Genomic DNA, 57,671 nt, shown 5'->3' on the forward strand with positions numbered 1-57,671 from the left:
ACGGTTCAATATTCGCTTGGCCTTCCATACGAAAAGACCTAATTGCTTACTTTGATGAACGGTTTGAAGGAAATGACACAGTTTAATGAACACTCCCGCTGATAATTTCAGAATGGTGAATTCGTAATGAAGAATGACGGGACTAGATAACAATACAACCAACCTAACCCGATAACCCGACAACCTGACAACGCGCAGCAGACAACAATTACAACCAAGAGATTCTTCGCTCCACTCAGAATGACGGATCCCCAATCTGATAACGCGTACCAGACAGCCTGACAACAATTACAACCACTACAACAATTACAACCCTTTATGCACTTCTACAGCACCAACAACCCCAACCATATAGTCAGCCTCAAAGATGCCGTGGTCAAAGGACTTGCTCCGGATCAGGGATTGTATATGCCTACGGAAATTCCGGTTTTGCCAAAGGAGTTCTTTGAGAACTTGCCGAAAATGTCTTTCCGGGAAATCGGATTTGAAGTGATCGGAGCACTATTCATTGGTGATTTGACCAGGGATCAGATCAAAGAATTGGTTGACCATACCTTGGCTTTTGATGCGCCATTGGTAAAAGTGGAGGAGGATGTATACGCATTGGAATTGTTTCACGGACCGACATTGGCATTCAAGGATTTTGGGGCGAGGTTTTGCTCCAAGTTGATGGCAATCCTGATGGAAGGGGAAGAAAGGAAAATCCGAGTTTTGGTGGCGACATCTGGGGATACGGGAAGTGCTGTTGCCAATGGATTTTTTAAAGTAAATGGAGTTGAGGTCATTGTCCTGTATCCAAAAGGGAAAGTGAGCAAATTGCAGGAAATGCAGTTTACCACCTTGGGAGAAAACGTGACCGCCCTTGAGGTGGATGGTGTATTTGATGACTGTCAGACTTTGGTCAAACAGGCCTTTTCCGATGTCGAACTCAACCAAAAAATGCTCCTAACTTCCGCCAATTCCATCAATGTGGCTAGGTGGATTCCACAGTGTCTGTATTATTTCTATGCCTTTTCCCGACTTCCAAAGAACAATAAAAAATTAGCTATCTCCGTTCCAAGTGGGAATTTTGGAAATCTCGGAGCAGGGATTTTGGCTGAAAGAATGGGTTTGCCGATAGACACATTTATCGCTTCTACCAATGTGAACCGGGTTGTCCCCGATTTTTTGGAGGGAAACCCATTTCAATCCAAGCCTTCAGTTGCCACCATCAGTAACAGCATGGATGTCGGTAATCCAAGTAACTTTAACAGGCTTTTGGCACTGTATGGCAATGATGAAAAGTTGTTTCGGGAGAAAGTAAAAGGCTTCTATTTTGATGACGTGGATACCCAAAAAGCCATGGTCCAAATCAAGGAAGAAACGGGATATATCATGGATCCACATGGTGCTGTGGGCTATTTGGGATTGAGGAATTACATGAAAATGAATCCTGGTGAATATGTCGGCATTTTCTTGGAAACCGCCCATCCTGCTAAATTCAAATCCGTGGTCGATGAAACTTTGGGTATTGACTTGCCTATCCCTGAGAGATTGATGGCCTTTATGAAAGGCAAAAAGCAAGTTTTGGAGATGGGCAATAGCTTTCAAGAGTTTAAGAGTTTTTTAACCACAGATTTCACAGATGGACACAGATAATTAAGTTTCTTGGCAAAGTTGATTATCTCATTCACTTCACCAACCTTGGGGCGAATGATCCCATAGGGATCAAATTTGTGTAGCCCCGAGTGAGGCACGAAACTCGGGGTCAGAAACCAAAACAGTGGTTCCGGTTTTTGGCCGAGAAAATGCTTAGAGAAAATTAATGTTTTCGCCAAAAACAGGGAAGTTCTAAATCCTTTGCATCCAATTGTGAAACCTTTTTTTAAAAAATTGTCCTACAATAAAACAACCCAAACTTTTCTCCCACTCTTGTCCCGATCAGGAATTCCTTTCCGCCGTCTTGGAGCTTGTATTTTTTCTTGAGTTCATCGGCAGATAAAGCGTAATTTCTAGTAATGACATTGACTTTTCCTACAGGGAATAGTTGCTTCAGCTCTTTTTTGGGATTGCTGATTTCTTGGATTACTTCGAATATCCTTCCAGGAATTTTCTCAGGTAAATCCTCACAGGTATACAGATGGGAATTGGGATGTAGCTTTTTCAGTCCAAACCTTTTTCCAAAACTCCTGAATGCCCCGGCTTTCAAAACCGAAGCATAGGGCTCGATCAGGAATTTACCCACATCTCCGAATATGCTCTCGCTTGATTCCTCCTCTTCGTAAGTAAAGGAAAATCCCTTTGGACCATCGGACTGCAAATCGACCGCATTGATAGTTCTTTCCCCGGCTTCTTTTCCTTTTTCCCAAAGGAGCAAAACTTCCTTGACTTCATTCTTGACTGAAATAACCCATACTTTCTGTATCTCTGGAATTTCAGCCAATGCCTGCTTGATATCCAACATCGGGGATGCTTTGATCAGAATGGCATTGGACTTCGATTGGAGGAGGCTCCAATAGCCCACAATATCCGGCTCGCAATCAGCCAACTTGTACAACTTCTGATTGTGTTCGCCCCTTCTCGCAGGATCGACATAGGTCAGGTCAAAAACCTGGTCTGATTTGGAAAAGTATGCCAAAGAATCACCTTCCACAATCCCAAATTTTCCGGGTTTGAGCAGGTCAAAATTGTGACGGACGATGGCTGCCAATTCTTCGTTCCTCTCACAATAAACGGCTTTTTGAAAGTTTTCTGAAAGAAAAAAAGTATCTACGCCAAATCCTCCGGTCAGGTCAATCATTGTTTTCCCATTGACCAAAACTGATTTAAATCTGGCGGTTTCTTCCGAAGAAGATTGCTCCAATGAAAGGCTGACAGGAAAAAGTATTTCTTGATTGGCAGTCCATAATGGGAGTTTATGTTTGGCTTTTTGACGGGACAGGATCTGCTGCACAGCCGCTTTGAGGTCAAAATCGGTTTTTCCCGAATAGGCAAAAAGCAATTGTGCAGGATCCTCCGAATGGTGGTCCTGCACAAATTTTTTCAATGCATCTGTATAATTCTCAATGGCCATAGCCTGACAAAAATGTGGAATTCATACCATGCCTCAAAATCATGAGACGAATTAATCAATTACGCCATGCTGTGTTCCATTAGGTATTCTGCTATCTGGACAGCATTGGTAGCTGCGCCTTTTCTCAGGTTATCGGCCACGATCCACATGTTCAATGTATTCGGTTGGGATTCATCCCTTCTTAACCTTCCCACAAAAACCTCATCTTTTTTATGCGCAGTCAATGGCATCGGATAGACATTGTTGGCAGGATCGTCCTGAACAATGACTCCAGGCGTATTGGAAAGGATTGCCCTCACCTCATTCAAATCAAAGTCATTATGAAATTCCACGTTTACGGCTTCAGAATGTCCTCCCATCGTCGGGATCCTGACAGTGGTGGCAGTGACTTGAATGCTGTTGTCCCCAAAAATCTTTTTGGTCTCATTGATCATCTTCATCTCTTCCTTGGTATAACCGTTTGGCTGGAAGACATCAATATGAGGCAATACATTCAGGTCAATTTTATGTGGATAAACCATTTCCGCAGGAACTCCCGCACGCTCAGCCATCATTTGGTCGACAGCTGCTTTGCCTGTTCCGGTTACTGACTGGTAAGTGGATACCACGATTCTTTTGATACCATATTTCAACCTCAATGGATTCAAAGCCAACACCATCTGTATCGTAGAACAGTTTGGATTGGCAATGATTCGGTCGTCAATTCTTAAGTCTTTGGCGTTGATTTCAGGAACCACCAATTTTTTGCTCGGATCCATTCTCCATGCAGAAGAGTTGTCGATCACGATCGTTCCGACTTCGGCAAATTGCGGCGCCCATTCCAAAGAAGTGCTTCCTCCGGCGGAAAAGATCGCAACGTCCGGCTTCTCAGAAACAGCCTGTTTCAATCCAATTACCGTGTATTCCTTACCCTTAAAAGTCATCTTTTTGCCAGCGGATCTTTCGCTCGCGACAAGGAGTAATTCATCAAATGGAAATTGGTGCTCTTCCAGCACCTCGAGGATTTCTGAGCCTACCAATCCGGTAGCTCCTACAACGGCTAGTTTCATTTTGTTTTTGGATTGTTTTTTAAAATTGAACCGCAAAGGTAAGTCAAGAATTCTCAATAATGACAGCAACTCAATAGATAATTGCTTTATTTTCAATAATTCAGATCATTTTTTGCGGTGTTTGAAATTTATCCGACTTAAACGTTTCAAATCGGATTGACTATTGCCGGTTCTTTATTTTTAATCTTATGGAATCCCGGTTTTTTATCAAAGTCCTTCTATTAACCACACTCTTTGAGGGAATGTTCGGCTTGGGCAAAGGATATTCCCAAGTTCAGGACTTTGAGGAAAGTTTTGCCATAGTCAATCATCCTGCAGAATTTTTAGAAAATTGGTCTGCTATTGAAGTAAGGAGTACTGCTGCAAGGGTTTTTCAGGCATCAGGGAAAGGACGTCTTGGCTCAAAAGCCTTGGCTGTGCAACCCATCAGTTCCTTCAATGGGATCATATATTTTAAAACAGAGACACAGGGAAAGTTTGAGCCGAAAATCGCATTTTTTGCAAAATCGGAACAAAATGGAACAGGAAACAGGCCGGCAGGAGTCGAAATTTCTTTTGCCAAATCGGCGTTTGATACATTTCAGAACCTGACAAATGTTGGAAACGCCCAGACATTTCCCAATCAGAACACCGAATACAAGCTCTTCGAAATCCCAATTCCCGAAGACTATTATGATTTACCGGAGCTTGTCGTCAAAATCGAAGTGAAATATGGTCCGGGAACAGGTTCTTCTGCTAGGTTTTTTATGGATGATTTTGGGATTTTTGACGGGGATGAAATCATTGATCCCATTCAGATCAAGAAAGCCGTATTGTCAACGCCTTTTTCCTTTGAAATTATTTTAGACAGGGAAATAAAATCCATATCCAAAGAACAGGTTACTATCGGTCCTTATCAGATTACTGAATTATTGAGCCCAACAGATTCTTCGTTTGTAGTTTTTTCAAATGCTTTGATTGAAAATGCAAAAGTCCCCATCCTTTTGGAGAATATGGAGGATAAAGATGGGAGGGTTACTGAGGAGATTGAATTTGAACTTGACAATTCCTATATCAAAATGGGAAATGTCCGGGTTCCCAAGGCAGATCAAATCGCCATCAACTTCAGTCAATTTTTTCTGCCTGCTTCAGTAAGCCAAACTTCCAATTTTTTAATCAACGGGAAAAACCCCACCAATGTGGAATTGTCACCCAATGGATTTGAAGTCTTGTTGGACTTATCGGAGGAATTGCCTTTGAAGGGTATTTTCCAAATCTCAATTTCAAACCTCCAAAACTTAAATGGTACCCAAAATCCTGAAATTGACTTAAAAAGTTTGGTCTACGATGATTTTGTGGAGGAAATGGTGCTGATCGATAATCAGACCATCCAAATTAAGCACCATGTTTCATTGAGCCAAAAAGATCATGATTATGAGATTTTGGAAAACCCGGAATTTACCTTTGAGACTAGTTTTCCTACGTCAAAAGAAATCGAATTAAAAAGCAATCTGCCATTTGAGGAAAGTATCGTCTACACGTTGAACCTTCCCGCAAGGTCAACAGAACGAGGTTATCCTATCCCCGGTTCCTCCAGAGATTTTGTATGGGACATAACACACCCTTCATTGGTAAATGTAATCCCTGTTTCCACAAACAAAATATTGGGGGTTTTTTCAGAGCCATTGGATGTGGTTTTTGCATCTATCCTTTCCAATTATTCCATCTCAAGTAGCAATCCAAATTCAGTTTTATTGTTTCAAAACGGCAACCAAGCATTGATTGAATGGGGTTTTGATTTTGAAGTAGACCAAGAATACAACTTTCAAATAAATGGAATCGCTGATTTGAACGGGAATTTTTTAAGCAATCAATCCTTTACTTTCCTTTTTGATTCACCTACCAAGATCAACTTCAAAGATTTGGTCATCAATGAAATCATGCCGGCCCCTCGTACCGGAAATTCCTTACCGAATGTAGAATATATCGAACTGTTCAATCCCGGAGAGCAGAGCATTTATTTGGGAGGGATGCAGTTGGCAAATTCCAAAAGGAAAACGACACTTCCGGCCTTTTTCCTTGGTCCCAATGAATATCTCATCCTAACCCCAAGGACCTCAGCTTCTCAATTCGGGAATTTTGGACCGGTGTTGGGATTGACCAGTTGGCCGACCTTGTTAAATTCTGGAGATCAGGTAAAAATCCTAGACGGTGAAGACAATGTGATCGACAGCCTTGCTTACAGTACCGCTACATTTGGCAGCAGTGTTTTCGCGCAGGGAGGATATAGCTTGGAAGTAGTCAATCCATATTTAGATTGCAATATCAGCACCAACCTCAAGCCTTCAATAGATCCAAAGAGAGGTACACCCGGAAAACCAAACTCAGTTTTTGAGGAAATACCGGATTTGATTCCACTCAAATTTCTACAATCAAAAGTGATGGGAGAAAAAACTGTGGTTTTGGAATTTTCCAAAATCCTGAATCAGAATATCAGCCTTACGGCTTTCGAATTCAAACCTTCAATTCCAATCAAAAATTTTATGATAGGAGGAAGTCCAAATGAACTGGTATTGGAGTTTGAGCAAAATATTCAGGAGGGGATTTATTATGAATCCAATGTTTCTAACCTGAGAGATTGTACAGGAAACCTGTTTGAATCAGACCAAAAAGTATTTTTTGTTATCCCTTCATTTGCTCAATCTGGAGATTTGGTACTGAATGAGATACTATTTAATCCCCGAACAGGTGCACCAAAATTTGTAGAGATATACAATTCCTCTCAAAAATACATCAATTTGAAGGATTGGAAATTGGCCAACCTCGATGATGAAAATCAGGTGGCCAACAGGCGCGTATTATTCAATGAGGAATTTTTAATCGCACCGAATTCTTTTCTAGTCTTTACCACAGACTCCGAAAAACTCAAACAGGAATATCCAAAAAGCAGGGAAGGTAGGTTTGTGGAATTTTCATCGATTCCCAGCTATCCGATTTCTGAAGGAAATGTGGTATTTCTGAGTCCTGATGAAACCATTTCAGAGGTTTTGAGCTATTCAGATAAAATGCATCACAGACTCTTGAAGGAGACCAAAGGGATTTCCTTGGAGAGGCTTTCGCCTTTTCAGCCTATCGATAATCCGAACAATTGGCACTCTGCATCTTCCACAGAGGGATTTGCTACTCCGGGTTACCAAAATTCCAATGTGTATGAAGGGAACAGTCAATTGGGAATAGAGGTAGATCCAAAAGTATTTGTGCCGGACGCTCCAGGAACACAACCTTATACCACAATCAGTTATAAATCTGACCAACCGGGAAAGCTAGCTACGATAAGGATTTATGGAGTAGATGGTACCTTGGTTAGGGAGTTGGTCCAAAATGCAGTTTGGGGAAATGATGGGTTCTATCTTTGGGATGGCACCCAATCTAACGGAGCAAAAGTCAGAGCGGGCATATATATTATTTGGGTCGAGATATTTGACCTTGAAGGGAATGTGGATCAAATCAGAAAAACAGTGGTTGTCGGTACAAAATTCCAGTGATTGTGGTAATTAATTCCACAAAATCAGTAATTTAGAAGAAGCCAAAAAAACCTGAACAGATGAAGCCTGATATAGTCTCCCAAATATTAAAAACCTATTTTATCCAAAAAGGAAAAAGTTTAAAATCAATCCAAAGATTGTTGAGTATCAAATACCGCCTTTATTTGGATGAAAAGTTATTGGAAAAAAGGTTGCGTAATCTCCTCACCCAATAAAAATCGCGATATAATTTTTATGGGTATCCGCATCTTTTCACATTTCGGACTTATTTCGAAATCCCCTAATTAAATCTGAACCTCATTTGTTCAAGCTAAGGAGGAACGATTCCGAACCTTCTTGAGGCCGGCCCCGGCCTTGGGCGTGTATAGATTTACGCCGTCTTGTCCGGAAATCTTTCGGGATTGGGTACTTTTTTTGGCTATGAAAAAAAGCAGTTATAAAAATGAGGATCGATTTTCTTTTGCTTTAAGATCATTTTTAATGTTAATTCTGGTAGGTGCATTTACCATCATACACATATTAATTTTTTATAATTTTTGATTTTACTCAGGTAAGTGTATTTTAGGGAACTTTTCAATCACCCCAACCTTGATTGGGATAAAAAACCAAAATAGAAAATTATGAATCAAGAAGGAAAGACCGCATATTCTCCTGAAGAATTGAAGGAGTTTGAAGATATTATTTTAAAAAAAGTGGCAATCGCCAAAGAAGAACTTATTTCCCTTAAAGAAACTTTAAGCAAGAAAAATGACAGCGGTACAGATTTTACGGCATCTACCTCAAAACTTCTTGAAGACGGGGCAGACACTTTGGAAAGAGAAAATCTGAATCAGTTGGCTGCAAGACAGCAGAAATTCATCATCAACTTGGAAAATGCTTTGATCAGAATCAAAAACGGGACTTATGGGGTTTGTGTGGATACTGGTAAATTGATCTCCAAAGAAAGATTGAGAGCTGTTCCTCACACGATGCATTCTATTGAAGCCAAGCTTGCCAAGAAATAATTGGACTTTTTACCAAAGCATATAGAAGCACTGATTTTCTGTTCACCGTCTCCGTTGGGTATTGAAGAAATTCAAAAATGCCTGACGGAGATGTTTGAATCTGAAGTGCCTGTTTCCCATATTTTGGAAGCCATAGAGGTTTTGGGGAAAAAATACAGCCATGAAGACTTTTCCTTTACTTTGGAAAATCTTGCCGGAGGGTATCAGTTCTTGACAAAACCTGCTTATCAGGCGAGTATTTCAATACTGCTAAAGCAGCAATCCCACAAACGGCTGTCTACCGCCCAACTCGAAACGCTGTCCATCATTGCCTACAAGCAGCCAGTCACCAAAACTGAAATCGAACACATCAGAGGCGTTAATTGTGATTACTCCATCCAAAAACTTCTGGAGAAAGAACTTATCACCATCAAAGGAAAATCAGAAAGTGTCGGACGGGCCTTGCTTTATGGGACAAGTGAAAAATTCATGGAATATTTTGGTATCAACACCTTGACTGACTTGCCACAACCAAAGGATTTTTCCCAAGAGGAAAATCAGATTGGAGAAGAAAAATCTTAGCTTTTTTCAATTTTCTTTACTTCAGCATGGGCTGAAATCAAATACTTCCTCCCTGTTTTTAACTCTTGGCAGAGGACCCGCGTACGTCTTGTCAATTCTTTTTGGAATGCCCTTCCCTGTAATTCAAAAAAAGAACCGGGAGTCAAATCAGCCAATAAAGAAATTTCCAAACTCGTATTATTCTCAAATTTCTTCAAAGACTTACTCAAAAAAAGGTCTGCCCCTGAACTCGCTTTTGGGTTTGCCATATGCCTTTTCAATGGAATGAGGATTTCTTTTGGGAAAACCTCCTCATTTAGAATAGGAGAAATGAGTGATTGGAACTGCGTCTTCCATTCCCTACCATGTGGCTTGATATTCAATCCAAATTTATCAAAAGCCCTGTGATGGGCTACCTCATGAACATAGGTGATCAAAAACTGGTATGGGTTCAGGTCATGATTGATAGTAATCGTCTGGATTTTTTGGTCGCGGCGGAAACGGAAATCCCCGAGTTTGGTTTGCCGGGTTTTTGTAATATAAAAATTGAAGGGAAACTCCTTCCACAATTGAAAGCAATATTCCGCCGCAGTGGTCGGTACGTGCTTCCTGAAAGCCTCCAAAAACTTCAAGTCTCTATCCATCGCATGAATATAAAACAAAGCAAAAAAAAAGTCCCACATTTCTGAGGGACTTTCTTGAGAGTGAGAAGAAATTAACCTTCTACAACTTCTTTAACTTCTTCAGTAGCACCTTCAACTGCACCTTCTACTTCTTCAGTAGCTTCTTCAACTGTCTCTTCAACAGCCTCTTCAGTTTCTTCGATGACAACTTCTACTTCTTCAGTAGCTTCTTCTGTAACTTCTTTGTTTCCGCAAGAAGCAGTGAATAACAAACCTGCTACAGCGAACATTGCAAATACCTTTTTCATAATTTTTTGTCTGGATTTTTAAATCAGCACGCAAAGGTAATACCATTTATCCCATTGTCAAGCAATCCATCAAAAATTAATTTTATTTCTTTTTATAAGTAATTTTGATCGGAACACCCTCAAAATCGAAATTCTCACGGATCCTGTTTTCCAGATACCTGTTATAGGGATCTTTGATGTACTGAGGCAGGTTACAGAAGAATGCGAATACCGGGTTTTTGGTAGGGAGTTGGGTAATATATTTGATCTTGATGTATTTTCCTTTCCAAGCGGGTGGCGGATATTTCTCAATTTCCGGCAACATGATGTCATTCAATTTTGAAGTAGTCACCTTTTTGGTCTTGTTTTCATAGACTTTCACTGCCAGTTCAATGGCCTGCATGATCCGCTGCTTTTCTTCCACAGAGGTGAAAATGATGGGAATCCACTTGTTTTCACCCAACTTTTCGATCATCTCCTTTTTGATCTTGTCCATGGTCTTGTGGTCTTTTTCGATCAGATCCCACTTATTGACCATGATGACAATGCCTTTGTTGTTTTTGATTCCCAAGGAAATCAAATTCACATCCTGTGCTTCCAAACCCCTCGTGGCATCAATGATAATGATCAGCACATCGGATTCTTCCAAAGTCCTCAAAGAGCGCATCACGGAATAAAACTCAATGTCCTCTTTTACCTTCGCTTTTTTCCTGATTCCTGCTGTATCCGTGATGATAAAGTCCTGACCAAAGAGTTTGTACCTTGTGTGGATGGCATCTCTCGTAGTGCCTGCCTCATCGGTCACGATGGACCTTTCTTGTCCCAAAAGGGCATTTAGGAAAGAGGATTTTCCCACATTGGGTCTACCCAAAATAGCGATCTTGGGTATCCCGGCATCCGGATCTTCTTCGCCCTCATCGGGAAAATGTTTGATCACCTCATCCAGCAAGTCACCTGTTCCGCTTCCACTTACGGCTGCAATTGGGTAGACATCATTGTCTCCCAAACCCAAACCATAAAACTCTGCTGCTAACATGGATTTCTCCGGGCTGTCAGCCTTGTTGGCTACGATATAGATGGGCTTCTTGGAAGCACGGAGCTCCGCCGCAAAATCCTTATCCAAATCTGTCAATCCATCTAGGCAGTCTACCACAAAGAGAATGACATTGGCTTCTTCTATGGCCAACTTCACTTGTTTTCTGATCTCAGCTTCAAAGACATCATCCGAACCGATCACGTATCCACCGGTATCAATGACAGAAAAATACTTTCCTCCCCACTGTGCATGGCCATAATGCCTATCACGGGTCACCCCGCTGACATTGTCCTCAATGGCCTTTCTCTCCTCTACCAACCTATTGAAAAAGGTAGATTTGCCTACATTCGGCCGCCCAACTATTGCTACTATATTTGCCATTTTGTTATTTTATTATTGGTCGTAACCAAATTTTCTCAATTTATTTTTATCCTTTCTCCAGTCATCTTCCACCTTGACGAAGGTTTCGAGGAAGATTTTTTTGCCAAAGAATTTTTCCATTTCGTGCCTCGCCTGGGTTCCAACCCTTTTGAGCGCCTTGCCGCCTTCACCGATGATGATGCCTTTTTGGCTGTCTCGCTCTACATAGATGACTGCCCGGATGCGGATGATATTTTCTTCTTCGAAAAAGTCTTCGATGGAGACTTCGGTGCTGTAAGGGATTTCCTTTTTGTAGTTGATGAAGATTTTCTCACGGATGATTTCGGAAGCAAAGAAACGCTCCGGCTTGTCGGTAAGTTCATCCTTATCATAGAAGGGTGCGTGATAGGGAAGCCTGTCGAGGATTTCCTGGAGAATGCGTTCGGTGTTGAAACTTTCGGTGGCAGAAATGGGGATCACGGTATCTGCTTTGATTCTTTGGGTCCAATATTCTGTCACCTTTTCAAGTTGGCCTTCTTTGGAGAGGTCAATTTTATTGATCACAAGAAGTACAGGAACTCCGGAATGGTTGATCTTTTCAATTACGTCTTCTATTTCCTCGTCGGATTCATATAGATCGGTTACGAAAAGAATCACATCTGCGTCTTCCAATGACATGTGGACAAAACTCATCATGCTTTTGTGAAGCTCGTATTTGGGCTTCAGCATGCCGGGAGTATCAGAAAATACAATCTGATAGTGCTCGTCATTGATGAGTCCCATAATGCGGTGACGGGTGGTCTGTGCCTTGGAAGAGATGATCGAAAGTCGCTCACCGATAAGCACATTCATGAGCGTGGATTTGCCTACATTGGGCTTCCCAATGATGTTTACAAAGCCTGCTTTGTGTGTGTTTTCGGTCATGACAATAATTTTTTTCTGCAAAGGTACTTGATTTTAGAGAATATGTCCTTACCTTTGTACCACAATTACGGCAAAAGGCTGTTTTCACATAGATTTCTTTAAGAAAAACATATATCGCGGGATGGAGCAGTTGGTAGCTCGTCGGGCTCATAACCCGAAGGTCACAGGTTCGAGTCCTGTTCCCGCTACACCGAAGGATACTAGAAATAGTATCCTTTTTTTTTTATATCTTTCAGCTCGTCCTGCTCATATCCGCCACGGCGGACATTGTTTTGAGTCCAATCCCCGCTACTCTAAGCCAAGCAGAAATGCTTGGTTTTTTTTTATGCCCATATTTTAGAAAATGAAAAGATCCGAAGGTCACAGTATCTGTCCCGAGAATCGGGATTCGGCCCGTGATGGCTATAGGGGCTGTTCCTGCTACTACAAGGATACAAGAAATAGTATGTTTTTTTTGTGCTTTAAATTGATGGAAGTTGGAAGAATTTGTATCCCATTCCAAATTCTATACTTAGATTCCCTTAGACCAACAGTCCACCGCGGCGGACTGAAATATTAATAACCCCGTGCAACGTGCTTATCCAATTCTCGTACTCATGCTAATTCCCATGCACCGCCGCCCAGGGAAAAAAAAAGCGATGTAACAGGTCCCGATTGATATCAGGATTGGGAGCGAAAAGATAAAGTATGGAATGGAGTTTAAACCAAAAACAGGGAAGGCTGAGGTTAAAGATTACCTTGAATAATCTAAAATTATCAATAAATGAGACTGGAACGAATTGAATAACAAATTCACTTGAATAAGAAGGTGAGATTACAAATTAGGTCTGGCATTTACATCTTTTTGCGACCAGACCCGATGGATTATTTGATTACGCCCAGAGTAGGTGACTTAACTATTCTACACCCAGAAGTGGCTCCACTTGCACATAAATCAAAAAAACCACTGTTTCAAAGAAGCAGTGGTTATATTAAATACCAATCCATCTATTGTTATTTATATTTTATCAAGTCGTTGTAATGCAGTTTTTATTTGGCTTAAACATATCCACCTGATTAAATAAATTGAAAGCAGTAAAGTGTTTTAAATTATTTCCTAATAGGTCCAACCCTTGAGTTTTAAAAATTTGAAAAAGCCTTAATCCTTCTTCATTGAAACTTTTGCCCCATAAGGAATTATTTTCCCTTCCCAATAAGGCATTCCATCAATCATTTCTATCAATCTCGTCTTGCTGCCAGGTGCCGGTTTTGCACTTTTTGGCAAATAATTCGAAAGCTTATCCATTGTAGGAATATATTCTTCAAATATAGCTAGATTATGCCATTCATTTTGATCATTTTTTCTGTCATAAAGTTCTCTGGAACCGTCCGCATATTGAATAAATCGCCATTCCTCAGTTACGACCACATGATTATCAGGGCCATGGGTACAGATAGCCGGAGATTCACGCCTATAACCGATATCCGTAAAGAGCGGTATAAGGGACTGTCCATCCAGCCCATCTTTATTTGGTAATCCGGCAAGGGCGATCAATGTGGGATAAAGATCAAGCAGTTCCACCGGTGCATCATTTAATTTTCCTTTTTCAGGTATTCCCGGTCCTGAAAAAATAAAGGGTACCCTCGTTGATTCATGCCAAAGAGAATTTTTTCCTGTAATTCCTTTTGTACCTAAATGGTAACCATGATCTGAAAACAGTACTACTAAGGTATTTTCAGTCAACCCTTCTTTCTCCAATGTATCCAACAACCTGCCTACCAGCATATCGGCAAAACTTACACTTGCCAGATATGCCCGTACTTTTGGTTTCCATTGATAGTGCATTTCGAGCCAAGCCAGCCTTGGTTCAGGAAGATTCCAATGTAGATACCATGAAAAAGGAGGAATATCTTCTCTGTCTTCAGCCTTGGTTTCCGGCAAAAGCAGTTCCTCTTCAGGATAAAGGTCAAACCATTTTTGTGAAGCATATAAAGGTACATGCGGATGCCGAATCCCCACAGAAAGGAAAAAGGGTTTGTTTTCCGGCCTGTTTTCCAATTGTTCAATAGCCCAATCTGTGACTTTCCAATCATCCTGTAGGGAATCTGTTTCGGGATAAACTCCCCAATCGACCAAGGGGTGCCCTGTATTTTTTACAAATGGTTCTTCAGGCCTCGGGAAAAACCCGCCATGAAATCCCCAAACACTAAATTCCGTTCCATTTCTTCTTTCTTCCTTTGGTGGAAAAGCATCGTGAAAGATTTTGCCAGTCGCCATGGTTTCATAACCGTTCTTCTCAAAATATTGTGGAAGCGTGACGAGGTCCTTATAACCTTCCAGGTCTCTGAACCAAGGGCCCAAGGCATATATCCCGGTGGTGGTTGGTCTCAAACCTGTCAAAATACTTGATCTTGATGGGTTACATAATGGGGCTTGTACATGGGCATTCGTAAATGCAATTCCACTTGCTGCCAGTCGGTCAATATTTGGAGTCTGAACCATGGGGTGTCCCCCCAAGTACCCAACCCAATCGTTCAGATCATCTATAGCAATAAGCAAAATGTTAGGTTTTTCATTTTGGGCAGATACAGGACCAACCGGAAGATTAAGGAATATTGCACTGAGAATGAATAATCTTGCAAATAGCTTATTCAGCAGTTGAAATGTCTTCATGGTAAGTTAAAGTTTTTATTTTCTGTTTAGCCATTTGCGATAGGAATCTTCGGTTTTGGATCTCCATATTGGGAGGGTATGCAGATAACTTGTGATCTAAAAATTGATGAATTCTTTTCTTCGTTTATCACCTTGTTGAATTAAGGACTAGATTAAGTTTACCGAGTTTTCCTTTTGGTTTTACTGAAACCATTGCTCCCGGAGGTGCTGAATAATTCAGGAAAAGGTTTTCTCCTTCAATTCTCCAATCCACTTCCACAGGTCCCAATGGATGTACCACAGTGCCTTTTGCCCATGAAAGTGTTTCAGACTGAGGTTGTATTTCAATGAGATCAGGATTGAAATCCTTGAAAAACCCCAGATTAACGCCTAGCGTCTCCGTCGCAAAGAAAAATAGAGGATGCCCGCTCCAGGCGTGACTGGAAGTACCGATATCAGAATTTACCACATCAAAATTTTCCCAAATGGTAGGTCTGTCATTGTGCAGCGCCATAGGTCCCCAATGCTTTCGGATAAAATTTTCCACTGACTCGGATTGCTCAAACTTATACAGCAAGGCAAAAAGGTAGAAGGAACTGTATGGAGATATTTTTTCTTTTCTAGTATCCTGTCCTATATCCAAGATTTCTTCTTTCAACCAATCGATTATCACTTCTTGATCTTTCGGTTCAGTGACCCCCATCAGTGTAGGCCAAATCGTGGAAGTGATATGTTTTTCTTCCAAGATTGAACCTGCTTTGATTCCGTCAACATAATTTTGTTGAGAGGAATCCCAAAGCTTGGAATTAACATTTTCCTTTAGTAAAGTCGCTTCTTGAATATAGGCTTCTTTATCCTGTTGGAAACCAAAATGATCTGCCCATTCCGCTAATCTTTGCAAACTGTAATAATAAAGCGCTTCGAAGGCAGTCATCACTGCATCTTTTTTATTGATTGTTGTCCACTCAATAAATATACTCTCAGTTTTGACCAATCCATTTTCATATCTGCTTTGATATTGACCAATCAATGATTTGTAGTTTTGATAATGCTCTTTTACAAGGGCCCAATCACCCGAAAGTTTGGCATATTCATCTAAAGCAATCAGAGAAGAAAAAATATAATCCTCATGCCTGTTGGTAGCTCCCTCCCACATTTGAGAGCGATACATGTCTTGAAATAAATTCAAAGAATGTTTCACCAAACGCATATCTCCACTTACAGCCTGGGTTATTGCCATTTGCGGTATCATATCTCCCGCATAGAGCCCTCTTTCCCGGAAGGGAGTATCTGTGTAAGAATCTTCAGCGCAGAGCAGTAATGTCCGCCAAGAGGCTTCCCAAATTCGGTCAAGCAAAGGGTCTGAAGAAGAAAACGAACCTAAAGTTTCGAAAGGATACACTTGCCGGATCATTCCGATATTTTCCAGTCGAAAGGGAGTCTGATTATTTCTGACGGTGACTTTCAGGTAGCGGGCGCCGTAGGGCTTGAAGGATTGATACCTTTTTTGATCACCGTCTGCCACAAATCTCAATCCTGCACCCACTTGGTGCCTTTTATATAACCAAGGCAAACCTTCCTGATTGAGTTCTTCCGAAAAACCAATGTCGATGATGCTGCCCTCTGGAAAATCCCCCTCTACAAAAAACTGTCCCAGTTGCATTTCCCCCATATCAAAGAAAAAACAAATTCCGGTTGGATTTTCTTCGAATATAAGGGGCTCTAAAAATGCACTAGAAGGGAAAAGCGGTTTTGCCAAATCAGCCTCCATCCAGGCCAAATCCTTTGCCGGATTGGTGTTTTCTTGCCGATTATGGGATCGCCATTGATTAGGAAAGTTTTCTTTTGCTTTTTCAATGCCAATTTTCACATCAAGTTTGTCAATTTCTTTTTCCAAGGCAGATTCCAAAGGCACGAAGGAATGAAACCAATCAGCATCATCCATTTTTTTTGAAGGAGAAACCGCAAGACCGAGATTTGAAGGAATTGAAAGGTAAAAATCCCAAGTTCCCCAGATGACTTTATTCCTTATCAGTAATTCATTCCATCCCGTATGGAGCTCCAATCCGAACTCCTGACGATGGTAACTCGGGGTTTCGGTTTTTTTTGGATTGATCTTATTCCCGTTCAAGAAATACTCTCCCCACCATAAGGCGGCATTTACTTTTTGTTTTTTGGGAGAATAAATATAGGTGTAGGCCAAACCCGGATGACCTACTGAATATTGTCCAATATCCAAATCAGGAGTCAATACCCTGAATGTGTAAAAATCTTCTTTATTTTTGAGTGGATAAGCGCCCATCAGTCTCAAAGCTCTGACATCCTCCTTCGTCAAGTAAGGGATGGGTCTTTGGGACATTTCTCCCCAATCGGCCTGATTACCAACAGGCAGCGGGCTTTGCCATTCTTCCAGCGAAATCTTTTCAGCATTCCAGCCCTTATCTTTTCTGACATCCCAACTTTCAATCGGTCCTTTTGCAAAAGAAAACCTTGGTGTACTCGCATCATAGCCATCAGATTTTTTTGCTTTCCAAGACTGAATATCCAAATCTATTCTTTCTGTACCAGAATGGATCTCTCCCCAAAATGCAGCACCTCCTTTATTGTCAAAAAGCTGGAAGGTTTCCATTCCATTATTCATGGCCAAGACAGTAATGACATTTTTTCCTTTTTTCAAAAAGGGCAATAAATCATAGGTATCAAAATAAGGATGGGCATGATAGGACCTTACCGGACCGAATCCCAAATAGTGTCCGTTGACATATAAATTATACCTTGAATCAACATACAGGTGAATTTCTGCCCGCTGGGCCTCATTTTGTAACTGAAATTCTTTTCTAAAAAAAACATATTCGTTTCTTTCTCCTCCTTCTGCTCTGATCCAATAGAGTTTTTGGGGGAAAACAGACTGAGCAAGACCAATAAAAAGCAGCAAGCTTAGTATTTGGATTCTGATTCTTTTTCCCAAAATTTCAGGTTTAATTGAAGCTGACATAGTCAATTCTAGTTTTAACTTTTTAATTCACTTTAACTGGCTCCCTCATTTCATAGAGTGCCCATTCCAGTGTCCAACTTGTAAAGGATGTAAGTGCTAGGAAGAAGGAGATTTTGAACATGTGGGCGGTGGTTATTTAGTGATTTAACAATTTAATTTAAAAATCCCCAAACTCAAAAGGAGAATTTTTTGTAGACCAATACCTAGGGCTAAAAAGTGAGATTTGTAGATCTCAGGATATTCTAATTGTAGATAAGAGAATAAAAAAACTACTGATTTAAGAAAACAGTGGTTTAATTTATTGCCAATCAATCTTGTGTTTTTTTATTTGTATTCAAACCAATCTAAGACCTAGACTTTTCATTCCTTTAAATTGGAATTTTGGAATTTGTCATACTAACCCATTCATTTATTTTTAACTTTAATTCATTTACTTTGGAAGGATTTTCCCTTAAATTTTGGTTTCTCGGGGACTTGGACAAGCCCAATCTTGACTTGAAAATGACTTGCCCCTGCAGGTATGGCCTTGGGATTGAGAAAGCCTACCTGAGAGAAATCAAGTTTCACCATACCGGCTTCTTGGTCTAATTGGATCGTCGGCGTTTGCCCCAAGAGGTTTTGAAGTTGTGCTTCCTTGGCGATTTCCCTCCCTTGAAGTGGGCTAACATCTCCGCCAAGAAGGGATCTTTTTCCCGGCCCATGACTGCCGTCAGTCAGCATAATTTTTCTAAACGCCCCACTGAGTTTGGAATGTAAATAACCTGTATCCATTTGATACAAAAGAGGATGGGCCAAGTATCTGAATGATGAGCTGAGCGTAGAAGCCCTTCCAAATTCATCATTCATCTTTTTGGTTCCCACAAAAAACCTGTTCAACCAATACCTTTTCTTGTTTTGCTTGCCGGGCAAAATGCTTCCCGTTCATCAGGTAAAATGTAATCCCCCCAAGAGTGCCTACAAACTTGGTCCAACTTGTCAGTTTAGCCATAGCTCCGTTATATCAAAGTACACCTTCCCTTACCCCTCCTTAGTAGTCCCCTTACACTTTGACCGTGTTTATACCGTGTTTTCACCGTGTTGGAGAGGAATCCTAGTTCTATCCCTTAAGAGTTAAATATATATAAATACCGGATTAGTTGTATTTCCTGGTAAAAAAAATGGGAGAGGAATATTACATCGCAATGGCTTCTCTAACCAATTGAGGGTGTTTCAATTGAACGACCATTTGCTGTTGACCGTGGTCTGTCGACCGTGGACTACTATAGACTATTGACCATGGACTGTCGACTATGGACTAGTTAAAACCACTCACTCACCATTGCATCTACCTCTGTCAGTACGACTTTGAGTTCATCGTAAGATTTCCCTGATATCCCCATCAAAAACTCATGATGCGCGACCTGCATGCCGCAAAACCCAAAAATCCCGATCCCCATTAATTTCCTGACGGATTCATCCATGCCGTTTTCTTTGATAAATGTTTCATCAGCACCGGTGGTTTGAATGATACTGACTTTTTTGTCTTTCAATTTTCCTCTGATTCCTTCCACATCAGCTTCAAATGCAAATACAGGCGTAAATACCCGGTCCAAATATCCTTTCATCATCGCCGGCGGTGACCACCACCAAGTCGGATAAATCAGAATCAGGTGATCCGCCCATTGGATTTCGGCCTGTTCCGCTTGGACATCGGCAGGGGTCTCCCCTGCTTGTGATTCGTAGCGCTTCCACTCTTCGAGCGAAAGTACGGGTTGGAATTCCATCTTATAAAGATCCCTAACCCGGACTTGATGACCGTTGTGAACCAACCTTTCTTCCACAGTTTTGGAAATGGCATGGTTGAAACTTCCTGGATTGGGATGGGCAAGTACGATCAGGACATGTTGCTTTTTTGTCTCGGCAAATAGATGTTGGAAGCCAAAAATAAAAGTCAAAAAAAAGGCAACAGTCAAATTTTTAAAAAATATAGGATTTTGGAATTTTTTCATGATATGAGAGGCTTATATGGATGGGCAACGATGTCATTAAATGGATTACCTATTATATTTCAAAGAAGCAAACTCAGCTATCCCTTACATCCCTGCCCGACGACAGGCGGTAGACTTCCGACTTTCTATTTCTGACTTCTTACTTTCGTCTCCCGTCCTGTGTCTAGTGTCTTTTTTTTCACCCGTGAATACAAGTTAATCGGCCTAATAGCATACCGCTCACAATAGAAGCAATTACATTTTCTTGACAACTTCTTTCTTTGGAATCCGGATGCTCCACATCCCTCTCAGGTCTCCGATTTTGTGTCCTGTAGCCTTGTCTTCGGGATACAATTCTGCAAGGGCCTTTTGCGTTTCGGCACTGATTTCAGTTCCTGGTTCACCATGGCAATTAAGACACATGCCATTCGGGATTTTGATGGCTTTGGTATACAAATAGACCTCACCGTTTTCAAATTTCTGAATGCTTGGGTCAAGGGGAAGTTCGTTTTCGGCATTGTATTCATAAGCCTCCAAAATCCCCTTTTCCTCCTCAGTGGGTTTATCTGCCGGATTCCGATATTTATTGGATGCCCGGCGGACAGTAACTCCGTATTTTGTACCCACTTCTTGAAGGATCGGGAAGGCCTGTACATTGCAAAATTCGATGGCCCCGGGAACCCCTTTTTCTTCTATAGCCTTTTGTAAGGCACTGACCAATTGTTGCTGGGCCTCTGTACTGATTTCATCGCCCCATTCCATTCCCGCTTGAAGGATGTCCACCTCATTGAGTTTCTTGACCTCCATGCTTTTGTTCACTTCTTCAAAAACCTCTTTGCTCACCCTTTCATTTGATCCACAGGATGATAAAAAGATGATTGCCAATAAAAAACCCAATATTTTTTTCATTTTTTTTATAATTCCAAAGTATAAAAATAAGGTTAAAAGATGAGTTAGTAAAAAGTTTATTGTTGTTTGTGCTCCAAAACTACTAAACAGACAGGGTTCATCTTTCTCAGACCATTCCGAAACCTTTCATTTTTGGTTTTATCTCCTATTTTTGTATCTCTTGAATCACCTAAATTGATGACAAATCGCTTCATAACTCTTCTGATTTTTATACTTATCCATTCTTTTTGTTATTCCCAGACATGGAAAAGAGTAGGTAGCCGCGGAAACCAACTGACAGGAATTTCTTGGGCGACTGAAGAAACTGGCTATGTTTCCGGCAACCAAGTAATCCTCAAAACAATAGATGGCGGCTTGAGCTGGACAGAACAGGAACCTCCGAGCAAAAACAAAATGTGGGGGGTAGATTTTTTCAATGAAACCCTAGGATTGATGGTGGGTGAACTGGGGGAAATTTTTCGGACCACGGATGGTGGTGCCAACTGGCAATTGATCAATGTCGGGACAGACAAAACCCTGCGCAGTGTAAAGTTTTTGACCCAGACACGGGCATATGCTGTCGGGGATGGCGGTGAAGTATACCGTTCTACAAACGGAGGCCAAAGTTGGGCAAAGCAATCTGTCGGTACCACAGTAGATCTTAACCGCTTGTTTTTTGCCAACCAAGATACCGGCTATGTAGCCACAGCTGATGGTAAAATCGTCAGGACATTCAATTCCGGTAACAATTGGTCAATCCAAAATACAGGACAATCCGCCGCATTGAATGACATTTATTTTACTTCTCCAAAAATAGGATATACGGTAGGACAGGCAGGAACCATCCTCAAGACAATAGATGCAGGATCCACTTGGAATCTTGTCACGAGCGGAACGGAACGAAACCTGACCGCCTTGTCTTTCAACAAAGCCAATCCCAATATCGGGGTGATTTTGGGGGAAAACGGCACAGTGCTCAGAACAGCCAATGGAGGTACCACTTTTGATGGAATCAATATTGCCAATATTCAAACGTATTACGGGGTAAGTTTCAGGAAGTCATCCAATATTGTTTATGCTGTGGGTAACAATGGCGCCATCATTTCCTCTACAAATTCGGGTTCCAGCTGGGCAACAAGACAATCCGGACTTGATGTGGATTATAAAGCTACCCAGTTCAGGACCGCCACTTTGGGCTATATTGTTGGGGAAAAAGGATTGTTTTTGGTTACTACCAATGGAGGTGCCACACTGACCAACAGGTCAAGGCCTGTTTCCGGAGCATTTCATGACATTGCTTTTACGACAAATCCTTTTGGCTATATCGCAGGAGACAACGGCGTAGCGCTTAGAACAGCCAATTCCGGTGCCAATTGGACATCCCTCAATCTTCCTATGGAAAACACCATATATGGTCTCCATTTCTTCAACAATACCTCAGGTTATGCAGTAGGCGATGATGGATTTATGGCAAGGACCATAGATTCGGGAGTGACATGGGAGAAAATGACAGTGGCAGGAACTACCGAGAAGCTTCGGGACCTTACCTTTTTCGATATGTTGACCGGATTGGTGATAGGCCAAAATGGATTCTTGGCAAGGACTGAAGATGGCCTACAATGGCAAAAAGTCAATGTGCCGACAACGGAAGACCTCATTGATTTGGATATTCTTGATCAAAATTCCGTAGTTGTTGTCGGAAATAACGGAACAGTATTGAAGACATCCAATAGGGGAATCTCTTGGACCAAAGTAAATGTGTCCGAAGCAAAAAACCTTACTGCAGTAGATTTTCTTGATGAGTCGGTGGGTTTTATTGCTGGAGAAAAAGGATTGATGATGTGGACCCGTGACGGGGGATTGACATGGACAAATATGCCTACGGGCACTTTTCAGGATTTCTCAGGGATAAGCTTTGGAGATTTGAGCAGCGGATTCGCTGTCGGTGAAAACGGCACTTTATTCAATTATAGCTGTCAGGTACCCGAGACGCCTACAGTGATTTTTGGTGAAGGCAATATTTGTATCAGTCAGCAGGTTTATCAGGTTCAAAATACAGATGTTGATGCTGTTTTTGAATGGAGAGTGGATGGCGGAACGATTTTGGAAGGACAAGGTACCAGCAGGATTGTAGTCAGGTGGGATACCCCCGGAAGAAATGCAGTTTTGGTGAGGGGCAAAAACAACTGCGGAAATGGCGGTACCAAAGGACTTGAGGTCTTGGTGTCAACCACACCCAAAAACATCACCGAAATTCAGGGTGAAGGTGTAGTTTGTTTGGAGGGTTCAGTGGATTATGAGGTCAATGATGTTCCCGGAACTGTTTTCATATGGGAACTTACCGGAGGTACGATTACGCAAGGGCAGGGGACGGCTAAAATAACGGTACAGTGGACAGAAGCTGGTCAGAAAGAACTGAGAATCAAACCTACCAATCCATGCGGGGAAGGTACTTTCTTCTCAAAACCCATACAGGTCATCTCCCCACCAAGCCAAACTTCTGAAATCCAAGGTCCTGACAGGGTCGGTCTGACAGAGGAGACCTATGAAGTGACCAATATGCCCGACATTAATTTCCAGTGGCAGATCAGTGGCAATGCCGCCAAGATTCTGTCAGGTCAAGGGACTAATAAAATAACAGTATTGTGGGAAAAACAGGGTGATTTTACAGTATCTGTTACCGCAATGAACAGTTGCAATTCCGGTCCTGTGACTTCATTGGAGGTAAATGTAAACTTCATCACGAGCATAGGATCAGAACCTTCAAATACCAGGACAAAAGTCTATCCAAATCCATCTCAAGGAGATGTATGGGTTTCTTTTGAAGGCATCAATGGGGTAAGCCGCATTCAGATAGCAGATGTGATGGGGAAAGAGGTTGAGGAAATCAAACCGGAAATGGGTTTGGAAACAGTTGTTTTCAAAGGACTTCCAAAAGGCCTGTATATAATTACCATCAGAGGCCGTGAAAAGGAGTTCAAGCACAAAGTTTTGGTGAGGTAATTTTTCCCTATATTAAGTAACCGCAAGACTTCAAAATACGAGCTAAACAAATTTATATTTTTTTATTTTAAATATTTCAAATTTTTATTCCTTTTTATAGGAATGATTATAAAGTTTTATTTATAAAATCAGAATTATATTTTTTTATCTCTATTGACAATCATCAATAATTTATTGTCATTTGCCTGCATAAACCCAAATGTAATGCAAGAGAGATATTTCCAGCCTGAGAGTCTGATGATGACTCATGGGTACAAACCTGAATTGTCAGAGGGGGCAGTAAAATGTCCCATTTTCCAAACAAGTACTTTTGTTTTTAAAACTGCAGAGGAGGGCAAAGCTTTTTTCCAAGTTGCCTATGGCAAAAGAGAAAAGGAGCCAAATGAAGAGTTGGGATTGATCTACAGCAGACTCAATAACCCTGATCTTCAGATCTTGGAAGAACGCCTTTGTCTTTGGGATCAGGCGGAAGAGTGTGCGGTATTCGAGAGTGGAATGTCTGCAATCTCCACGGTGATGTTGGAATTTTTGAGGCCCGGAGATACTTTAATATACAGCAAACCTGTCTATGGTGGGACAGACCATTTTATCAATAAAGTACTTCCAAAGTATGGCATCAAGGGTCTTGGATTTACCGCAGGGCAGTCCTCATCCCAAATTCTGGAAGAGGTGTCAAAAAGGGGTTTAAGCGACAAAGTTAAAATGGTCTATGTGGAGACTCCTGCCAATCCCACCAATGCACTTTTTGACCTTTCAGTCTGCAGAGAGGTCGCAGACCAATTGTCAAATCCAGACAAAGAAGTAGTGGTCTGTGTAGACAATACCTACATGGGGCCTCTTTGGCAACATCCTTTGAAGCACGGAGTGGATTTAATAGTGTATTCTGCTACCAAATATATCGGTGGGCATTCAGACCTGATTGCAGGAGCGGTTTTAGGAAACTCAAAGCATATGAAAAGGGTAAGAACCCTGAGAACATTCCTTGGCAATATGGCAGGGCCATGGACAGGATGGCTTTTGATGAGGAGCTTAGAGACCCTTAAGGTGAGGATGACCAAGCAGGCAAGCAATGCAGTAGAAGTGGCAGATTACTTAAAATCACATCCTAAAGTGGAAAAGGTGTACTATTTGGGACATTTGGAACCCGGTGATCCTCAATACGATATTTTTAAAAAGCAACAGACCTGCGCGGGGGCCATGTTGTCATTTGATATAAAAGGAGGAGAAAGGGAAGCGTTCCTGTTTTTGAATAACCTCAAACTGATGAAATTAGCAGTTTCATTGGGAAGTACAGAGTCACTCGCAGAACATCCTGCAACCATGACTCACAGTGATGTATCAGAAGAAGACCGAAAATTACTTGGGATCAGCGATAATCTTGTAAGATTATCCATTGGTGTTGAACACCATTCCGATATCATTTGGGATATCCAACAGGCATTGGAAAAAGTGTAGCTAAAAAAAGAGCTTCCATTTTTTGGAAGCTCTTTTCTTTCATAATCATGATTTATTTTTTGCTCAAGACATCGCAACGGTCATAGGCAGGATCAATATCAATAAAGACATCTTCTTTGGCGGTGATAAACCACCTGCTGAGCAATGCCTCTTCTTTTCTCCTCCTTGCTGCAGCTTTCATTTTCTCATAATCATCCTCAAGATTGGCACGGTGTGCAGGAAATCTCTCTTTGTAGAAGAGAATCCTGACTTGAACACCTTCTCTTTCGGTTTCGAACCGGATCGGCGGTGTGATGGAACCTACTTTCATGCTATCGAGGGTAAAATACAAAACTGGGTCATCAAGGGTTCTCAAAGTAAGCCTGCTTGAATTGTTGTTTGGGTCTACAAAGAAACCACCATTGTCAGAAGTTGCACGGTCATCGGAATTTTCTTTCGCAGCTTTTGCAAATTCAATTTTTCCATCAATTATAGCCGTTCTGATGCTGTCCAAAAATCTTTCGGCATCCACAATGTCCTGATCGGAAGGTTCCGGACGGATTAGAATATGTCTCGTATTAAAGGTATTTCCCCTTCTTTCCAAAAGTTGGATCATGTGAAAGCCAAAGGCAGTTTCGACAGGATCACTGATTTCAAGGACTTCGAGTCCAAGCGCGGTTGCTTCGTATTCAGGAGCCAATTCTCCTCTTCTGAAAAATCCCAATTCACCACCCAAAGGTGCTGACCCCGGATCTTGGGAATATTGCTTGGCGAGGGTTTGAAAATCAGCTTTTCCGTCCATGATCTGATTTTTGAGCCCCCGAAGCAGCTCAGTGATTTCGTTTTTTACCTTTTGGTTTACCTCAGGTTTTTTGACGATTTGGCCTACCATCACCTCTGCAGAAAAAAACGGCAATGAATCTCTAGGAATTTCATTGAAAAATTTTCTGACATCAGCCGGAGATATAGAAAGGCCCTCTGTGATTTTTGCCTGCATTTTTTGGACAAGCAGCTGCTCCTTGAGGAGATCGTGGATTTCTGTTTTCAGTTGGTCTGCGGTTTTACCATAGACCTCAGCCAACATATTTTCATCTCCCCCAAACTGTTGCATTACCATTGCAAACCTTTGGTCTGCCTGAAACATAACTTCTGCATCTGTCACCATCACAGAGTCTATCTCTGCCTTTGCGACCATCAGTTTACTGATCAGCAAAGATTCAAAAACCTCACATCTCGTCGGAGGTTGTACATCCTGTTGGGATTGGGAGATCGCTTCTATATAGGACTTTTGGATTTCGGATTCCAAAAGGATATAATTGTTTACTTTGGCTACTATCTTATCGATTACCTGACCTGAGGGAGCTGCTGTTTCTTTTTTTTCTTCTGCCTGTGAGAAAGACTGAAAAGTGATCAGATTCAAAAAACAAATGGCCAGGAAATAATTCAATCTACTCATATATTTTAAATTCATTTTTTTCAAGTGCTCGGTTATAAACTTCCTTCTGTAATTGATCGACGAGTTCAATCCTTCTTTTGTTGATCAGAATTTTGGTAATTTCATCTCGGACAAATTCCAAGGGCGGAACTTGATCCTGCAATTTGTATTCCAATATTTTAAAATAATACCTGTACCGGTCATCATCTGTGATTATAAGCTTATTGTTTCTAACCAGTTCTACCTTATTGGGATGATTGGCCAAAGGGGTATTTACGATGATGTCATCAAGCTTGATCCAGGTAGAATCTTCGAGAAAATAATTGGCGCCGGAATTGGCAGCCAATGCTTTAAAGGTATCTGAATCTTTTTGATTCTGTGACTTCAGCATCCGCTCCAGCTGTTTGTTTTGCGAAGATTCTTTCTCGGTCTTCACAAAATTCACCCGGACAATTATTTCTTTTAAGCTGAAATTGACTTTGTTTACCTGATAATAATCTTCAATTTCCTGCTGACTGATGTTATTGTTCAGGTTTTCCTCCACATACTTCTTTTCGAATTCGTAGACCATCAAGGCATACTTGTAATCCAAAAGTTTACGGTTGATTTCTGCTTCATCAAAGGCCATTGATTTGCCGGCTTCTTTGATGAGGAGTTGTTTTCTTATCCAAGACTGAACATACCTACTTGCGATATTGGCACTGTCCTCCTCGGATTTGCTTTCGGCCTTGATAAACGAAAGTTCAGACCGAAGCAGGTTTTGATTGCCCACAGTTGCTATTACAAGGTCTGCTCCGGCTTCAGTTTCTGATTTGAATCGAAAGAAATCACATGCCCCTGTCAACAACAAAAGGAGTATCGCCAAAAGACTACTTCTGCACTGCAAGGTCAAATATTTTTTGTTTCTCTTCCTCATTGATTTGGACAGCGTATTTCTCCTTTAAGGAAGAAATAAGTTTTTTGTCAAGGAATTCCTGGTAATCTTGGATAACCTTCCCCCTCGTTTCTTCAAATTTCTTGGGTCCGGGCAAAACCTTTTCTCCCAATACCAACATGTAGGCTTTTCCCTCAATCCTCAATTCCTGAAAATTTTTGCTCATATCTGCGTTTTTCAGGATGGGATGCTGCTGCCATTCAAAGATCCCTTCTGATACAGTAAAAGCCAAAGGGTTGTTTATTAAGAAGGTGTTTTCCAAACGGTCGACGAGATTGGGCTGGTATTTTTTGTCAGCCAAAAATCTCCTGACTGAAGGAATGCTTTCTTCTTTTCCCATAGTTAGGATCAAAGCTTGCACCCTATCATTCCATTGGTATCTGTTAATGTTTTCCTGATAAAAGCTTACTTGGCCCAAGCTGTCTTCGATGGCTTTTTGCCAAACCTGCTCATTCATAAGAGAAAAAAGAAGGATGCCGTCTCTGTATTCTTGGATCAATAGTCTGTATTCTTCATTGTTTGTCATCAAGTCGGTGATTTCAGCCTCCTGAAGCTTGACCTCTACAAACTTGTCAAACCATGTTTTGAAGTAATTCTGTGGATTGGTTCTGACCACCTGACGGTCTTCTGCAATAAATTCCAAGAGCCCCTTGACGGTATTTGGTGTACTGTTAATACTGAACAATACTGAATCGGAGAGATTTTTGGATTCAATGGTATTGGCAATTTCCTGTCTTGGAGTGGAAGCAAAAATGCCACTGATGGAATCCACAAGGATTTCATTTTCCACAAAACCATACTTTGATTTTTGGATAGCCACGACCTGCGATTGGATCAAAGTAGACCTACTGTCTCTCAGAATCCTGGACTTGATGGAGGATTCCATCTCCTCGTAGCTTGCAAGGGGTTTTTTGCCTTCAAGCCGGATGATATGATAGCCAAAAGGTGTCTTCACCGGAGGGGAAATCTCCCCCTCTTCCTGAAGCGAAAACGCTGCCCTTTCAAATTCAGGAATGACCGAACCCAAGCCAATCCATGGCAGTGAGCCTCCGGAGTTTTTGGTGCCGGTATCTTCTGAATAAAGCTGACAGATTTCCTCCCATGAACTTTCAGGTTTTTGCAGTTCGGAATAGATTTCACTTACCTTTCTTAATATACGCTCTTCCGTGATCGGGTCGTTTCCTTGAGACCTTACCAAAATATGGGAAACTTTTACCTCGCCCGGATTGGGCTGACGGTCCTCAAGTCTGATGATATGGTAACCGAAATTGGTCAAAATAGGATCTGAAATCTGACCCACCTGCATGGAATAGGCCGCATCCTCAAAAGAAGAAACCATTTGTAATGCGGTAAAGTATCCAAGATTTCCCTTATTGTCTTTGGCGGATGGGTCATCAGAATGCTCAAATGCCAATTCATTGAAGTCAGCGCCGTTTTCAGCTTCCTCTTTCAGCTTCAACGCCATTCTCAAAACAGAAATAGTATCTGCCTGACTGGCATTAGGCGGAAACTGTAACAAAATATGGCTGGCTTTGACCACCTCTTTCATCCTGTTATATGCCTTCATCAGCTCACCTTCCTGAAGGGAATTTTTAATCAAAAACGGCTGGGTAAGATCGTCTTTGAAAACTTCGAATTCTCTTGAAAACTCCTCAGTTTTATCCAATCCCATGCTTTCTGCCTCTTTGACTTTAAGCTTGTAATTGATAAAAAGATCCAGATTTTCCTGAAATTCTTCCACCGATATTTTGCTATCAGGATTTTTAAATTCCCTGTTTTTGGTAAGCATGTGCAAAAATTCATCTCCGAATACTGCATTGTCCCCAATAGATAATAAGGGAGAAGGGAGCACTTCCTGAGTTTCTACTTTCGTGACAGTAGATTTTGGGCTGCATGAAAACCCTAGAATCAGGATTAGGAAAAGAAATCGACTTATATTAATCATAGACAAAATGCCGGAAAACAAGTGCAATGTTACAAATTAAATTGAAAAATTTGGGGCGTATGGACGATTAAGATATCCCAATTAACAATTATTTGGATTTCAAAATTTTAAATAACCTGCAGATATTTTTATTTCCAAGGGATTCAAATTCAATTTTATCCATAATCCTTTTTACCAACATGATGCCAAGTCCTCCTTTTCTCTTGGATTTGATCACCTGTGAGATTTCGGGTTCCTGGTATTCGAGGATATTGAATCCTTTGCCAAAATCCAGTATTTCAAAAACTACGAGACTTTGGGTAGAAATTACATTGAGGTCAATGAATTCTTTGGAATTACAGTCGTGGGAATGGATGATCAGATTGGCACATACTTCTTCCACTGCCAGGATTACCTGATGCTGCTCGATTTCTGACAGCGTGGTTTCATCCAAAATCTCCTCAAGGAACTGTCTCAGTTCAGACAATTGGGAGGTATCACAATATAATCTTAATTGGGAATTCATAATTAACCCTCCAAGGCTTGTTCTTTTGTGGGTCTGATACTGATCAATTGGTCTAATCCAAGAATATGAAAAACCTGGAAGACTTTATCCTTTAAGCCAAAAATGACCATTTTGACATTGTTTTCTTCAAATTCATCAAGATAGGACATGAATACGCCCAATCCGGCAGAAGAGATATACTCCAGTCCGGAACAATCTATCAAAATATTTTTTGCTCCCTCCTGCACTACTTCGCTGATAGCGGCATCCAATTCGACCGAGTTGCTTGCATCGATCTCTCCTGTCAATACCAGGACCCTACTACCACTTTCTAAATATTTTTCTACGTTCAGCATCTTGTTAATTACGGGTTTGTAAACGATTGGTTATGAGTTGAACTTGATTACCATGATGGAAAAGTCATCATCTGGTATGCCACCCTCCCCTACAAATTGGTATACTTGATCGATAATCCTTTTCTGAATCAATTCCGCACTCAGATTTTTATGTTGCATCAATGCAGCTTTGAGGTTGTCATAGCCAAATTCTACCCCTTTTTTATTCTTGGCTTCTATAATTCCATCTGTATACAACACAAGGATGTCTTCCTTGTCATAGTGGAATTCGGACTCATGGATGTATTTCCTGTAATTTGGACTCCTCACTATCCCAAGGCCCAATCCCTCTGCACTCAGATAGCTGGCTTTGTCTTCGCTATGGTCATAGAATAAGGTGGGACAATGGCCTGCTCGGCTGTATTTGATGGTTTGTCGGTTGGTATCCAAGAGAAAATAGGAGGTGGTGATAAAGTGGTTTCTTTCCAAGCATTGGCTCAGGGCAGTATTTGCTTTAAACAAAAATTCCCCTGGACTGGGTTTGAGCTGAACCAAGCTGTGGAATATGCCTTTCATCTGCGACATGTTGAAGGCCGCAGAGGTACCCTTTCCGGAAACATCCCCGATGATGATGGAAAAAACGCCCTCATCTAGGTTTTTGGTTTCATAATAATCACCTCCGACCTCATCAGCAGCCACAGAAAATCCACAAATTTCAAATTTTTCATTATGATGCAGCTCCTTGGGCAACAGACTACGCTGCACCCTTTGGGCAATTTTTAACTCCTCTTTGTACCTTTCTGTTTTGATGGCTTCATTTAAGAGCCTGTAGTTTTCTACTGAAATAGAAGCCTGTCCAACAAATGTGGTGATGATGTTGATCATTTCTTTGTTGAACCCGTCTCTCACTTCTTTGACCAGGTACATCCGGCCGATTGTTTTTTTGTTGACTACAAGCGGAATCAAAAAGGCAGATTTAAAGATATTGTGTGGAATTTTTCCATAAAATTTCTTGGTGTCATTGTCATCCTGAGTCCAGTCAAACTCCGAAAATGGCTTAACGGTTTGAAACAATGTGATGATTTCCTGACGGACTTCTTCATCAATGAATCTTTTTTGGATCAATTGGGGGATTTGGTCTTTGTCCAAGATCTCCAGCCAACCTCCATCGGCGTAGGAGGCACTCATACTGGAGTCAATCAATATATCCAAGACCTGGTTTTCGTCCTGCCCGGGTTTAATGGATTGACTGAGTCGCTGAAAATTGATGGCTTCCACCAGTTTTTGCTCAAAAACGGAGGAGGTAGGAAGATTAAACAGCGTAACCAAAAAGCTGAAAAGAGTATAGATAGCCACAAAGGCAAAAAGACCCATCAAAAAAAGATTGATGTTAAGGTTTACAAATGCGATTTCACTTTCGCTGTAGAACCCAAACTTTGAGAAAAGGTAAATGGTGCAGATCAGAATAATCACCAGAAACAGGATGGACTTCCACTTTTCTTTGAATGTCAAATAAGGAATCCATTTCAAGTTGATAGAAAGAGAGGCCGAGAAAATGGTCAAAAATACCAATCCAAAGATGAAGCTGTAATCAAAATTGTTTCCATTGAAGAAAACAAAAAACATACACATCAGCAATAAAACCTCAAAAGCCTGCCATTGTTGCACGACCTTTTTGGTTTTTTGGTATAGGATCAAATGTTTCCAGAGCAAAGAACAGGAAATCAGAAAAAGGGAAACAAATGCAAAATTGACATGGTAAAAGAAATTGCTCAACAAAGGATCGGAACCTAATTTACTCCCCCCAAGCATCATGTAAAAAATACTGATGGATAAGGAAATGATAGTGGCCAAAAGACCTGTGGAAACCCCTCTCCAGATCAGGTTTAGGAAATCAATATTTTCATTTTTGTTGATCGAATGGTTGTAAAAAATATAAACAAGGATAAAAAAAAGAATTTCGAGCACGTAGGAAATCTCAGGGGCTAGGCTGTGATCCATCTGATTGACAGATTGGAAAATCCTGGTAATGTCCACAAAAAGCAAAGCCAACCAAGTCAGGATGGCCACCAAAATACTTATTTTACCGATATTTGGAGTAGGGATTTTAAGCATTCTTGGAATTTGAACACAATAATACTGAAACAAACTTAATTTTCCTGAAAGCGTTAAATGCCATAAGTCTAAATAAATGTTAAAAACCCTATGCGATTTTACAAGATTTCTTTTCTGGTACTTTTTGTTTTTATGTACAGTTGCTCCTCCGCCCAAATCAATAAACTGATCAAAGATGTCACCTCCGGACAAATACCATTGTCTCAGGATGAAGTTGCTGAAGGTTTGAAAGAAGCCCTCGAACAGGGAATAGTAAAGGGCACTGACTTGGCATCCAAGACTGATGGCTATTTCAAAAATGAAATGATCAAGATATTGCTTCCTGAGGATGCCCAAAAAGTAGAAAAGACCCTCCGAAACATGGGGCTTGGCAGCGAAGTGGACAGGGCCTTGCTTGCCATCAACCGTGGTGCGGAAAGTGCGGCGATCGAGGCAAAGCCGATTTTTGTGAATGCCATCAAGCAAATGAATATCCAGGATGCGCTCGGAATCTTGAAAGGAGATGCCACAGCTGCCACAGATTATTTGAAAAGGACAACCAATGCCCAATTGGTGGAACTCTTCAAACCCAAAATACAAGCTTCCTTGGATGAAGTCGGTGCGACCAAGTACTATGGAGACCTGGCCAATTCCTACAATAAAATCCCGCTTACCAAGCAAAAAGTCAATCCTGATTTGAATGCTTATGTAACCCAAAAGGCAATAGATGGTCTATTTGTGCTGATTGCCGAGGAAGAAAAAAACATACGCGAGAATCCCTTGGGAAGGACTTCAGACCTGATGAAGAAGGTTTTTGCGCAGCAGGATTGATTTTCAAAGAAACACAACTTCATCAATCACACCTTTGCCAAACTTGGCCTCAATCAAATCCATGACTTTGCTCCGGTTCATTTTCAGCTCGTTCTTGACAGGTCCGGAGCTGATTTTTACAAAAAGTTTCTTTTCCTTGATATATAGGCCTGTGGTGCGGGAGGCTACCATTTTGCCCATCATTTCCGGCCAGGCCTGCAACAGCAACCTTTCGTCAAACTTATCTTTGAGTCGGTAAGCTTTCAGCAAATCATCAAAAGCCTCCTTCAGCGGTGTCGCTTCTTTCTTCCTTCCTCCATTGTTGCCGTACTTTTCCATCATTTCCAAAGGTAATTTTATTTAAGGTAAAAAAAGAGATTCAGCAATGCTGTCTGCCAACAATCTTCCTTTTTTGGTCAGGATGATTTTGTTGGTTTCTTCCAGAATGAGTTTTTCCTGCATCAGCATCTTGATGGTATCAAGCTTCAAAAATGCCAGATCGTAACCCGAAGAGTTTTTCAAATAATTAATGTCAGTTCCCCAGATGGTTCTCAGAGAAGTGAGAATGTAATCGTTGGCAGCATCTTCGTCACTGAGGATTTCTTTGGCGTAAATGCTTTCTCGGGTTTTCAGTTTATTGATGTATTGGGCATTGTGGGCAATATTCGATCCCCGGCTTTTGCCGTCAAAAGAATGAGCACTCGGACCAACTCCCAGATAAGGAACACCAAGCCAATAATTGGTATTATGGAGGGCAAACTGTCCCAGCTTCCCAAAGTTAGAAATCTCGTATTGGATATAGCCGGAATCTTCCATGGACTGCATGAGGATTTCAAACTGCTCGGCAGCAAAATCCTCCGAGGCAGCTTGGTACTTTCCTTTTTTGTGCCAATTCCCCAAAGCGGTCTTTGGCTCCACAGTCAGGCAATAGCTGCTGATGTGACCTGGGTTTTGGGACAATGCGATCTCTAGGTCTTTTTTCCAGACATCATGATTGCTCGATGGAAACCCATAAATCAAATCCACTGATAATTTTTCAAATCCTGTGGACTTAGCAGATTCAATGGCTTTTAATGATTCTTCGGCGTTGTGCGCGCGGTTGTAGAATTTTAAAATTTCTGGATCGAAGGTCTGTATTCCGATGCTCAACCTGTCAATTCCCAAAGCTTTCCAGTTTTGGAGATTTGAAATACTGAGGTCATCGGGGTTTGCCTCTAACGTCACTTCTTCCAAATCCAAAGAATACCACTTGGTGATTGTTTCCAAAATCTTTTCCAAATGGGATTTAGAAAGCAATGAAGGCGTACCTCCCCCAAAATAAACCGTCCTGACGGGAGTTTTTTTTGGCAAAAAGTCTTTCCTCAGTTCGAGTTCAGTACAAATGGAATCCACCATCTCCTCGATCAGGACTTTGCTGGTACTGAAGTGAAAATCACAATAGTGACAAGCCTGCTTACAAAAAGGAATATGGATGTAGATACCGGACAATTTATTTAATTTTAGCCCTCAAAGATACTCAAACCTCCCTGTCAAAGGTGAAAAGAATCCTCATTTTCCTGTTTCTATTATTTTGTACATTTTCTTCTCCCGGATACTCCCAAGGAGGAAAATGGCTCCGTTGGGAATTGGTGGGAGCACTGTCTGTTCAGGAAGATCAGGTATTTAGAGATTCGGTATCACTTTCAAACTTCATCAAAGGGAAATACCAAGAGCTATACAGTTTGGGATATTTGGCACCTCAAGAATCCAAGGTAAAATCCACAGTGGATTCACTTTGGCTGAGGGTGAATACCGGAGACAGGTTTGAATGGGTGACATTAAGACAAGGCAATGTCGATCCTGTTTTACTTGTCAAAACTGGAGTTGATATGAAGAGGTTTTCAGGAAAGCCATTTGATTACAGGCAGGTTTCAAGACTTTTTGAATCTCTTTTGAAAGAATCCGAGAACAGGGGTTATCCCTTTGCTGCTATCAAAATAGACAGCATGGAAAGGATCGGAAAAGGATTTTCAGGAGCACTGGCTTTGGATTCAGGGCCAAGAATTACTTTTGATACCATAAAAATCACAGGGGACACCAAATCAAAGCCTGAGTTTCTTTCTAGGTTTTTACAAATTGTACCGGGGCAGGCATTTTCCCAAAGGAAAATTGATGATGGAATCCGGCAAATCCGTGGACTTCCTTACCTGAAATGGTCCGGAGAACCTGAACTTAGCTTTCAGAATGAGGAAGCTACCTTGTACCTGCCGATTTCAGACAGGAAAATCAATTCCATCGATGGGATTATTGGCTTTTTGCCCAATGAAAATGAGGGGGGCAAACTTTTGGTCACAGGGCAGTTTGATATTGCCTTGTATAATGTGGCAGGAACAGGGCGGAATTATGAACTCCATTGGCAGCGGTTCAACCAACTTTCCCAAACCTTGAAAATTTCAGGTTTTGAACCTTTGCTTTTGGGCTCAAACATCGATGCTAGTTTTTCCTTTTCCCTGTTGAAAGAGGACACTACATTTTTAAACAGAGATTTCAGGCTCAATTTTGGCTACAGGTTCAATTCTGACGGGTACTTCAGTTTCTTTACAAGGCGTCAGGCTGGAGATTTGCTAGCGGTATTTGGACTCCAAGAAAATTCTGAATTGCCGGAGGCCGGTGATTTCAGGTTTAATAATTATGGACTCAATTACAGACATATTTGGCTTGATGATATCTTTTTTCCCAGAAGAGGTGCTTTAGCCCAACTGGAATTTGCCATAGGGAATAAGAACATTTTGCAAAATACCGGGCTACCACCTGAACTATATGAAGGCATTGTTCTTAAAACCCTTCAGTATTATATGGAGGCAAAGTTTGAAAAGCATTTTTATCTCTCTCCCCGTTGGGGAATTTACACCAGATTGGCAGGTGGAACTGTAGAAAATAAAAATCTGCTCTTAAATGATTTGTACAGGATTGGTGGTCTGCAAAGCATCCGGGGATTCAATGAGAATTTCTTTTTTGCAGACAAATACCTTTATCTCAATTTTGAGCCGAGGTTTTATTTTGATACCTACTCTTATTTTATGATTTTTGCCGATATGGGAAGATTGGAGAATAGCGTTCAGAATTTTGGGACTGATAACACCTTTTCTGCTGGGATGGGCTTCAGTTTAGAGACAGGAAATGGGGTTTTCAATTTCATTTATGGACTTGGCAGCTCCAATGACCAGGAATTTTCACTCAATCTTTCTAAAATTCACTTTGGATATACCGGTAGATTCTAACAGATGAATATAGCATATGTGAGGGCTTTCCTTATTTTTCTTTTTATCGGAATTTCTTTCGTTGGTAGTTCCCAGGTTTTGGAAAATTATAATCCTGCAATCCAGGAAATGTATCCTGAAACCCTTCGTAAATCGAATACAAAAATCCAGGTTAAACTGGATTTGGAAACTTTTCCTAACAGTACCTTCAGATTTGCATTTCCCGGTAAATCCACCATGTTTTTGGAAGATAAGCTATGGTTCCAAACAGCAACTGATACGGTATTTATAATTCCTTTGGAAGGGATGAAAAATTTTACATCCGGGTCTGATTCTACAGGGACCATGCTGACAATAATCAAAGCAGGTATTAATTCAAGTGATGTTTCTGTAGAAAAAGGATTTTTTGAAAATGAAGTTTTCAAATCAAAAACTGAAGATTCAGAAAAATTGCTTCCGGAGAAAAGAGATGTTGATAATTTTAATGATTTTTTCTTTTTCGCAGTTATAGGGATCCTCTTTTTGATTTCAGTCTATAAGCTGATTTACCCTTTGGTACTTAAGTTGATACTTATGCCAACCTCGGTTTTCTCGGCGGAGGATTTTTCTGAATCAAATTCTGTTCAGAAGTTTTTTTCATTGGATGTCATCTTTTATTTATTGCTGATGAATATGATGGCTTTTTTACTGCTGATGCTATGTGTTAAAGCAGTTGGGAATGAAAGTTTGCAGTTTATAGTCAGTGGAGATCTCAACCAACATTTCCTGAGTTGGCTTTTGGGGTCTTCCATTCTTATCCTGATAGCAGTTTTGAAGTTTACTTTATTAAGATTTTTGGGATTTGTGTTTGATTTGAAAAAAATAGTAGTCCCCCATTTTTTTTATATGCTAAGGATTATTTCCATAACAATATTTGTTATGGCCTTCATTGTCAGCATAATTGTTTTGAATGACTTCTTCGAATTGGATATTACGATAAAATATTTGCTTTATGCCTTTTTTTGGATCTACATGGTTGGTGTGTTCATGTTGTTTCTGATTATGTCAAATAGAGTGTCTTTTAAAAATTACCATTTATTTGTTTACATTTGCAGCGCGGAAATAGTCCCCTTTTTAATCCTTTCAAAGGTAATTATCGGGTAAAATCAAGTGGAAAAGTTCAAATGCTGAAGTGAAATATGACGACTAAATCTACTAAGGACAGATTAAACCAAGTAAAAAGCATCTTAGTTTCCCAGCCGAAGCCGACAGATGAGAAATCACCATATTTTCAATTAGCTGAAAAGTATAATTTAAAAATAGATTTCAGGCCTTTTATCCAAGTTGAGCCGGTATCAGTCAAGGATTTCAGAAGACAAAAGATTGATATTTTAAAGCATACTGCCATTATTTTCACAAGCCGTAATGCTATCGACCATTTTTTTACGATCTGCAAGGAATTGAAAGTGGAGATGCCTGCAGATATGAAATATTTCTGTATTTCGGACCAAACAGCACATTATCTCCAAAAGTATATTGTAATCAGAAAGCGAAAGCTTTATGTTGGTCAAAAAACAGCTTCAGATTTATTTGACTACTTCAAGAAGCATAAATCGGAGAAATACCTGTTCCCATGTTCTGATATCCGGAAGGACGAAATTCCAGAGTACATGGCCAAAAACAATATCTCCTACACTGAGGCCATTATATACCACACGGTAGCAGCTGACTTGTCAGACCTTAGAGATATCAAATATGACATTCTTGCTTTTTTCTCTCCTTCGGGAATCAAATCTTTGAAGCAGAATTTTCCTGATTTCAAACAAAATAACACAAGGATTGCTGCTTTTGGACCCACTACAGCCAAAGAAGTAAGGGACCAAAATTTAATTCTTGATATTGAAGCTCCAATGCCAAATGCCCCAAGTATGACTGGGGCACTCGAACTTTACATAAAAAAGGCAAATAATTTGTGATGATGCTAATCTTTTATGGCAAAATTGAGTTTAATTGTGTAGAATAGAGTTTACTTCATCAGTTTTATTGATACATGGTTAAACGTAATTTTACGATATTGAAATACCTACTGTTGATTTGGATAGGTAGTTTTTTTGCTTCAAGCGTCAATGGTCAACAAGACGCGCAGTTTACGCAGTACATGTACAACGGGGCATATTTTAACCCTGCTTTTGCCGGTAAAGAATCCGGATATAGGTTTTCTGCTCTTCATAGGTCACAATGGCTGAACTATTCAGGCACTAACGGACCGGCCCCAATAACTCAATTGGTGACAGCCTCTGGTTCTATAGACAAACTCAAACTAGGAGTTGGCTTAAATTTTGTAAATGACAATATCGGCCCAAGCACCAATCAGGAAGCCAATATTTCTGTAGGATATCACAAAAAACTAAGAAGGGGTGTTTTGAGTTTAGGATTAATGGGAGGAGTTTTTGCGACAACGATACGTTTTGATGAATTGAGTTTGGTCAATCCAGATCCAAAACTGCCTGCCACGGGAAGCGAGACCCAAATGAACTTCAATTTTGGGGCAGGAGCCATATATGATAGGACTAAATATTATATAGGCATAAGCAGCCGTCATCTAAATGAACCGGCTTTTGATTTTGGAGAGGGTTCTTTTGAAAACCAATTGAAAAACCATTCCTATTTATTAGCCGGATATAGGATAAAGACCTTTGCGCAATGGAATTTTGAGCCAAGTGTATTGTTGAAAACAGTCTCCTTCAATAATTTTTCTTATGATGTCAGCGTTATAGCCACATACAATCAAAAGGTAAGTGGTGGATTGGCTTTCAGAGGTGAAGAATCAGTATCCTTACTGATGGGTTACAGTTTACTTAGAGATAATTCACTAAGGATAGGATATGCATTTGATTTGGTAGTCGGAGGTATAGAAACCAAGTCTCCGACGAGTCATGAATTCATGTTATCCTATGTTCTTCCGGACGTTACCCGGGAGTTCCAAAGAACAATCCAACGTACTCCGAGATTTAGGTTCTAAAAAAAAATTATTGGAAATTCAGCAATTAAATTTGTGTATTTCTAAGAATTTACTTTAATTTTCGCTCTTGTTGCTTATCCAAAAAGTGGCATGAATTTGATAAATGGTTTAATGTAATTTATGTCTAAAAAAATGAAGACACGCGTTTTGAGCATAATTTTAGCGGTTTTGGTAGTGGTAGTACTACCGAGTTGCGGACTTTTGGGCAAGAAAGGATCTGCCAGTGAAAAAGACAATAGAAGGGGTGAAGTTACGGGTGTTCCCAAGAGGGTAATCTGGCAACAAATCCTTCCTCAAGAAATGGTTCCGGTCAAAGCCGGGACGTTTTGGATGGGACAGGCTGATGAAGATATAGCCTTCTCACAATCATCGTTGAACAAGCAGATTACTATCTCCGAATTTTATATGGATAAGTATGAAGTATCCAACAACAAATACAGACAGTTCATCGAAGCCGTCAGGTTAGGTGAGTACACTTACAGTACTCCGACAACTTTGAAAGACGCGCCGACTTTTGACCTGAACGCTGTACTTCCTGATACGACAGTCTGGAACACAAGTTTCACTTACCACTATGGTGATCCTTTGATGGAGTTTTATTTTGACCACCCTGCTTTTGACAATTACCCTGTGGTAGGTGTCAGCTGGGAGCAGGCCAATATGTACTGTCAGTGGAGAACGTACCACTTGAATGCAAACGACAAAGCGGATTTTGATTATCCTCCTTTCAGGTTACCATCAGAAGCAGAGTGGGAATATGCAGCCAAAGGCGGAAAAGAAGTAGCCAAGTATCCTTGGGGAGGTCCTTATCTCAAAAATAAGAGAGGTTGCTTGATGGCTAACTTCAAGCCTGGAAGAGGTAACTACATTGATGATGGATTTGCATATACTGCGCCAGTAGATGTTTTTGCACCAAATGGCTTCGGCTTATACAACATGTCAGGAAACGTAGCAGAATGGGTATTGGATTCCTATAATGCAGTCAGTGGATCTGTCACTTGGGATTTGGACCCTAGATATGATGATCCTAATGAAAAAAGGAAAGTGGTACGTGGCGGTTCTTGGAAAGACATCGCTCATTACCTCGAAACAAGTACAAGAACCTATGAATTCCAGGATGTGAAAACAGCACATATCGGATTCAGAACTGCGATGACCTATTTGGGTAGATCAGGTTCAATGGATATCAGCAACAACAGAAGAAGAAAAAAGTAAATCGAATAACATCTTAATCACTCACTCACCTCTAAATTTTTAAAAAAAAATGGCAACAAAAAACAAATCATTCATGAACACATTCTACGGGGATATCATGCCGAAAATTTATGGTATCGGAGCCGCCGTAGTTATCTTAGGAGCTATGTTCAAAATCCTCGACTGGCAGGGTGCCAGTTTGATGATTGGTGTGGGTCTTACCACAGAAGCCGCAATATTTTTCTTATCCGCATTTGAGCCCAAACATGAAGAGGTAGACTGGTCAAAAGTTTATCCTGAATTAGCCGGTGAAGAGCCTGCTGAACGCAAATCCACCAAAAAAGAGCCAAAAGACAATCTTAGCCAGAAATTTGACGAAATGTTGTCCAATGCTAAAATTGGACCTGAATTGTTTGATAGCTTGGGCAAAGGAATCCAAAACCTTGCAACCTCAGCTGAAAAAATGGGAACGATTGCTGATGCAGCAGTTGCTACCAATGAATATGCGAGCAATGTAAAAACAGCTTCCAAGACTTTGGTGGACATCAACCAGTCTTATGGAAAAACTGCCATGGCGTTGACCGAGCTTTCTTCTGCGTCTGCAGATGCAAAAGAGTACCACAGTCAAGTGGTGACGGTTACCAAAAACCTTTCTGCATTGAACAATGTGTATGAAATGGAACTTTTGGATGCCCAATCACACCTTAAAACACTGAATAAGTTCTATTCCAATATATCTACTGCTATGGAAGGATTGAACGAGGCAGGAAAAGAAACAGAGCAGTTCAAAACTGAGTTGGCTAAACTCAATCAAAACGTAAGTTCTTTGAATAAGGTATACGGTGGCATGTTATCAGCCATGAAAGGTTAAGCCTGTTTTTATAAATGTTTAAACTTTTAGAAAAATAATATGGCTGGAGGAAAAGAAACACCAAGGCAGCGGATGATCGGTATGATGTACCTTGTATTGACAGCTTTGCTGGCATTACAGGTAAGCAACCAGATACTCCAAAAGTTTGTGTTGTTAAATGATGGATTGGAAAGAACTTCCAAAAATTTCATCAATAAAAATGAATTTACGGTCTCTTCTATCGCTTCGACAGTGGAGAATCAGGGAAATAACGAAAAAGATGTACCCAAGGTAGATGCAGCAAAGGAAGTCCGCAAGGCAACCTCTGAGGTATATGGTTACCTTGAGGAGCTGAAGCAGGAACTCTTGACTACTTCGAATGCGAAGGATGATCAAGGACAGTTTAGCAATTCTGCTTTGAAAAACACCGATATCCCTGGCAATATTTTCAATAACAACAAAAAGGGATTTGAAATGCAGGAGAGGTTAAATGCCTATCCTAAGCAAATATCTGAAATCCTTAAAAAAGCAGGAATTGAATTGACTTTTGGCGATATCGCCAAAGATGCCAAAGACATCGAAATATTTCAAAACGACAAAGAAGTCAGAAATAAGAATTTCGTATTCTTGAACTTTGTAAAGTCTCCCGTTGGTGCGGTAATGGCTTTGATATCCCAATATCAAAATGAAGTTTTGAACATTGAAAGTGAATCATTGGGAGCAATTACTGCTTCCATCGGTTCGTTTTATTACAAAGCAGATATTGTTGAAGCGAGGATTGCAGCCCAATCAAACGTAGTTGCGGCCGGCACCAAGTTCCAGGCAGATATGTTCATCGCTTCCTCTTCTTCTTCAGATGCTCCTCAAATGACTATTGACGGAAGGCCTGTGACAGTAGAAAACGGATTCGGTAAAATTGAATTTACTGCTACTCCTGCTTCTCAATATGATGATAGAGGACTTTCAAAGAGAATTTTGAAAGGTGAAATCGTGACCAATGTGGGCGGTGAAGACAAAATACTTCCTGTTGAATATGAGTATTTCGTAGCACAACCGGTCATCAAAGTTACTTCGGAAGTAGTCAATCAGCTTTATGCGGATTGCGCCAACGAGTTGTTGATTGATGTTCCTGCATTGGGAAACAGCTATGCACCAAGTTTCACAGTTTCTAATGGTTCTTCCATCCAAGGAAGCAAGCCAGGTCAATTGACTGTAATTCCGGGAAGTTCTGGAAAGGTATTGATAGGAGTAAGCAGTGGAGGCAATAAAATCGGTGATGTATCGTATGATATTAAACCGGTTCCGGCGCCAACAGTAAGGTTGTTCGATGGAAGAGGACCAATTGACATGAGTTTGGCTTATCCTGCACCCGGACCATCTTCATTGATTGTAGAAGCGATTCCAGAAGCAAACTTCGGTAGAACAATGGCTAAGGATGCCAAATTTGAAGTAACCGGAGGTGAAGTAATTCTCCTAAGAAATGAAGTTCCAAGAGAGAAAGTTGCGATCAACGGTAAAAACGTGGCAATCAGAAATCTCTTGGCATCAGCAAAAAGCGGTGATGCTTTGGTAGTTCGAGTTACACAGATAACAAGAACTAACTTCAGGGGCAATAAGATAGTGACCAATCAGCCTGAAATTCAAAGGTTGACAATAAAATAAATGATCGATGATGCCTTTTGGGCATGATCATAAACTAAATAAATATGAAACTTTATTCCAAAATCATCGGCCTTTTTGCGCTTGGTCTTACTGCATTCGGTGTTGACGCCAATGCACAAGCTACAAGTGTGACTCCATCCGGAGGTGGCGATAGACAGTTCAAAATGGACACGGTTTTTTCTGCGCACCCTATCCGAGAAGACGATAAGATGTACCAAATCTCTGTTTGGAGAAGGATAGACCTCAGGGAAAAATACAACCAGCCATTGTATGGTTCAGGTGATACCAAAAATGATGGAATCGTCAATCAGATATATAAAGCTATTGTTGAAGACAATGCGCTTGAAGTATTTGCAGATGACAAATTCACACAGCCACTATCCATTTCTGATTTCCAATCTAATTTCTGGTTGGCTGCAAATGGAGACAGTATCTTCGTGAAGCAATTGTATTACCTGGATTTTATGGAGGATTTTGTATTTGACAAGCATCATTCTCAAATCAAATTTGATGTCAAATACATCGAATTGGTAATGCCGTCCCAAACCAATGCAAATGCCGGTCAAAAGACAATAGGATATGTTAGGTTCAAAGATTTCTACTATCACTTCAAAGACCATCCTGAGGCAAAATGGTTGATCTTCCAAAACACTGCAAAAAACTTAACGTATGATCAGGTTTTTGATCAGAGATTGTTCAGATCAGTAGTTAGAAGGTATACCAATCCGGATAATGCCTATGTTGCGGATTTGGTAAATTCAAGTCATCCTAATCCCGAATTGCAGGCATTCTTGAATTCTTTGGAATTTGAGTACAAACTGCTTGATTTTGAGAATGGACTTTGGGAATGGTAAAAACGGTTTTCCAATAGCATGAAAAGATAAAGGCCTTCAGATTTCTGAAGGCCTTTATCTTTTAAGAAGTAATTTGATTCACTCGTTTTGCTCAAATGCAAAAGAATCAAAGAACTCTTTCAAATTGGCTGAAATAAAAATTCCCTTCAATTTGGGCATTTTCGTCTGAGTCAGAACCGTGTACTGCATTGGCTTCTATCGAAGTCGCAAACATTTTTCTGATGGTTCCCTCTGCAGCATTGGCAGGATTAGTGGCACCGATCAATGTTCTGAAGTCTTCTACAGCATTTTCTTTTTCCAATATTGCGGCAATGATAGGTCCTGAGGACATATACTTGCAAAGATCCGCATAGAACGGTCTTTCCTTGTGTACTTCATAAAATTTTCCGGCCAATTCAGGTGTCAGTTGTGTCGCTTTAAGCGCTACAATTTTGAATCCTGCCCCCTCAATCATTTTTAAAATTGCTCCGGAATTGTTGGCACCAAATGCGTCCGGCTTGATCATTGTGAAAGTTCTTTTACCTGCCATTGTAATTATTTTTGTAGGTTTAAATGTGGCTGCAAAAATACAGGAATTCATTGAATCTCCGAATAATGCTTGTAAAATCTATATTATCTGATTCAGATTTAGGCTTTTAGTGTCATTGGGATTTTTCAAAAATTATCCTGACCTTTGCGGACTATGTTCCTTTAGGGGAGTGTACAAAAGCAATCAAATGCGAGAATTAGAGTCATTTAAACATATAATTTCCTCACCCCAGAAAGTAGTCATTACCACCCACCACAAGCCTGATGCAGATGCATTGGGATCTTGTCTGGCAATGTCAAACTTCCTAATTAAGCTGGGGCATGAGGTTCAGGTGATTACTCCTTCTGATTATCCGTCTTTTCTTCATTGGATGAAAGGAAATGAAGATGTGATAAATTTTGAGGATAGGTCCAAAAGAGCAGAAGCTATTGGAATCATCCAAAAAGCCACTATGATTTTTTGTTTGGATTTCTCTTGTCCCAAGAGAATGCAGGATATGCAGTCATGGGTTGAAAGTTCCAATGCCTATAAAGTAAATATCGACCACCACCAAGATCCTAAGGATTTTGCTGATTTCAGGTATTGGAGCACTTCTGCTGCAGCCACCTGCGAATTGATCTATGAGTTGATTGTGGCGATTGGGCACCGAGATTTGATTGACAAAGATATTGCAGAATGCCTCTATGCGGGGATCATGACGGATACCGGTGGTTTTAGGCATCCGAATACCACCAAAAACGTCCATTTGATCACGGCGGAGTTGATTGGGATAGGAGCAGACAATTCCAAAATTTCCAGACTGATTTATGATACCAATAGTGTCAACAGGTTGAAATTTATCGGATTTGCAATAACACGAAGGTTGACCATTATGCAGGATTTGCAAACAGCCTACTTTGCAATCAGCAAAAAAGATCTTAGAAAATATTCCTCCCAAACCGGAGATACTGAAGGGTTGGTCAATTATGCATTGTCATTAGATGGCATCAAGATTGCAGCACTTTTTACAGAGCGCGAAGATGGCATCAAAATCTCTTTTAGGTCCACCGAGGATATTGCAGTAAATAAATTCGCAGCATCTTACTTTGATGGGGGAGGACATAAAAATGCCTCAGGAGGAAAATCTCAACTGACCCTGCTAGAAACAACAGAAAAATTCGAAACACTCATAAAAGAAAACTATAATTCCCTATTTATTCAATCTGAACTCCTTCATGAAAAAAATTAATCTCTACTTATTGCCCGCCATAGTGATGGTGTTGGCTACCGGCTTGATGTCTTGTAAGAAAAAACAGACAACCTCTGATGGCATCGAGTATACTTACATCAAAGAGGGAGATGTTGCTCCCAAAAACGGGGAGTATATCCTTTACAATCTTATTGTAAAAACGGATAAAGACTCCACATTTATCTCTACATATGATCAAAACATGCCAGGTTATATTCTTTTCAATGACTCCTTACCAAAGGAAAGTGGAATGGATGAGATTTTTCTAAGTCTCAAAAAGGGAGACAGTATTGCTTTTGAAGCTAATTCTATGAAGGTATTTGGAGAGCAGAATATGCCTTTCTTCCTTGATAAAGAGAAAAATGTAAAAATCCAGATTGGAGTTGTAGATATCACTGACCAACAGGGTGTTGAAGCATATTTTAACGCACTTCAGGAAGCTCAAATGAAGAAGCAGGCTGAAAATGCAGTGAAGCAGTTGGAAATTGATACCAAAATCATTGAGGATTATCTTGCTGAAAAAAATATTCAAGCTACCAAGACAGAATCAGGTCTTTACTACGTCATTGAAAAAGAAGGAACCGGTCCTGAAATTGAGTCAGGAGACTTGGCTTTTGTTCATTATGCGGGGTACTTATTGGACGGGACACTATTTGATTCAAGTATCAAAGAAATTGCCCAAGCTAACAATACCTATAATGAGCAAAGAGATGCGCAAGGTGGCTATGGTCCTTTGGAAGTTTCCGTAGGTCAAGGAAGGGTAATCCCGGGATGGGACGAAGGTCTTGCACTATTGAAGAAAGGGGACAAAGCTAAGTTCTTTATTCCTTCTACTCTTGCTTATGGAGATAGAGATTCAGGTGGTCCAATTAAAGCAAACTCTGTACTGATCTTCGACGTAGAAATCACAGACGTACAAAAATAAACATATGAAAAAAGCAGGCGCGTTATTATTATCATTGGTTTGGATATTTTCCTCTTGTGTTTCTGACGAGGAAAATGCCCAGATTATTTTTGACAAGGATATTCAGAAAATTGAAAAATACATAACGCAAAACCCAATTGCTTCTGTCAAGGAGGAAATAGATGGGGGGACAGGAATCAGGATATACTGGACTGAATTGTCAGGAAGTGGAGATAAGGTTTCTGTAGGAGACACGGTGTTTGTGAATTACACAGGAAAATTGCTTAGCAACTTGGTATTTGACACCTCTATCGAATCGATTGCCAAAGCGAATAACGTCTATGATGCGAATCGGACTTATGAGCCATTGGAATTTATAATCGGTTTGGGTATGGTAATTCCGGGTTTTGAATATGGTGTTTTCAACATTGAAAAAGGTGACAAAGCATCAGTGATTTTCCCATCATTATATGGTTACGGATCTCAAGCAAACGCCATCATTCCTCCAAATTCCCCATTAATTTTCGAAATTGAATTGGTAGATATCAAGGATAATCCTCTGGCAGACGACTGATAAATGAAAAATTTTAGAATTGTTTTATCCTTTCTTGTTGCCGTGTTGCTTGTAGCATCTTGTGGTACGCCCAGTCCTTTTGGTGGACCTGTGTATGATAGCGAAGGAAACCTTGCTATAGATAGGGTTAAAATCGATGACTTCTTGAGGACTGCTCCTATTGATAGTCTTTACAGAATCCATGACCCTACGGGTGTTGTCATTATTGTTCAGGAAGAAGGGACAGGGGCAATGCCTGCAGCAGGAATGTTGGTTTATACCAACTACACAGGCAAATTATTGGACGGAACGGTATTCGATACCAACCTTGAGGATGTAGCGAGAGAAAATGACGTGTATGATCCCTCGAGGACTTATAGAATTTTCCAGTTTACCCTTGGTACATCCGAGACAATCCAAGGATTTAACCTTGGCTTCAGGCAAATGACAAGTGGGTCCAAAGGAGTGCTGATCATACCTTCTCCTTGGGCTTACCGAGACAGCGGAACGATTCCGGGTGTTCCTGCAAACTCCGTATTGGTGTTTGAAGTGGAGTTCCTAGGAATGGATTAAAAATTCTGACCCCCCTAAAATCTTCCATTCGAAAGATTGATGAAAATATAAAACCCTCCCTTGGATGAATTTAAGGGAGGGTTTTTGTTTTCGCTTAACGAGAAAGTTTTGCGTGATTTTATTTGATTGCTTTGGCAACTTCTGCCGCCATGATTCCAAGCCCTTCTTTGTTTGGATGGATTCCGTCAGGAAGAAGTGGTGATTTGTCCAAAAGTGGGGTATATAAATCAATGATTTCTGATTTTGTTTTCTTGGCAATTTCCAAAAGCATCGGCCGCATTTCGTTTAGAATTACCTCACCGTTGATATCAAAATTTCCTTGAAACACAGGAACAGGTAGACAAATGTAGACCTTGCCTTTTTTTGGCATTGATTTTTTGAAGATCTCTATCATTTCAATAAAATCAGCAGTAAATTCCACTTTGTATTTCCAGTTTTGAGGTTTTGAATCGTTAGTTCCTAGCTTGATGACTAGGATATCCGGCGCAAATGACTTGGTTTCCTCAAATTGGGGCTCGTTCCAAAAAGGATAATCTCCTTTCTTGAGTAAGGTCCTTCCGCTTACACCAAAGTTTTTAACATCATATTTGTCACCAAGAATTTTTTGCATCTGAAGTGGATAACTGTCAGGATTGTCTCTTCCCGGGCCCTGGGTGATACTATTTCCAACACATGCAACTTTGATTTTGGATTGTGCTGAGGCAGAAATACCGATTGAAAGCAATAGGATTGAAAGGAAAAGCAGATTTTTCATGGGTTGGATTTTTCTTTCAATTTAAAAAGTTTTGATTCTTTAAGATCTTTTGGACAGAAAATTATGACAAGAGGATATCTTTAAAGCCAAATGGAGATTTTCAGGAAAATATTGCTTTATATCAATCTTCTTTCTCTGGATGTGGTTTTGGGTGCAATGGCCGGGATGCTGTTTTTTTCGGACCTTTTAGAAGTCAATATTGCAGGATCTGTCTACTTTCTTCTGGGACTGGCAGTTTGGAGTATTTATACTTTAGATCACCTGATGGATGCCCGGGGTGCTATCGGCAAACCCCAATCCCCTAGGCATCAACTTCACCAAAAATATCATCGGGTACTATCCGCTTTGGTCATTTGCTGTATCCTGATAGGGGCGTTCCTTTTTTTTAGGCTGACAGAAATGGAATTTATCCGTACCCTTGGAATATTGCTAGGAGTGGTAACGCTGTTTTGGATGGGATTCTTGAAAATTGCTGGACCAAAATATTCTTGGTTGAAAGAAATTTCCACAGCTTTGATTTACGTCTTGGGTATTTCATTTGCTCCAATTGCAAAAGTTGATTTTGAATTGATCGATATCAGCGTCTATGTTTTTGCATTTGTTTATTTCTTGGCAGCACTCGTCAATCTCTTGATGCTTTCTTATCAGGATGCCGAAGTAGATCAAAAAGATGGCTTTGGTTCTGTTCTGGTATTGATCCCAAAGAATGGTTTAAAAAAGCTAATTACGGTTTTGGGATTAACAGGGATCGGTGTCTTGGTAGTCTTTTCCGCGATTCTCCCATCCTATTATCACATCTCATCCATGATTTTGGGACTGATTATCGGTTATCACCTGATTTTATTTTTCTCCAAAAACCAAAGCAAAGATCAGATCAGAAGAAAATCTGAAGCATTGTTTCTGTTGCCGTTTTTGTTGCTTTTATTGTAAGGACAGATAGATTTTGATTTTTACTCTGCTGCTTTATCGATCATTTTCCTGATCATTTCATCAAAGTAAGCGCCGTTATAAGGACCGAACCAATTCATGTCCCGGACTTCATATAGCGGATAATTGTAATATTTATCCGGTGTGATATATCCGATATAGCCTCCATTAAAACATGTGATGATGAGATGAAATCCTTTTTCTGTGGCATAGTCTTCCCATTCCTTCATAAAAACTCCTGAAATTTCACCGCTTGAACTGATAAACAATGTTTTTCCGATTTGCACGATGTCAAAATGGGCATTGGTATCACCAAATACTGAATTAAAAATCCAAGGCCGGATGCGGACTTTTTCACTGATCCTAAAATGCGCTTTTCTGAGGCCAACCGGCAAATTTCCAACCTTGAGATTTGGCTCCTCTACAGGAAATACTTCATGGATATTTTCAGAAAGATTTCTGTTTAGCGCCAAGGCATATGATTCGACATCATTTGTTTGATTTCCAGTGGCTACAGGGCGATGGCTTCCTACTGTACCCGCCGCAAAAAGCGAAAAGTCATATTCTCCTTTCTCCATTAATTTGGTCAGGTAGTTGGGATAATCTCCTGATAAACCCATGAATTTTGAATTCAAAATAGTCGGATGGGCACTGTATGTCAGGATTGTTCCTTTTTTCCCATTTCGCTTTTCGAATATCAATTGCCTGATATAGGGATCGATTGGGTCTTCTGCGATCAGCCTGTTGGCGACAAGTGTATCCGCTTTGGTTTTCCTAAAGTAAACTTCCACAGTGTCTCTGCTAGCCATGGCCGATTTTAATCCTTCCAAGGTTTTGGCTTCCAAGAATTTGACGATTTTATCATCATAGCCTCCAAAAGCCAATTTTCCAATAAGCCCCGGAATATGTCCGCCAATACCACTGTGAGTATGGGTAGCGGTAAAATATACATAGTCCAATGCCAAACCTGATTCATTGATTGCCTGATTGATTCTTCCCTGTAGGTAAGGATGAACGATCATTAATTCGTAATTCAAAAATGCGACAGTAGATTTTCCATTGCTGATGACCATTGCTTTGACAAAACTGCTGTCCAGCACAAACTCATACCTTCCCCTAGGTTTATATCCTACCAATTTTGCCGGAGAAGAAGGTGTTGCATTGACCGATGACCAGCCTGCAAGCCATATTTCACCTTCTGAAGATTCAAAATTCAGGGAATCAAGGCGGGCTACAGTCTCCTGATAGTAGTCCATCTCTTTGAAATCACGCCAATCAATCCTTGTCAAAGTAGCCAAAGCTAAAAACACAACAATACCAAAAGTCCAACCAAAAACTCTGAAAATCCTTTGGGCGATTGGTCTTGGCATATTGTTAAGGGATATCCTGTTGACTTTTTTTTATTTTAATATTCAAAAGTGCCATGGGTACCTTGCACGGTTACTTTTTTACCATCATGGGGTAAGACCCGGCCTATAATTTTGGCTTCCACACCCAATCCTTCGGCGATGTCTATGACCTCTTCGGCATACCTTTCTTCAAGATAAACCTCCATTCTGTGTCCCATGTTGAATACTTTGTACATTTCTTTCCAGTCTGTACCGCTTTCTTCCTGGATGATTTTGAAAAGTGGCGGGGTATCAAACAGATTGTCTTTGACCACATGCACATTGTCTACAAAATGTAGAACCTTAGTCTGCGCTCCTCCGCTGCAATGTACTATGCCATGTATGTTTGGCCTTAAGTATTTCAATACATCGACCATGATAGGTGCATAGGTACGGGTAGGAGAAAGGACCAATTTACCCATATCAACTGAAAGCCCGGGAGCAGGATCCGTCAGGTTATATTTACCGGTATAGACCAAATCGGCAGGGACAGAAGGATCAAAGCTTTCAGGGTATTTGCTTTTCAATAGTTTGTTGAAAACATCGTGCCTTGCAGAAGTTAGGCCGTTGCTTCCCATTCCGCCATTATAAAAATCTTCATACGTAGCTTGCCCAAAGGAGGCCAAGCCAACCACTACATCTCCGGGCCGGATTTTGTCATTGGAGATGACATCTTCCCTTTTCATCCTACAAGTCACCGTACTGTCTACGATTACCGTTCGGACAAGATCCCCTACATCTGCCGTTTCCCCTCCTGTCAGGATCACATTCACACCGTGGTCACGGAGCATCTGCAAAACTTCCTCGGTACCGTTGATGATGGCTGAAATTACCTCACCGGGAATCAGATTCTTGTTTCTCCCGATCGTCGATGATACCAAGATGTTGTTGACTGCACCGACACAAAGCAGGTCATCGGTATTCATGATGATGGCATCTTGGGCGATGCCTTTCCATACACTCAGATCCCCTGTTTCCTTCCAATACATGTAAGCCAAAGAGGACTTTGTGCCTGCCCCATCTGCATGCATGATGTTGCAAAAGTCAGGGTCATTGCCAAGAGTGTCTTCCACTATTTTGCAGAAAGCCTTTGGAAAAAGTCCTTTGTCCAATTTGGAAATGGCCTGATGTACATCTTCTTTGGAGGCAGATACGCCCCTTTGCATATACCTTTCGTTCATTGAGAATTTGGGGATTGGTTGTATTGGGCAAAGTTAAGGATTCCAACGGGATTGAGGGATGGAAAAACAGGAAGATTGAGGATCGATCATCCAATTTTATTGAAATTGGCTCTCTATGTTCAGCTCTAAACCTTTATTCTTATTTGTCCCAAAAAATTAAAAATTGTTCTTTTCTAACTTCCAATTCATTCTAAATGATAATAAAAGCTGAAATTGGGATAATTTAGGTTCATTTGGATAATCTTACATTTCAATAGCCATAACCGCCCCTCTCCGATTTTTTATTTCCCTTTGAAACCTTATTTTTACGACCCAATTGAAAACGCTTTAAATATTTTCCCATATGCCATATTTATTTACATCCGAATCTGTGTCTGAAGGTCATCCTGACAAAGTTGCTGATCAGATTTCGGACGCCTTGATCGATAATTTTTTAGCATTCGACCCAAATTCTAAAGTTGCCTGTGAAACATTGGTGACTACAGGTCAGGTGGTGCTTGCAGGGGAAGTAAAATCTGAAATCTATCTCGATGTTCAAAAAATAGCTCGAGACGTCATCAACAGAATCGGTTATACCAAAGGTGAATACATGTTTGACGGAAACTCATGCGGAGTTCTTTCAGCAATCCACGAGCAGTCTCCCGATATCAATCAGGGAGTGGAAAGAGCAAATCCTGAAGAACAGGGTGCCGGCGACCAAGGAATGATGTTTGGCTATGCTACTAAAGAAACAGATAATTTCATGCCTTTGGCACTTGATCTTTCGCATAGGATATTGAAGGAATTGGCAGCACTTAGAAGGGAAAACAAAGAAATTGCTTACCTACGACCAGATGCCAAATCCCAGGTCACTATCGAATATGGTGATGATAACCAGCCTTTGCGCATCGATGCCATCGTAGTTTCGACCCAGCATGATGACTTTGATGAGGAACCTGCAATGTTGGCTAAGATCAAGGAAGACATGATCAAAATCTTGATTCCTAGAGTAAAATCGCAGTTGAAGCCTGAGATTCAGGCTTTGTTCACCGATCAGATTATCTACCATATTAACCCAACAGGGAAGTTTGTCATCGGAGGCCCACACGGAGATACCGGATTGACCGGAAGGAAGATTATCGTGGATACCTATGGAGGCAAAGGTGCACATGGAGGCGGTGCTTTTTCTGGAAAAGACCCATCCAAAGTCGACCGTTCGGCAGCTTACGCCACTAGACATATTGCAAAAAATATGGTGGCAGCGGGTGTAGCGGAGGAGGTTTTGGTACAGGTATCTTACGCCATCGGTGTAGCCAAACCAATGGGGATCTATATGAACACCTACGGAACTTCCAAAGTAGGTATGAGCGATGGGGAAATTGCCAAAAAAATCGAGGGCATATTTGACATGAGACCTTATGCTATAGAACAAAGATTGAAGCTTCGAAATCCGATATATGAAGAAACCGCTGCATATGGCCACATGGGAAGGGAAAATGAAAAAGTTTTCAAAACCTTTAAAAACCCGTATGGGGAGGCAAAAACCCTAGAGGTGGAATTGTTTACCTGGGAAAAGCTTGATTTTGTGGATAAGATCAAAAAAGAGTTTGGAATATAGGAAGAAGCGGCTTTAGGGCCGCTTTTTTTTGTTGGATGATGGGTGAAATTTCCCGTTTTTCGGCCAAACTTAATTTGAGTCTATTCGTTGATGCTGTTATTCTTAGAAGTTTCACCCATGAAATCAATCTCAGTTTTTCTCCTATTATTATTTGTTAACAATAATATCCAAGCCCAAAACAATCCAAGGATTTCTTATCGGGAGAATTTATTCGGTAACCATGTTTACCTTGCAGATGGCGAAAAGGTAAAGGCCTCAGAAATCGAAAAAATTATGGGTGCTTTTCCTGAGGATGCTGAGGCATTTTCCAAAGCCAATCAAAAAATGGCAGTCGGTGAAACCCTTAGATTGGGAGGATGGATTTTGGCTGCAGGTTCTTTGGTATATTTGTTTTCAGGCGATTTTACCCAACAGCGAGTGCTTATTTCGGGAGGAATGATGTTGGGAGCTGCCGCAATAACAACCATTGCTTTTCCTATGAAAAGAAATGGCAAAAGGGAAACTTCTGATGCGATTGAAATTTATAACTATAAAGCAGTAAGGGGAATTGGTGACCGATCCGCCCTCCAATTTAAACTATCGCCCTTGGCTGCAGGATTGACCCTCAATTTCTGAACTTATGAAAAAATTATCCTTTGCTTTGCTTTTGGTATGTCTTGTTTCCGAAGTATATGGTCAGCAGCCTTTTTTAAGGATTGACTACAGGCAAACTTTTTTGGGAGATAGAATCGATATTTTGGATGGACCCAAAGTGCTGAACAAAGAGGAAGTGTACCGATTGATGCAGACCCAACCCGAAGCATTTGAGACATATCAAATGGCCTTGAAAAAGCAGAAAACCGGCAAATTGCTGGATGGAGGTGCATTTTTAACTTCCATGGGGGTAATTGCTTTGAGTTTCATTCCTCCTCAATCAGCATCCTATTCAACGAGAAACAATCTTTTGTTACCATTGGCGATTGCCACTGTAGGAATTGGGATTGCTTCAGGATTTTATAGGAGAAGCAGTAGAAATCTGACAAGGGAAGCAGTGGATTTGTATAATTTTTCGGAAAAAAAGCCAGATCCCATTTACTTTGATGATGGGCTGACCTATTACACCATCCCTGATTTTGTTGGTTTTCAGATCCGTTTTTGAGTTCCAAAAGGAAGTTCAGGAAAACATTTCCTCGATCAGCGCATTGTAAAAATCCTTGACATCGATTCCTAATGCACGCACTTGCTGGGAGATCAGGCTGGTTTCTGTCTGACCCGGGACCGTATTGATTTCAATGAAATAAAACTTACCTGTTTCAGATTCCAGAAAATAATCAATCCTGACTGCCCCTTTGCAGTTCAATTTTTGATATACTTTTTCGATGATCCGGTTTACCCTTTCCACTTCTTCCGTAGTCATTCTTCCTGGGGTAATTTCTTCGCAAACTCCAGGTGAATATTTGGCCTCAAAATCAAAAAATTCCTTACTGCTGATGATCTCTGTAGCCGGAAGCACAGTAGTGATCCCTCTTGACCGATATACACCAATCGAAAATTCCCTTCCTGAAACAAATTCTTCTACCAATACCTGCGAATCCTCTGCAAATGCCTTATCCAAAGCTTCTTGAAGTTCATTCGGTTCTTTGACTTTGGTCATTCCGATACTGGAACCTCCGTTGTTTGGCTTGATAAATAGTGGCAACCTTAGCTCTTTCAAAATGCGGGTGATATTTTCCGAATTGTTGTCAAACAATTGGATAGACCTTGCAACAAACAATTCATCAATGTCTTGTACTATTGCTTTGGTGTAGCCTTTGTTCATCGTGATGGAGGAGGTCAGCGCGTCACAGGTGGTGTAGGGTAAGCCAATCATGTCAAAATATCCAGCCAACTTTCCATCCTCGCCCGGTGAACCGTGAAGGATATTGAATACCCCATCAAATTTTATTTTTTGATCTTGGAGAATGATGGAAAAATCATTGAGGTCGACGGGAATTTTTTCACCCGCGGCTGTTTCATGATACCAATTTCCCGGATAGATTATGATCTTGAAGATATCATATAAGCTTCGGTCTAGAGTTTTTTCAACCACCGCTGCGCTTTTTAAGGATATGACAGATTCTCCGGTAAATCCTCCGGTCACTAAGGCAATTTTTTTCTTCATGGCATGTAAAAGTAAAAATCAATCTGCATTAATCATTGCTTGGCATAAAAAAATAGGAGTCAAAATTGTGGATTGAGATTTTTTGTATTCGGTGAATTTGGCTAATAAATGTTATATTCAATCTTCGCTTTTCATTGCAAATATGTTAATTGATGGAAACAGCAAATTATTCCAAACTAAGTCTTCATAAAATGTTTTATAAGATTTGGATTCTGATCCTATTATGCTTTGCATTTCCAAAAATCATATTTGCCCAAGAAGGAAAAACCACCATTTCAGAGGGACCCTATATTTACCTTCAGGGGGACCAATTTAAAGCCAAGTGGGTAAAAAATGGGGAAATGAGAACCGCGGAAAACCTCAGCACCGACTTTTTAGAAAGAGAATTTGGTTTTGGGTTAAGTCCTGAAATATTTCAAAAAACCATGGGATCTGTTCCTAATTTTGATCAGGAATATGAAAACATACCCAACTTCGCGGTAATCTCTGATATCCATGGACAATATCCCTTGATGGTCGCACTTTTGAAAAACCACGGGATCATCGATGGAAAAATGAATTGGGCATTTGGCAAAGCCCACTTGGTCATCAACGGTGACATACTAGGACGTGGAGATATGGTGACAGAGGTTCTTTGGCTTGCTTATAAACTCGCATATCAGGCTGAAAAGTCCGGGGGGAAAGTTCATTTTTTATTGGGAAACCATGAATTGATGGTAAAGACAGGTGATTTTAGATACTTGAATGAAAAATATGTCGCCGCATCAAAGATGATGGGGATAAATCCTGCTGAATTATATTCGGATAATTCAGTATTGGGAAATTGGTTGAAAAAAAGGCCTGCAATTATAAAAATTGATGATTTTCTCATTACCCATGCTGGGATTTCTCCACAATTTCTTAAGCGGAAATTAAATGTTGAAAAAGTAAATAAGGTGTTTTTTGAAGAGGTCCTGTCTCCACAACCTACCGCAAGCCGGAATACCAAAAGCCTTATTAGATTTTTGACAGGAGAAGATGGGCCTATTTGGTATCGGGGCTACTTTATTGAATTCTCTGTTTCCAATAAAAATCTGGATGATATACTGGCCTTTTTTGAATCAAAGCATATTGTTGTTGGCCATACCTCGCTCGAAGCCATCACTCCACTTTTTGAAGGTAGGGTCATTGGAGTGGATTCAAGTATAAAAGACGGAAGAGGAGGAGAAATATTGATTGTAGAAAACGGTGTAAAATACAGGGGTAGGGTAAACGGCAGCAGAGAAATTCTCTGATTTTTTGCTTGATCCGATTTCAAATCTTCAGTTTGGTCCTCCCGGTAACGTAAAATTTTTTTCCGGTTATGTCGCTTTTTTATACTTTTAAACCCGACAATAGACATAGAAATTTATGATGAGAATTAAGTTGGTTTCTTTTTTGGCATTTATCCTGGTTTGTAACTTTGAAACATTTGCCCAACAAAAAGTCACCCTAGAGGATGTTTTTAAGAACAATACCTTTTCCCAAAAGTCAGTTCAGGGGATCAATTGGATGAAAGATGGCCAATTTTACAGTAAGCTTCAAAGGGGTCAGGCAGGTACTAAGGTCGTGAAGGTCAATGTAGCCACAGGTGAGGAAACGGCAATATTGATAGATGGAGAAGCATTAGGGGTGAATTTTTCAACTTATTCTTTTAATGCCGATGAATCAAAAGCACTGATCTCTTCTGATGTAGAAAGTATCTACAGGAGGTCAAGCAAGGG

Annotated in this window: 51 protein-coding genes and 1 tRNA gene (1 of these 52 running past the window's edge); 26 read left to right on the forward strand and 26 right to left on the reverse strand. The window is 40.6% G+C overall.

Annotation, left to right across the window (positions count from 1 at the left end; genetic code table 11):
* The first annotated feature begins 318 nt into the window (after positions 1-318).
* A complete protein-coding gene (gene thrC / locus NK987_RS04590) occupies positions 319-1,638 on the forward strand; it encodes a threonine synthase (RefSeq protein ID WP_258422106.1) in 1,320 nt (439 codons plus the stop codon).
* 226 nt (positions 1,639-1,864) lie between these two features.
* On the opposite strand, the gene NK987_RS04595 is transcribed toward thrC, so the two are convergent.
* Both NK987_RS04595 and NK987_RS04600 read right to left on the reverse strand, forming a co-directional pair.
* Positions 1,865-3,052: a THUMP-like domain-containing protein gene (locus NK987_RS04595; protein WP_259262926.1), complete on the reverse strand. Its 1,188-nt coding sequence runs from the start codon at positions 3,050-3,052 to the stop codon at positions 1,865-1,867.
* Positions 3,053-3,111: 59 nt separating this feature from the next.
* A complete protein-coding gene (locus tag NK987_RS04600) occupies positions 3,112-4,101 on the reverse strand; it encodes an aspartate-semialdehyde dehydrogenase (RefSeq protein WP_259262927.1) in 990 nt (329 codons plus the stop codon).
* Positions 4,102-4,289: 188 nt separating this feature from the next.
* Here NK987_RS04600 and NK987_RS04605 point away from each other — a divergent pair, with 188 nt between their 5' ends.
* From NK987_RS04605 to scpB, 3 genes are all read left to right on the forward strand, one after another.
* Positions 4,290-7,625: a lamin tail domain-containing protein gene (locus NK987_RS04605; protein WP_258422103.1), complete on the forward strand. Its 3,336-nt coding sequence runs from the start codon at positions 4,290-4,292 to the stop codon at positions 7,623-7,625.
* A 620-nt stretch (positions 7,626-8,245) separates the two neighbouring features.
* Positions 8,246-8,629 carry a TraR/DksA family transcriptional regulator gene (locus NK987_RS04610; RefSeq protein WP_258422102.1) on the forward strand — a complete coding sequence of 128 codons (384 nt, stop codon included), beginning with the start codon at positions 8,246-8,248 and terminating at the stop codon, positions 8,627-8,629.
* A complete protein-coding gene (scpB, locus tag NK987_RS04615; RefSeq protein ID WP_259262928.1) occupies positions 8,630-9,190 on the forward strand; it encodes an SMC-Scp complex subunit ScpB in 561 nt (186 codons plus the stop codon). It begins immediately after the preceding gene.
* Here scpB and NK987_RS04620 read toward each other — a convergent pair.
* The 4 genes from NK987_RS04620 to era form a co-directional block, all read right to left on the reverse strand.
* Positions 9,187-9,852, reverse strand: coding sequence for a SprT family zinc-dependent metalloprotease (locus NK987_RS04620; RefSeq protein ID WP_259262929.1), 666 nt, complete (start codon positions 9,850-9,852; stop codon positions 9,187-9,189). The genes scpB and NK987_RS04620 overlap by 4 nt on opposite strands.
* A gap of 32 nt (positions 9,853-9,884) precedes the next feature.
* Complete coding sequence (locus tag NK987_RS04625) at positions 9,885-10,100, reverse strand: hypothetical protein (protein WP_241143828.1); 216 nt, start codon at positions 10,098-10,100, stop codon at positions 9,885-9,887.
* A gap of 82 nt (positions 10,101-10,182) precedes the next feature.
* On the reverse strand, positions 10,183-11,496 hold the full coding sequence (gene der / locus NK987_RS04630) for a ribosome biogenesis GTPase Der (RefSeq protein WP_258422099.1): 1,314 nt from the start codon (positions 11,494-11,496) through the stop codon (positions 10,183-10,185).
* Positions 11,497-11,508: 12 nt separating this feature from the next.
* Positions 11,509-12,399: a GTPase Era gene (gene era / locus NK987_RS04635; protein ID WP_258422098.1), complete on the reverse strand. Its 891-nt coding sequence runs from the start codon at positions 12,397-12,399 to the stop codon at positions 11,509-11,511.
* 115 nt (positions 12,400-12,514) lie between these two features.
* Here era and NK987_RS04640 point away from each other — a divergent pair.
* Positions 12,515-12,587, forward strand: a tRNA-Met gene (locus NK987_RS04640).
* A 44-nt stretch (positions 12,588-12,631) separates the two neighbouring features.
* On the opposite strand, the gene NK987_RS04645 is transcribed toward NK987_RS04640, so the two are convergent.
* The 7 genes from NK987_RS04645 to NK987_RS04675 form a co-directional block, all read right to left on the reverse strand.
* On the reverse strand, positions 12,632-12,901 hold the full coding sequence (locus NK987_RS04645; protein WP_258422097.1) for a hypothetical protein: 270 nt from the start codon (positions 12,899-12,901) through the stop codon (positions 12,632-12,634).
* Positions 12,902-13,537: 636 nt separating this feature from the next.
* Complete coding sequence (locus tag NK987_RS04650) at positions 13,538-15,052, reverse strand: sulfatase (protein WP_259262930.1); 1,515 nt, start codon at positions 15,050-15,052, stop codon at positions 13,538-13,540.
* 127 nt (positions 15,053-15,179) lie between these two features.
* On the reverse strand, positions 15,180-18,026 hold the full coding sequence (locus NK987_RS04655; RefSeq protein WP_259262931.1) for an alpha-L-rhamnosidase-related protein: 2,847 nt from the start codon (positions 18,024-18,026) through the stop codon (positions 15,180-15,182).
* Positions 18,027-18,452: 426 nt separating this feature from the next.
* Entirely contained in the window at positions 18,453-18,872 is a 420-nt protein-coding gene (locus NK987_RS04660) for a hypothetical protein (protein WP_259262932.1), read from the reverse strand.
* A complete protein-coding gene (locus tag NK987_RS04665; RefSeq protein WP_259262933.1) occupies positions 18,865-19,014 on the reverse strand; it encodes a hypothetical protein in 150 nt (49 codons plus the stop codon). The genes NK987_RS04660 and NK987_RS04665 overlap by 8 nt, the downstream gene beginning before the upstream one ends.
* A gap of 310 nt (positions 19,015-19,324) precedes the next feature.
* The gene (locus NK987_RS04670) at positions 19,325-20,014 is read right to left on the reverse strand and encodes an NAD(P)H-dependent oxidoreductase (RefSeq protein ID WP_259262934.1); all 690 of its coding nucleotides are present in this window, start codon (positions 20,012-20,014) and stop codon (positions 19,325-19,327) included.
* A gap of 234 nt (positions 20,015-20,248) precedes the next feature.
* Positions 20,249-20,902 carry a c-type heme family protein gene (locus tag NK987_RS04675; RefSeq protein ID WP_258422092.1) on the reverse strand — a complete coding sequence of 218 codons (654 nt, stop codon included), beginning with the start codon at positions 20,900-20,902 and terminating at the stop codon, positions 20,249-20,251.
* Positions 20,903-21,079: 177 nt separating this feature from the next.
* Between NK987_RS04675 and NK987_RS04680 the strand changes: the two genes are divergently transcribed.
* Both NK987_RS04680 and NK987_RS04685 read left to right on the forward strand, forming a co-directional pair.
* Positions 21,080-23,884, forward strand: coding sequence for a YCF48-related protein (locus tag NK987_RS04680; protein ID WP_259262935.1), 2,805 nt, complete (start codon positions 21,080-21,082; stop codon positions 23,882-23,884).
* Between the two features lie 204 nt (positions 23,885-24,088).
* The gene (locus NK987_RS04685; protein WP_259262936.1) at positions 24,089-25,339 is read left to right on the forward strand and encodes a cystathionine gamma-synthase family protein; all 1,251 of its coding nucleotides are present in this window, start codon (positions 24,089-24,091) and stop codon (positions 25,337-25,339) included.
* A gap of 52 nt (positions 25,340-25,391) precedes the next feature.
* Here NK987_RS04685 and NK987_RS04690 read toward each other — a convergent pair whose 3' ends face one another.
* The 6 genes from NK987_RS04690 to NK987_RS04715 form a co-directional block, all read right to left on the reverse strand.
* Entirely contained in the window at positions 25,392-26,774 is a 1,383-nt protein-coding gene (locus tag NK987_RS04690; protein ID WP_258422089.1) for a peptidylprolyl isomerase, read from the reverse strand.
* Positions 26,767-27,639 carry a peptidyl-prolyl cis-trans isomerase gene (locus tag NK987_RS04695; RefSeq protein WP_259262937.1) on the reverse strand — a complete coding sequence of 291 codons (873 nt, stop codon included), beginning with the start codon at positions 27,637-27,639 and terminating at the stop codon, positions 26,767-26,769. Before NK987_RS04695 ends, NK987_RS04690 begins: the two co-directional genes overlap by 8 nt.
* The gene (locus tag NK987_RS04700) at positions 27,623-29,632 is read right to left on the reverse strand and encodes a peptidylprolyl isomerase (protein WP_259262938.1); all 2,010 of its coding nucleotides are present in this window, start codon (positions 29,630-29,632) and stop codon (positions 27,623-27,625) included. The genes NK987_RS04695 and NK987_RS04700 overlap by 17 nt, the downstream gene beginning before the upstream one ends.
* A gap of 88 nt (positions 29,633-29,720) precedes the next feature.
* Positions 29,721-30,137, reverse strand: coding sequence for an ATP-binding protein (locus NK987_RS04705; protein WP_258422086.1), 417 nt, complete (start codon positions 30,135-30,137; stop codon positions 29,721-29,723).
* A 2-nt stretch (positions 30,138-30,139) separates the two neighbouring features.
* Complete coding sequence (locus NK987_RS04710) at positions 30,140-30,472, reverse strand: STAS domain-containing protein (protein WP_258422085.1); 333 nt, start codon at positions 30,470-30,472, stop codon at positions 30,140-30,142.
* 30 nt (positions 30,473-30,502) lie between these two features.
* The gene (locus tag NK987_RS04715; protein WP_258422084.1) at positions 30,503-32,566 is read right to left on the reverse strand and encodes a GAF domain-containing SpoIIE family protein phosphatase; all 2,064 of its coding nucleotides are present in this window, start codon (positions 32,564-32,566) and stop codon (positions 30,503-30,505) included.
* Positions 32,567-32,656: 90 nt separating this feature from the next.
* Between NK987_RS04715 and NK987_RS04720 the strand changes: the two genes are divergently transcribed.
* The gene (locus NK987_RS04720; RefSeq protein ID WP_259262939.1) at positions 32,657-33,376 is read left to right on the forward strand and encodes a DUF4197 domain-containing protein; all 720 of its coding nucleotides are present in this window, start codon (positions 32,657-32,659) and stop codon (positions 33,374-33,376) included.
* A gap of 3 nt (positions 33,377-33,379) precedes the next feature.
* On the opposite strand, the gene NK987_RS04725 is transcribed toward NK987_RS04720, so the two are convergent.
* Together NK987_RS04725 and hemW are read right to left on the reverse strand one after the other, a co-directional pair.
* Positions 33,380-33,694, reverse strand: coding sequence for a DciA family protein (locus NK987_RS04725; RefSeq protein ID WP_259263419.1), 315 nt, complete (start codon positions 33,692-33,694; stop codon positions 33,380-33,382).
* 21 nt (positions 33,695-33,715) lie between these two features.
* Positions 33,716-34,843 carry a radical SAM family heme chaperone HemW gene (hemW, locus tag NK987_RS04730; RefSeq protein WP_259262940.1) on the reverse strand — a complete coding sequence of 376 codons (1,128 nt, stop codon included), beginning with the start codon at positions 34,841-34,843 and terminating at the stop codon, positions 33,716-33,718.
* 47 nt (positions 34,844-34,890) lie between these two features.
* On the opposite strand from hemW, the gene NK987_RS04735 reads away from it, so the two are divergent.
* The 8 genes from NK987_RS04735 (at position 34,891) to porN (ending at position 44,155) form a co-directional block, all read left to right on the forward strand.
* Complete coding sequence (locus NK987_RS04735) at positions 34,891-36,615, forward strand: BamA/TamA family outer membrane protein (RefSeq protein ID WP_259262941.1); 1,725 nt, start codon at positions 34,891-34,893, stop codon at positions 36,613-36,615.
* A 3-nt stretch (positions 36,616-36,618) separates the two neighbouring features.
* A complete protein-coding gene (locus NK987_RS04740) occupies positions 36,619-37,737 on the forward strand; it encodes a DUF4271 domain-containing protein (protein WP_258422080.1) in 1,119 nt (372 codons plus the stop codon).
* A 35-nt stretch (positions 37,738-37,772) separates the two neighbouring features.
* A complete protein-coding gene (locus NK987_RS04745) occupies positions 37,773-38,549 on the forward strand; it encodes a uroporphyrinogen-III synthase (RefSeq protein ID WP_258422079.1) in 777 nt (258 codons plus the stop codon).
* 74 nt (positions 38,550-38,623) lie between these two features.
* Positions 38,624-39,595 (forward strand): PorP/SprF family type IX secretion system membrane protein, encoded by a 972-nt coding sequence (locus NK987_RS04750; RefSeq protein WP_259262942.1) that lies wholly within the window; start codon positions 38,624-38,626, stop codon positions 39,593-39,595.
* Positions 39,596-39,715: 120 nt separating this feature from the next.
* Positions 39,716-40,810 carry a T9SS ring complex lipoprotein PorK/GldK gene (gene porK, locus NK987_RS04755; RefSeq protein ID WP_258422077.1) on the forward strand — a complete coding sequence of 365 codons (1,095 nt, stop codon included), beginning with the start codon at positions 39,716-39,718 and terminating at the stop codon, positions 40,808-40,810.
* A 49-nt stretch (positions 40,811-40,859) separates the two neighbouring features.
* Entirely contained in the window at positions 40,860-41,660 is an 801-nt protein-coding gene (gene porL, locus NK987_RS04760; protein ID WP_259262943.1) for a type IX secretion system motor protein PorL/GldL, read from the forward strand.
* 39 nt (positions 41,661-41,699) lie between these two features.
* The gene (gene porM / locus NK987_RS04765) at positions 41,700-43,301 is read left to right on the forward strand and encodes a type IX secretion system motor protein PorM/GldM (protein ID WP_259262944.1); all 1,602 of its coding nucleotides are present in this window, start codon (positions 41,700-41,702) and stop codon (positions 43,299-43,301) included.
* Between the two features lie 44 nt (positions 43,302-43,345).
* Positions 43,346-44,155: a type IX secretion system ring subunit PorN/GldN gene (gene porN, locus NK987_RS04770; protein ID WP_259262945.1), complete on the forward strand. Its 810-nt coding sequence runs from the start codon at positions 43,346-43,348 to the stop codon at positions 44,153-44,155.
* A 106-nt stretch (positions 44,156-44,261) separates the two neighbouring features.
* Here porN and NK987_RS04775 read toward each other — a convergent pair whose 3' ends face one another.
* Positions 44,262-44,684, reverse strand: a complete 423-nt coding sequence (locus tag NK987_RS04775) for a nucleoside-diphosphate kinase (protein WP_259262946.1) — start codon at positions 44,682-44,684, stop codon at positions 44,262-44,264.
* A gap of 187 nt (positions 44,685-44,871) precedes the next feature.
* On the opposite strand from NK987_RS04775, the gene NK987_RS04780 reads away from it, so the two are divergent.
* Genes NK987_RS04780 through NK987_RS04795 form a run of 4 tightly spaced genes read left to right on the forward strand, consistent with a single transcriptional unit; the run spans position 44,872 to position 47,942 of the window.
* Positions 44,872-45,912: a DHH family phosphoesterase gene (locus NK987_RS04780; RefSeq protein ID WP_258422073.1), complete on the forward strand. Its 1,041-nt coding sequence runs from the start codon at positions 44,872-44,874 to the stop codon at positions 45,910-45,912.
* The gene (locus tag NK987_RS04785; RefSeq protein ID WP_258422072.1) at positions 45,899-46,837 is read left to right on the forward strand and encodes an FKBP-type peptidyl-prolyl cis-trans isomerase; all 939 of its coding nucleotides are present in this window, start codon (positions 45,899-45,901) and stop codon (positions 46,835-46,837) included. The genes NK987_RS04780 and NK987_RS04785 overlap by 14 nt, the downstream gene beginning before the upstream one ends.
* Positions 46,838-46,841: 4 nt before the next feature.
* Positions 46,842-47,390 (forward strand): FKBP-type peptidyl-prolyl cis-trans isomerase, encoded by a 549-nt coding sequence (locus NK987_RS04790; RefSeq protein ID WP_259262947.1) that lies wholly within the window; start codon positions 46,842-46,844, stop codon positions 47,388-47,390.
* A 3-nt stretch (positions 47,391-47,393) separates the two neighbouring features.
* Positions 47,394-47,942, forward strand: a complete 549-nt coding sequence (locus tag NK987_RS04795; protein WP_259262948.1) for an FKBP-type peptidyl-prolyl cis-trans isomerase — start codon at positions 47,394-47,396, stop codon at positions 47,940-47,942.
* Between the two features lie 118 nt (positions 47,943-48,060).
* Here the strand turns inward: NK987_RS04795 and NK987_RS04800 are convergent, their stop codons facing one another.
* Positions 48,061-48,696 carry a GDSL-type esterase/lipase family protein gene (locus NK987_RS04800; RefSeq protein WP_259262949.1) on the reverse strand — a complete coding sequence of 212 codons (636 nt, stop codon included), beginning with the start codon at positions 48,694-48,696 and terminating at the stop codon, positions 48,061-48,063.
* Between the two features lie 90 nt (positions 48,697-48,786).
* On the opposite strand from NK987_RS04800, the gene NK987_RS04805 reads away from it, so the two are divergent.
* Positions 48,787-49,626 (forward strand): UbiA prenyltransferase family protein, encoded by an 840-nt coding sequence (locus NK987_RS04805; protein ID WP_259262950.1) that lies wholly within the window; start codon positions 48,787-48,789, stop codon positions 49,624-49,626.
* A gap of 20 nt (positions 49,627-49,646) precedes the next feature.
* Here the strand turns inward: NK987_RS04805 and NK987_RS04810 are convergent, their stop codons facing one another.
* Positions 49,647-50,993, reverse strand: a complete 1,347-nt coding sequence (locus NK987_RS04810; protein ID WP_259262951.1) for a neutral/alkaline non-lysosomal ceramidase N-terminal domain-containing protein — start codon at positions 50,991-50,993, stop codon at positions 49,647-49,649.
* A 35-nt stretch (positions 50,994-51,028) separates the two neighbouring features.
* Positions 51,029-52,192: an AIR synthase related protein gene (locus NK987_RS04815; RefSeq protein ID WP_259262952.1), complete on the reverse strand. Its 1,164-nt coding sequence runs from the start codon at positions 52,190-52,192 to the stop codon at positions 51,029-51,031.
* Positions 52,193-52,535: 343 nt separating this feature from the next.
* On the opposite strand from NK987_RS04815, the gene metK reads away from it, so the two are divergent.
* The 3 genes from metK to NK987_RS04830 all read left to right on the forward strand — a co-directional run bounded on the left by metK (position 52,536) and on the right by NK987_RS04830 (position 54,927).
* Entirely contained in the window at positions 52,536-53,789 is a 1,254-nt protein-coding gene (gene metK, locus NK987_RS04820; RefSeq protein ID WP_259262953.1) for a methionine adenosyltransferase, read from the forward strand.
* 117 nt (positions 53,790-53,906) lie between these two features.
* A complete protein-coding gene (locus NK987_RS04825) occupies positions 53,907-54,404 on the forward strand; it encodes a hypothetical protein (protein WP_259262954.1) in 498 nt (165 codons plus the stop codon).
* A gap of 4 nt (positions 54,405-54,408) precedes the next feature.
* Positions 54,409-54,927 carry a hypothetical protein gene (locus tag NK987_RS04830; RefSeq protein ID WP_259262955.1) on the forward strand — a complete coding sequence of 173 codons (519 nt, stop codon included), beginning with the start codon at positions 54,409-54,411 and terminating at the stop codon, positions 54,925-54,927.
* A 15-nt stretch (positions 54,928-54,942) separates the two neighbouring features.
* Here NK987_RS04830 and NK987_RS04835 read toward each other — a convergent pair whose 3' ends face one another.
* Positions 54,943-55,929, reverse strand: a complete 987-nt coding sequence (locus tag NK987_RS04835) for a D-alanine--D-alanine ligase (RefSeq protein WP_259262956.1) — start codon at positions 55,927-55,929, stop codon at positions 54,943-54,945.
* A gap of 152 nt (positions 55,930-56,081) precedes the next feature.
* Between NK987_RS04835 and NK987_RS04840 the strand changes: the two genes are divergently transcribed.
* Both NK987_RS04840 and NK987_RS04845 read left to right on the forward strand, forming a co-directional pair.
* Positions 56,082-57,203, forward strand: a complete 1,122-nt coding sequence (locus tag NK987_RS04840; protein WP_259262957.1) for a metallophosphoesterase — start codon at positions 56,082-56,084, stop codon at positions 57,201-57,203.
* Between the two features lie 118 nt (positions 57,204-57,321).
* A protein-coding gene (locus NK987_RS04845; protein WP_420841173.1) for a S9 family peptidase crosses the window boundary here: on the forward strand, positions 57,322-57,671 show its 5' portion. 1,822 nt of this gene lie beyond the right edge of the window; the window shows 350 of its 2,172 coding nt (coding positions 1-350); it begins with the start codon at positions 57,322-57,324; its stop codon lies off the right edge, out of view.

The organism is Aquiflexum gelatinilyticum, assembly GCF_024813435.1.
In the GTDB taxonomy this organism is placed as follows: Bacteria; Bacteroidota; Bacteroidia; order Cytophagales; family Cyclobacteriaceae; genus Cognataquiflexum; species Cognataquiflexum gelatinilyticum.

Coding starts and splice junctions, on each gene's coding strand:
- thrC (WP_258422106.1), top strand. CDS start 319: ATGCACTTCTACAGCACCAACAACCCCAACCATATAGTCAGCCTCAAA.
- NK987_RS04595 (WP_259262926.1), bottom strand. CDS start 3,052: ATGGCCATTGAGAATTATACAGATGCATTGAAAAAATTTGTGCAGGAC.
- NK987_RS04600 (WP_259262927.1), bottom strand. CDS start 4,101: ATGAAACTAGCCGTTGTAGGAGCTACCGGATTGGTAGGCTCAGAAATC.
- NK987_RS04605 (WP_258422103.1), top strand. CDS start 4,290: ATGGAATCCCGGTTTTTTATCAAAGTCCTTCTATTAACCACACTCTTT.
- NK987_RS04610 (WP_258422102.1), top strand. CDS start 8,246: ATGAATCAAGAAGGAAAGACCGCATATTCTCCTGAAGAATTGAAGGAG.
- NK987_RS04620 (WP_259262929.1), bottom strand. CDS start 9,852: ATGTGGGACTTTTTTTTTGCTTTGTTTTATATTCATGCGATGGATAGA.
- NK987_RS04625 (WP_241143828.1), bottom strand. CDS start 10,100: ATGAAAAAGGTATTTGCAATGTTCGCTGTAGCAGGTTTGTTATTCACT.
- der (WP_258422099.1), bottom strand. CDS start 11,496: ATGGCAAATATAGTAGCAATAGTTGGGCGGCCGAATGTAGGCAAATCT.
- era (WP_258422098.1), bottom strand. CDS start 12,399: ATGACCGAAAACACACACAAAGCAGGCTTTGTAAACATCATTGGGAAG.
- NK987_RS04650 (WP_259262930.1), bottom strand. CDS start 15,052: ATGAAGACATTTCAACTGCTGAATAAGCTATTTGCAAGATTATTCATT.
- NK987_RS04655 (WP_259262931.1), bottom strand. CDS start 18,026: ATGTCAGCTTCAATTAAACCTGAAATTTTGGGAAAAAGAATCAGAATC.
- NK987_RS04660 (WP_259262932.1), bottom strand. CDS start 18,872: ATGAATGATGAATTTGGAAGGGCTTCTACGCTCAGCTCATCATTCAGA.
- NK987_RS04665 (WP_259262933.1), bottom strand. CDS start 19,014: ATGGCTAAACTGACAAGTTGGACCAAGTTTGTAGGCACTCTTGGGGGG.
- NK987_RS04670 (WP_259262934.1), bottom strand. CDS start 20,014: ATGAAAAAATTCCAAAATCCTATATTTTTTAAAAATTTGACTGTTGCC.
- NK987_RS04675 (WP_258422092.1), bottom strand. CDS start 20,902: ATGAAAAAAATATTGGGTTTTTTATTGGCAATCATCTTTTTATCATCC.
- NK987_RS04680 (WP_259262935.1), top strand. CDS start 21,080: ATGACAAATCGCTTCATAACTCTTCTGATTTTTATACTTATCCATTCT.
- NK987_RS04685 (WP_259262936.1), top strand. CDS start 24,089: ATGCAAGAGAGATATTTCCAGCCTGAGAGTCTGATGATGACTCATGGG.
- NK987_RS04690 (WP_258422089.1), bottom strand. CDS start 26,774: ATGAGTAGATTGAATTATTTCCTGGCCATTTGTTTTTTGAATCTGATC.
- NK987_RS04700 (WP_259262938.1), bottom strand. CDS start 29,632: ATGATTAATATAAGTCGATTTCTTTTCCTAATCCTGATTCTAGGGTTT.
- NK987_RS04705 (WP_258422086.1), bottom strand. CDS start 30,137: ATGAATTCCCAATTAAGATTATATTGTGATACCTCCCAATTGTCTGAA.
- NK987_RS04710 (WP_258422085.1), bottom strand. CDS start 30,472: ATGCTGAACGTAGAAAAATATTTAGAAAGTGGTAGTAGGGTCCTGGTA.
- NK987_RS04715 (WP_258422084.1), bottom strand. CDS start 32,566: ATGCTTAAAATCCCTACTCCAAATATCGGTAAAATAAGTATTTTGGTG.
- NK987_RS04720 (WP_259262939.1), top strand. CDS start 32,657: ATGCGATTTTACAAGATTTCTTTTCTGGTACTTTTTGTTTTTATGTAC.
- NK987_RS04725 (WP_259263419.1), bottom strand. CDS start 33,694: ATGGAAAAGTACGGCAACAATGGAGGAAGGAAGAAAGAAGCGACACCG.
- NK987_RS04740 (WP_258422080.1), top strand. CDS start 36,619: ATGAATATAGCATATGTGAGGGCTTTCCTTATTTTTCTTTTTATCGGA.
- NK987_RS04745 (WP_258422079.1), top strand. CDS start 37,773: ATGACGACTAAATCTACTAAGGACAGATTAAACCAAGTAAAAAGCATC.
- NK987_RS04750 (WP_259262942.1), top strand. CDS start 38,624: ATGGTTAAACGTAATTTTACGATATTGAAATACCTACTGTTGATTTGG.
- porK (WP_258422077.1), top strand. CDS start 39,716: ATGTCTAAAAAAATGAAGACACGCGTTTTGAGCATAATTTTAGCGGTT.
- porL (WP_259262943.1), top strand. CDS start 40,860: ATGGCAACAAAAAACAAATCATTCATGAACACATTCTACGGGGATATC.
- porM (WP_259262944.1), top strand. CDS start 41,700: ATGGCTGGAGGAAAAGAAACACCAAGGCAGCGGATGATCGGTATGATG.
- porN (WP_259262945.1), top strand. CDS start 43,346: ATGAAACTTTATTCCAAAATCATCGGCCTTTTTGCGCTTGGTCTTACT.
- NK987_RS04775 (WP_259262946.1), bottom strand. CDS start 44,684: ATGGCAGGTAAAAGAACTTTCACAATGATCAAGCCGGACGCATTTGGT.
- NK987_RS04780 (WP_258422073.1), top strand. CDS start 44,872: ATGCGAGAATTAGAGTCATTTAAACATATAATTTCCTCACCCCAGAAA.
- NK987_RS04785 (WP_258422072.1), top strand. CDS start 45,899: ATGAAAAAAATTAATCTCTACTTATTGCCCGCCATAGTGATGGTGTTG.
- NK987_RS04790 (WP_259262947.1), top strand. CDS start 46,842: ATGAAAAAAGCAGGCGCGTTATTATTATCATTGGTTTGGATATTTTCC.
- NK987_RS04795 (WP_259262948.1), top strand. CDS start 47,394: ATGAAAAATTTTAGAATTGTTTTATCCTTTCTTGTTGCCGTGTTGCTT.
- NK987_RS04800 (WP_259262949.1), bottom strand. CDS start 48,696: ATGAAAAATCTGCTTTTCCTTTCAATCCTATTGCTTTCAATCGGTATT.
- NK987_RS04805 (WP_259262950.1), top strand. CDS start 48,787: ATGGAGATTTTCAGGAAAATATTGCTTTATATCAATCTTCTTTCTCTG.
- NK987_RS04810 (WP_259262951.1), bottom strand. CDS start 50,993: ATGCCAAGACCAATCGCCCAAAGGATTTTCAGAGTTTTTGGTTGGACT.
- NK987_RS04815 (WP_259262952.1), bottom strand. CDS start 52,192: ATGAACGAAAGGTATATGCAAAGGGGCGTATCTGCCTCCAAAGAAGAT.
- metK (WP_259262953.1), top strand. CDS start 52,536: ATGCCATATTTATTTACATCCGAATCTGTGTCTGAAGGTCATCCTGAC.
- NK987_RS04825 (WP_259262954.1), top strand. CDS start 53,907: ATGAAATCAATCTCAGTTTTTCTCCTATTATTATTTGTTAACAATAAT.
- NK987_RS04830 (WP_259262955.1), top strand. CDS start 54,409: ATGAAAAAATTATCCTTTGCTTTGCTTTTGGTATGTCTTGTTTCCGAA.
- NK987_RS04835 (WP_259262956.1), bottom strand. CDS start 55,929: ATGAAGAAAAAAATTGCCTTAGTGACCGGAGGATTTACCGGAGAATCT.
- NK987_RS04840 (WP_259262957.1), top strand. CDS start 56,082: ATGGAAACAGCAAATTATTCCAAACTAAGTCTTCATAAAATGTTTTAT.